At 66.7% G+C, this 56,827-nt stretch carries 49 protein-coding genes and 1 tRNA gene (2 of these 50 only partly in view); 27 read left to right on the forward strand and 23 right to left on the reverse strand.

Features of this window, described 5'->3' with window-relative positions:
• On the forward strand, positions 1-880 hold the 3' portion of the coding sequence (gene asnB, locus XarbCFBP7408_RS03905; protein WP_104561562.1) for an asparagine synthase B. It extends 815 nt beyond the left edge of the window; 880 of the gene's 1,695 nt are visible here — the last part of the coding sequence; the start codon falls outside the window, past its left edge; its stop codon occupies positions 878-880.
• Between the two features lie 68 nt (positions 881-948).
• On the opposite strand, the gene hpaM is transcribed toward asnB (XarbCFBP7408_RS03905), so the two are convergent.
• The 3 genes from hpaM to XarbCFBP7408_RS03920 form a co-directional block, all read right to left on the reverse strand.
• Positions 949-1,998 carry a type III secretion-associated outer membrane-bound protein HpaM gene (gene hpaM, locus XarbCFBP7408_RS03910; RefSeq protein ID WP_181106203.1) on the reverse strand — a complete coding sequence of 350 codons (1,050 nt, stop codon included), beginning with the start codon at positions 1,996-1,998 and terminating at the stop codon, positions 949-951.
• 240 nt (positions 1,999-2,238) lie between these two features.
• The gene (locus XarbCFBP7408_RS03915; RefSeq protein ID WP_104561566.1) at positions 2,239-4,383 is read right to left on the reverse strand and encodes a TonB-dependent siderophore receptor; all 2,145 of its coding nucleotides are present in this window, start codon (positions 4,381-4,383) and stop codon (positions 2,239-2,241) included.
• A 384-nt stretch (positions 4,384-4,767) separates the two neighbouring features.
• Entirely contained in the window at positions 4,768-7,164 is a 2,397-nt protein-coding gene (locus XarbCFBP7408_RS03920; protein ID WP_181106205.1) for a penicillin acylase family protein, read from the reverse strand.
• A 146-nt stretch (positions 7,165-7,310) separates the two neighbouring features.
• Between XarbCFBP7408_RS03920 and bfr the strand changes: the two genes are divergently transcribed.
• Entirely contained in the window at positions 7,311-7,796 is a 486-nt protein-coding gene (gene bfr / locus XarbCFBP7408_RS03925) for a bacterioferritin (RefSeq protein WP_039511630.1), read from the forward strand.
• A 275-nt stretch (positions 7,797-8,071) separates the two neighbouring features.
• Here the strand turns inward: bfr and XarbCFBP7408_RS03930 are convergent, their stop codons facing one another.
• The 3 genes from XarbCFBP7408_RS03930 to XarbCFBP7408_RS03940 form a co-directional block, all read right to left on the reverse strand.
• On the reverse strand, positions 8,072-8,728 hold the full coding sequence (locus XarbCFBP7408_RS03930; protein ID WP_104561664.1) for a thiopurine S-methyltransferase: 657 nt from the start codon (positions 8,726-8,728) through the stop codon (positions 8,072-8,074).
• 481 nt (positions 8,729-9,209) lie between these two features.
• Positions 9,210-11,453, reverse strand: a complete 2,244-nt coding sequence (gene parC, locus XarbCFBP7408_RS03935) for a DNA topoisomerase IV subunit A (protein ID WP_104561568.1) — start codon at positions 11,451-11,453, stop codon at positions 9,210-9,212.
• A gap of 60 nt (positions 11,454-11,513) precedes the next feature.
• A complete protein-coding gene (locus XarbCFBP7408_RS03940; protein WP_104561570.1) occupies positions 11,514-12,365 on the reverse strand; it encodes an AraC family transcriptional regulator in 852 nt (283 codons plus the stop codon).
• Between the two features lie 123 nt (positions 12,366-12,488).
• Between XarbCFBP7408_RS03940 and XarbCFBP7408_RS03945 the strand changes: the two genes are divergently transcribed.
• The 5 genes from XarbCFBP7408_RS03945 (at position 12,489) to XarbCFBP7408_RS22665 (ending at position 17,689) form a co-directional block, all read left to right on the forward strand.
• Positions 12,489-12,929: a MarR family winged helix-turn-helix transcriptional regulator gene (locus tag XarbCFBP7408_RS03945; RefSeq protein ID WP_016904051.1), complete on the forward strand. Its 441-nt coding sequence runs from the start codon at positions 12,489-12,491 to the stop codon at positions 12,927-12,929.
• A gap of 23 nt (positions 12,930-12,952) precedes the next feature.
• A complete protein-coding gene (locus tag XarbCFBP7408_RS03950) occupies positions 12,953-14,440 on the forward strand; it encodes an AdeC/AdeK/OprM family multidrug efflux complex outer membrane factor (RefSeq protein ID WP_181106223.1) in 1,488 nt (495 codons plus the stop codon).
• Positions 14,441-14,450: 10 nt separating this feature from the next.
• A complete protein-coding gene (locus tag XarbCFBP7408_RS03955) occupies positions 14,451-15,644 on the forward strand; it encodes an efflux RND transporter periplasmic adaptor subunit (protein WP_104561574.1) in 1,194 nt (397 codons plus the stop codon).
• 6 nt (positions 15,645-15,650) lie between these two features.
• Positions 15,651-17,231, forward strand: coding sequence for a DHA2 family efflux MFS transporter permease subunit (locus tag XarbCFBP7408_RS03960; protein ID WP_104561576.1), 1,581 nt, complete (start codon positions 15,651-15,653; stop codon positions 17,229-17,231).
• Positions 17,232-17,512: 281 nt separating this feature from the next.
• The gene (locus XarbCFBP7408_RS22665) at positions 17,513-17,689 is read left to right on the forward strand and encodes a hypothetical protein (protein ID WP_181106207.1); all 177 of its coding nucleotides are present in this window, start codon (positions 17,513-17,515) and stop codon (positions 17,687-17,689) included.
• 21 nt (positions 17,690-17,710) lie between these two features.
• Here XarbCFBP7408_RS22665 and XarbCFBP7408_RS03965 read toward each other — a convergent pair whose 3' ends face one another.
• From XarbCFBP7408_RS03965 to XarbCFBP7408_RS03980, 4 genes are all read right to left on the reverse strand, one after another.
• Positions 17,711-18,817, reverse strand: coding sequence for a DUF2884 family protein (locus XarbCFBP7408_RS03965; protein ID WP_146093734.1), 1,107 nt, complete (start codon positions 18,815-18,817; stop codon positions 17,711-17,713).
• A tRNA-Leu gene (locus tag XarbCFBP7408_RS03970) sits at positions 18,788-18,874 on the reverse strand. Before XarbCFBP7408_RS03970 ends, XarbCFBP7408_RS03965 begins: the two co-directional genes overlap by 30 nt.
• Positions 18,875-19,015: 141 nt before the next feature.
• Positions 19,016-21,205 carry a beta-glucosidase family protein gene (locus XarbCFBP7408_RS03975; protein WP_181106225.1) on the reverse strand — a complete coding sequence of 730 codons (2,190 nt, stop codon included), beginning with the start codon at positions 21,203-21,205 and terminating at the stop codon, positions 19,016-19,018.
• Positions 21,206-21,382: 177 nt separating this feature from the next.
• Positions 21,383-23,152 (reverse strand): M14 family metallopeptidase, encoded by a 1,770-nt coding sequence (locus XarbCFBP7408_RS03980; protein WP_104561582.1) that lies wholly within the window; start codon positions 23,150-23,152, stop codon positions 21,383-21,385.
• A 359-nt stretch (positions 23,153-23,511) separates the two neighbouring features.
• Here XarbCFBP7408_RS03980 and XarbCFBP7408_RS03985 point away from each other — a divergent pair, with 359 nt between their 5' ends.
• Positions 23,512-25,077 (forward strand): oligopeptide:H+ symporter, encoded by a 1,566-nt coding sequence (locus XarbCFBP7408_RS03985; RefSeq protein ID WP_104561584.1) that lies wholly within the window; start codon positions 23,512-23,514, stop codon positions 25,075-25,077.
• 7 nt (positions 25,078-25,084) lie between these two features.
• On the forward strand, positions 25,085-25,693 hold the full coding sequence (locus XarbCFBP7408_RS03990) for a rhomboid family intramembrane serine protease (protein WP_104561586.1): 609 nt from the start codon (positions 25,085-25,087) through the stop codon (positions 25,691-25,693).
• A gap of 139 nt (positions 25,694-25,832) precedes the next feature.
• On the opposite strand, the gene XarbCFBP7408_RS03995 is transcribed toward XarbCFBP7408_RS03990, so the two are convergent.
• Positions 25,833-26,042, reverse strand: a complete 210-nt coding sequence (locus XarbCFBP7408_RS03995; RefSeq protein WP_104561588.1) for a hypothetical protein — start codon at positions 26,040-26,042, stop codon at positions 25,833-25,835.
• A gap of 131 nt (positions 26,043-26,173) precedes the next feature.
• Entirely contained in the window at positions 26,174-26,329 is a 156-nt protein-coding gene (locus XarbCFBP7408_RS22935) for a hypothetical protein (RefSeq protein WP_219820255.1), read from the reverse strand.
• On the opposite strand from XarbCFBP7408_RS22935, the gene XarbCFBP7408_RS04000 reads away from it, so the two are divergent.
• The 3 genes from XarbCFBP7408_RS04000 (at position 26,258) to XarbCFBP7408_RS04010 (ending at position 28,003) form a co-directional block, all read left to right on the forward strand.
• The gene (locus XarbCFBP7408_RS04000) at positions 26,258-26,542 is read left to right on the forward strand and encodes a GNAT family N-acetyltransferase (RefSeq protein WP_104561666.1); all 285 of its coding nucleotides are present in this window, start codon (positions 26,258-26,260) and stop codon (positions 26,540-26,542) included. The two genes, XarbCFBP7408_RS22935 and XarbCFBP7408_RS04000, sit on opposite strands and share 72 nt — an antisense overlap.
• Before the next feature lie 48 nt (positions 26,543-26,590).
• The gene (locus tag XarbCFBP7408_RS04005) at positions 26,591-27,436 is read left to right on the forward strand and encodes a DUF3298 and DUF4163 domain-containing protein (protein ID WP_181106209.1); all 846 of its coding nucleotides are present in this window, start codon (positions 26,591-26,593) and stop codon (positions 27,434-27,436) included.
• A gap of 66 nt (positions 27,437-27,502) precedes the next feature.
• On the forward strand, positions 27,503-28,003 hold the full coding sequence (locus XarbCFBP7408_RS04010) for a MarR family winged helix-turn-helix transcriptional regulator (protein WP_104561592.1): 501 nt from the start codon (positions 27,503-27,505) through the stop codon (positions 28,001-28,003).
• A 90-nt stretch (positions 28,004-28,093) separates the two neighbouring features.
• Here the strand turns inward: XarbCFBP7408_RS04010 and XarbCFBP7408_RS04015 are convergent, their stop codons facing one another.
• Both XarbCFBP7408_RS04015 and XarbCFBP7408_RS23065 read right to left on the reverse strand, forming a co-directional pair.
• A complete protein-coding gene (locus XarbCFBP7408_RS04015; protein ID WP_258072003.1) occupies positions 28,094-28,735 on the reverse strand; it encodes a hypothetical protein in 642 nt (213 codons plus the stop codon).
• Positions 28,714-29,601, reverse strand: a complete 888-nt coding sequence (locus XarbCFBP7408_RS23065; RefSeq protein WP_258072004.1) for an RNA polymerase sigma factor — start codon at positions 29,599-29,601, stop codon at positions 28,714-28,716. The genes XarbCFBP7408_RS04015 and XarbCFBP7408_RS23065 overlap by 22 nt, the downstream gene beginning before the upstream one ends.
• On the opposite strand from XarbCFBP7408_RS23065, the gene XarbCFBP7408_RS04025 reads away from it, so the two are divergent.
• Both XarbCFBP7408_RS04025 and XarbCFBP7408_RS04030 read left to right on the forward strand, forming a co-directional pair.
• A complete protein-coding gene (locus tag XarbCFBP7408_RS04025; RefSeq protein WP_258072006.1) occupies positions 29,591-30,889 on the forward strand; it encodes a S8 family serine peptidase in 1,299 nt (432 codons plus the stop codon). The genes XarbCFBP7408_RS23065 and XarbCFBP7408_RS04025 overlap by 11 nt on opposite strands.
• 103 nt (positions 30,890-30,992) lie before the next feature.
• On the forward strand, positions 30,993-31,706 hold the full coding sequence (locus XarbCFBP7408_RS04030) for a hypothetical protein (protein ID WP_104561598.1): 714 nt from the start codon (positions 30,993-30,995) through the stop codon (positions 31,704-31,706).
• Positions 31,707-31,891: 185 nt separating this feature from the next.
• Here XarbCFBP7408_RS04030 and XarbCFBP7408_RS04035 read toward each other — a convergent pair whose 3' ends face one another.
• Complete coding sequence (locus XarbCFBP7408_RS04035) at positions 31,892-34,066, reverse strand: M3 family metallopeptidase (RefSeq protein ID WP_181106211.1); 2,175 nt, start codon at positions 34,064-34,066, stop codon at positions 31,892-31,894.
• A 439-nt stretch (positions 34,067-34,505) separates the two neighbouring features.
• On the opposite strand from XarbCFBP7408_RS04035, the gene XarbCFBP7408_RS04040 reads away from it, so the two are divergent.
• Positions 34,506-35,015, forward strand: a complete 510-nt coding sequence (locus XarbCFBP7408_RS04040; protein WP_104561602.1) for a glutathione peroxidase — start codon at positions 34,506-34,508, stop codon at positions 35,013-35,015.
• A 110-nt stretch (positions 35,016-35,125) separates the two neighbouring features.
• Here XarbCFBP7408_RS04040 and XarbCFBP7408_RS04045 read toward each other — a convergent pair whose 3' ends face one another.
• Complete coding sequence (locus tag XarbCFBP7408_RS04045) at positions 35,126-35,905, reverse strand: ferredoxin--NADP reductase (protein ID WP_024938919.1); 780 nt, start codon at positions 35,903-35,905, stop codon at positions 35,126-35,128.
• A gap of 218 nt (positions 35,906-36,123) precedes the next feature.
• Complete coding sequence (locus XarbCFBP7408_RS04050) at positions 36,124-38,004, reverse strand: ABC transporter ATP-binding protein (RefSeq protein WP_104561604.1); 1,881 nt, start codon at positions 38,002-38,004, stop codon at positions 36,124-36,126.
• 296 nt (positions 38,005-38,300) lie between these two features.
• On the opposite strand from XarbCFBP7408_RS04050, the gene XarbCFBP7408_RS04055 reads away from it, so the two are divergent.
• From XarbCFBP7408_RS04055 to XarbCFBP7408_RS04065, 3 genes are all read left to right on the forward strand, one after another.
• Positions 38,301-39,818 (forward strand): fumarate hydratase, encoded by a 1,518-nt coding sequence (locus XarbCFBP7408_RS04055; RefSeq protein WP_181106213.1) that lies wholly within the window; start codon positions 38,301-38,303, stop codon positions 39,816-39,818.
• Between the two features lie 272 nt (positions 39,819-40,090).
• A complete protein-coding gene (locus XarbCFBP7408_RS04060; protein ID WP_104561608.1) occupies positions 40,091-40,726 on the forward strand; it encodes a glutathione S-transferase family protein in 636 nt (211 codons plus the stop codon).
• 186 nt (positions 40,727-40,912) lie between these two features.
• Positions 40,913-41,551, forward strand: coding sequence for a carbonic anhydrase (locus XarbCFBP7408_RS04065; RefSeq protein WP_181106227.1), 639 nt, complete (start codon positions 40,913-40,915; stop codon positions 41,549-41,551).
• Between the two features lie 330 nt (positions 41,552-41,881).
• On the opposite strand, the gene XarbCFBP7408_RS04070 is transcribed toward XarbCFBP7408_RS04065, so the two are convergent.
• Together XarbCFBP7408_RS04070 and XarbCFBP7408_RS04075 are read right to left on the reverse strand one after the other, a co-directional pair.
• On the reverse strand, positions 41,882-43,015 hold the full coding sequence (locus XarbCFBP7408_RS04070) for a phospholipase A (RefSeq protein WP_104561610.1): 1,134 nt from the start codon (positions 43,013-43,015) through the stop codon (positions 41,882-41,884).
• A 206-nt stretch (positions 43,016-43,221) separates the two neighbouring features.
• Positions 43,222-43,707 (reverse strand): DUF456 domain-containing protein, encoded by a 486-nt coding sequence (locus XarbCFBP7408_RS04075; protein WP_046342196.1) that lies wholly within the window; start codon positions 43,705-43,707, stop codon positions 43,222-43,224.
• A gap of 227 nt (positions 43,708-43,934) precedes the next feature.
• Here XarbCFBP7408_RS04075 and XarbCFBP7408_RS04080 point away from each other — a divergent pair, with 227 nt between their 5' ends.
• Positions 43,935-44,150, forward strand: coding sequence for a cold-shock protein (locus XarbCFBP7408_RS04080; protein ID WP_003483561.1), 216 nt, complete (start codon positions 43,935-43,937; stop codon positions 44,148-44,150).
• A gap of 222 nt (positions 44,151-44,372) precedes the next feature.
• Here XarbCFBP7408_RS04080 and XarbCFBP7408_RS04085 read toward each other — a convergent pair whose 3' ends face one another.
• Both XarbCFBP7408_RS04085 and XarbCFBP7408_RS04090 read right to left on the reverse strand, forming a co-directional pair.
• Complete coding sequence (locus tag XarbCFBP7408_RS04085; protein WP_016902706.1) at positions 44,373-44,855, reverse strand: glycine zipper 2TM domain-containing protein; 483 nt, start codon at positions 44,853-44,855, stop codon at positions 44,373-44,375.
• A 167-nt stretch (positions 44,856-45,022) separates the two neighbouring features.
• Complete coding sequence (locus XarbCFBP7408_RS04090) at positions 45,023-45,451, reverse strand: hypothetical protein (protein ID WP_104561612.1); 429 nt, start codon at positions 45,449-45,451, stop codon at positions 45,023-45,025.
• Between the two features lie 74 nt (positions 45,452-45,525).
• Here XarbCFBP7408_RS04090 and XarbCFBP7408_RS04095 point away from each other — a divergent pair, with 74 nt between their 5' ends.
• The gene (locus XarbCFBP7408_RS04095; RefSeq protein WP_104561614.1) at positions 45,526-46,356 is read left to right on the forward strand and encodes a tRNA threonylcarbamoyladenosine dehydratase; all 831 of its coding nucleotides are present in this window, start codon (positions 45,526-45,528) and stop codon (positions 46,354-46,356) included.
• A 40-nt stretch (positions 46,357-46,396) separates the two neighbouring features.
• On the opposite strand, the gene XarbCFBP7408_RS04100 is transcribed toward XarbCFBP7408_RS04095, so the two are convergent.
• Positions 46,397-47,164, reverse strand: coding sequence for a TatD family hydrolase (locus tag XarbCFBP7408_RS04100; protein WP_104561616.1), 768 nt, complete (start codon positions 47,162-47,164; stop codon positions 46,397-46,399).
• Positions 47,164-47,379: a DUF6116 family protein gene (locus XarbCFBP7408_RS04105; protein WP_104561618.1), complete on the reverse strand. Its 216-nt coding sequence runs from the start codon at positions 47,377-47,379 to the stop codon at positions 47,164-47,166. The genes XarbCFBP7408_RS04100 and XarbCFBP7408_RS04105 overlap by 1 nt, the downstream gene beginning before the upstream one ends.
• Positions 47,380-47,524: 145 nt before the next feature.
• On the opposite strand from XarbCFBP7408_RS04105, the gene XarbCFBP7408_RS04110 reads away from it, so the two are divergent.
• From XarbCFBP7408_RS04110 to XarbCFBP7408_RS04145, 7 genes are all read left to right on the forward strand, one after another.
• On the forward strand, positions 47,525-48,316 hold the full coding sequence (locus XarbCFBP7408_RS04110; protein ID WP_006451921.1) for a glycine zipper 2TM domain-containing protein: 792 nt from the start codon (positions 47,525-47,527) through the stop codon (positions 48,314-48,316).
• A gap of 158 nt (positions 48,317-48,474) precedes the next feature.
• Positions 48,475-49,650, forward strand: coding sequence for an acyl-CoA dehydrogenase family protein (locus tag XarbCFBP7408_RS04120; RefSeq protein ID WP_181106215.1), 1,176 nt, complete (start codon positions 48,475-48,477; stop codon positions 49,648-49,650).
• 58 nt (positions 49,651-49,708) lie between these two features.
• Entirely contained in the window at positions 49,709-52,279 is a 2,571-nt protein-coding gene (locus XarbCFBP7408_RS04125; RefSeq protein WP_181106229.1) for a DUF3857 domain-containing transglutaminase family protein, read from the forward strand.
• Between the two features lie 124 nt (positions 52,280-52,403).
• Positions 52,404-53,048: a glutathione S-transferase family protein gene (locus XarbCFBP7408_RS04130; RefSeq protein ID WP_181106217.1), complete on the forward strand. Its 645-nt coding sequence runs from the start codon at positions 52,404-52,406 to the stop codon at positions 53,046-53,048.
• Positions 53,049-53,079: 31 nt separating this feature from the next.
• Positions 53,080-55,020 (forward strand): asparagine synthase (glutamine-hydrolyzing), encoded by a 1,941-nt coding sequence (gene asnB / locus XarbCFBP7408_RS04135; RefSeq protein WP_104561624.1) that lies wholly within the window; start codon positions 53,080-53,082, stop codon positions 55,018-55,020.
• Between the two features lie 76 nt (positions 55,021-55,096).
• Positions 55,097-55,651, forward strand: a complete 555-nt coding sequence (locus XarbCFBP7408_RS04140) for an NADPH-dependent FMN reductase (RefSeq protein WP_104561626.1) — start codon at positions 55,097-55,099, stop codon at positions 55,649-55,651.
• A 221-nt stretch (positions 55,652-55,872) separates the two neighbouring features.
• Positions 55,873-56,827: the 5' portion of a replicative DNA helicase gene (locus XarbCFBP7408_RS04145; RefSeq protein WP_047130779.1), read on the forward strand. Its footprint extends 476 nt past the window's final position; the window shows 955 of its 1,431 coding nt (coding positions 1-955); the start codon lies at positions 55,873-55,875; the stop codon falls past the right edge of the window.

A 56,827-nucleotide genomic window follows, 5' to 3' on the forward strand; every position in this document is an offset into this window, starting at 1 on the left:
TTCGTTCGCGATCGGCTTGAAAGGCTCGCCGGACCTGGCCGCGGCCGAAGTCGCCGCCGCCGCGCTGGGCACCGTGCATCACGGCTTCGAGTACAGCTTCGAGGAGGGCCTGGATGCGCTGCCGGAGGTCATCCGCCATATCGAGACCTACGACGTCACCACCATTCGCGCGTCCACGCCGATGTTCCTGCTGGCGCGACGCATCAAGGCGATGGGCGTGAAGATGGTGCTGTCGGGCGAAGGCAGCGACGAAATCTTCGGCGGCTACCTGTATTTCCACAAGGCACCCAACGCACGCGAATTCCACGAGGAACTGGTACGCAAGCTGGATGCGCTCAACAACTACGATTGCCTGCGTGCCAACAAGTCGATGATGGCCTGGGGCGTGGAGCCGCGCGTGCCGTTCCTGGATCGCGAATTCCTGGACGTGGCCATGCGCATGGACGCCAGTTTCAAGATGATCGACAAGACCAGCAGCGGCGCTGCGCGGATGGAAAAGGGCGTGTTGCGCGAAGCGTTTGCCGGCTATCTGCCCGAATCGATCCTGTGGCGGCAGAAAGAGCAGTTCAGCGATGGCGTGGGCTATGGCTGGATCGATGGACTCAAGGCGCACGCCGCCGCGCATGTCAGCGACCGCGAACTGGCTGCCGCCGCCAAGCGCTTTCCGGTCAATCCGCCGCAGACCAAGGAAGCCTATTTCTACCGCACGCTGTTCGAGCAGTTCTTCCCCAGCCAGGCGGCTGCGGAGACGGTGCCGGGTGGCAAGTCGATCGCCTGCTCGTCGCCGACCGCGATCGCCTGGGATGCCAGTTTCGCCGCGATGGCCGACCCGTCCGGGCGTGCGATTGCCGGCGTTCACGAACAGGCGTTGGCGTCGTGACGTTGCTGCATCGGCGTTGAAACTCCAGCGGCCGGCATGCGCTCACGCGCTGCCGGCCGCTGCTGCGATCACTCGTGGCGCACGCAGTATCCGTAGCGTTGCGGCTCGATATCCACGCCGGCCACGTCGGCCTGGTTGTTGCGCCACACATTCGGCTTGAAGTCGGCCGCGGTGCAGTTGGCGGCGCGGTCCACACCGATGGTGTAGGTGAACGGTGTATTGGAGAAGCGGTTGTTCTCGAACACGTTGTCCTGGCTCATGCTGTTGTCCCAGCACAGGATTTCCGGCGTGCGGTAGCGGATCGCGCAGGCCAGGAACACGCCGGCGACCTTGTTGCCGTCGAACTGATTGTTGCTGAAGCGGTTGCGGCGCGCGTCGGACAGATAGATGCCCTGGCTGCCGTTGCGCTCGAAGCGGTTGTTGCGGATCTCGCTGTCTTCCAGATGCTCGGTGGTCAGCCCTGCGGCCACGTTGTCGTGGATGTAGTTGTTGACCATGGTGACCTTGGCGGTGCGATTGAACGACACCCCATCCCAGATCGCGCCGGACACATCGTTGTTTTCGATGGTGATCTCGCGGGTGTCGTACTCGCTCAGCAGGCAGGCGCTGCGGCACTTGTTGACCTGCAGGCCGGCCAGCCGGATGCCCTGGCCGGAACGCACCACCACCGCGCTATTGCTCAGGTATGGACGCTCGGGCATGAATTCCTTGTCGCCGGTGCTGGCGACGATCTGCATGTCTTCGATGCTGACATTGCGGATCACGCCGGTCGGCTGCTGGTTTTCGTAGTCGCCGACCACCAGCGCCGGTTGCTGCACGCCATCGGCCATGCGCAGCACCGTGGTCGGGCCCTTGCCGCGCAAGACGAGATTGCCGCGCTGGATCGAGACCAGGCCGTTGAGCGGAAATTCGCCTTTTTCCAGGCACAACACCGCAGGCGCATCGCCTTGCGGGAGCTTGTCGATGGCTTTCTGCAGATCCTGCCCGGGGCGCACCTTGGCGGTGCAGGCGGCGACCGGCGCCTCCGGTGGGCCGGATTTGGCGGGCGGCGCTGCCGAGCAGGCAGTCGCAACGAGCAGGGGCAACAGGGCGGAAACGGAGCGGGCAAGCTGAGGCATGCGGATTCCGGTCAGTGGGGGAGGAGGGCGATCGTGCGCAAACACGTTGCAGATCGCGACGGCCTCTAGTGTGTCCCACCGGACGTTAACGTCTGGCCGATTGCGGCCCGCCTGATTCGGCGCAGGTTCATTGCACGGCCGTGGTCGAGGCCGCAACCGTGCGTGCAGCGGCCGCTTTGGCCGACCAGCGTCACAGTTGCAGCATCGCCCAAGGCGTGGGCAGGCGCCCGTTCGCCTCGCTCAAAAACTGTAGGCCAGCTGCGCGTAAATGCGGCGCGGTTCACCGGGAAAGTGCCCGGTGCGTTCGGTGAATCCGCTGGCGGCATAGACCTTGTCGAACAGGTTCTTGACGTTGACCTGCAGTTTCCAGGCATCCCACTGCGTCTGCCAGCTGATGTCGAAGATGGCGTACGGCTTGACGCGCTGGCCTTCCAGGCTGACCCGCTCGCCCACGTAGTCGGCACCGAAGGCAATCGCCGAGTTCCAGGCCGGCAGGTCGTAGCGCGTCCACAGGCCGAAGGTGTTGCGCGGTGCATTGGCGAAGCGGTCGCCGGACGCATTGGTGATGCCGTTGGTGCCCGCATCGAGCACGCGTGCATCGTTGTAGGCGTAGGTCAGGTTGAGCACCCAGCGTTCGGTGAGGTCGGCCAGCAGATCCACTTCCAGGCCTTCGCTGCGCACCAGGCCGAGCGCGGAGAGCTGATTGACGCCATCGACGATACTGCCGTTGGCCTGCACGATATTGCTGCGTTCGATGCGATACAGCGCGGTGTTGAGCGTCAGCCCGCCATCGTTGAGCGCGGTCTTCAGGCCCACTTCCCACTGCGTGCTGCGCTCGGGATCGAACGGCCCGCCGACGCTGCTGTCCTGATTGGCCGCATCCTGCGGCAGGAAGCCGCTGGCATAACTCGCGTACGCGTTGATGCCATCGCGCAGCACGACGGTGCTGCCCACACGCCAACTGAGATCGTTGCCGGTGACGCGCGAGCCGTCCAGGCGGTTGTCGTCCTTGAAGCCGTCCCAACGCAGTCCGGCCATCGCAAACCAGCGCGGCGTCAGCGTGAGTTCGTCCTGCAGATACGCGCCGTAGCGCTGGCTGCGTGTACTGGTGGCGCGCCAGGGCAGGCTGTCCAGGCCGTAGTCGTAAAAGCCGCTGCGGCCGTACACCGGGTTGAACAGATCGATGCCCGGGACCGGCCCACGCACGCGGCCGGTGTCTGCGGTGTTGGCGGTCTGCGCGCGGAAATCCGCATCCAGCCGGTAGTAGTCCGCGCCCATCAGCAGCTTGTGCTCGATCCTGCCGATGCGGGTGCGGAACACCGCGTTGACGTTGCTGGAGATCGCATCGTTGTCGCGGAACTGGTTGCGCAGCTGCCGCGTCATCCATTCGGCGGTGCCGTCGCCATCGCGATCGATCAGGCCCATCGGCTCGTGATAGATCTGATGCTCGTCGTTCTTGAACCAGCGCACCGCCATGTCCACATCCCACGCATCCGATGGTGCAAAGCGGTACTGCGCGAACGCCACCTTGGCGCGCATGTCGAGGAAATCGGTGGGCTCGTTGTGATTCCAGCGACGGTCGGTGAGGAAGTTGCCGTCGTCGTCCACCGGCACGCCGCGCAGGCGATTGCCGCCCAGGTTCTGGGTGATGTCGGTGTACTGCAGCGTGAGCTCGCCGGTCTGGCCGATGTCGAACGCCACCGACGCATCGCCGATCTGGCTCTGGCTATCGGTATTGCGGCGAAAGCCATCTTCGCCATCGGCATAGGCGCCGATGCGGTAGCGAATGCGCCCGTCGTCGCGTACCGGCCCGGTGGCCTCGAACGAGGCCGCACCGAAGGATTGATTGCCCACCTGCAGCTCCACCCGACGCGCGGCCTGATGGCCGGGCTTGCGGGTGACGTAATTGATGACGCCACCGGGTTCGCCGCCGCCGTACAACGCACCGGCCGGGCCCTTGAGCACTTCCACGCGTTCGATATTGAACAGCTGCGGCACCGAGAAGCCGGCATACGGGTCGCCACGCAATCCGTCGTACAGCACGTTTTCCTGGCGGAAGCCGCGCAGGGTGACGCCGGCATAGCTGAAGAAACTGATGCCGCTGATGCTGCGATACAGATCGGTGATCTGGCGCGCGGCCTGGTCGTCGATCAGTTCGCGTGGCAGCACCTGCACCGACTGCGGCACCAGCGACAACGGCGTATCGGTGCGTGTGGCCACCGCCGCATCGTCGGATTTGTACAGCGTCTGCGCACGGCCGACGACGTCGACGCCATCGAGGTCGGTGACGGTTGCCGAGGTGCTGGTGTGGTGTTGGGCGAAGGCGCGGGGCGAGGGCAAAGCCAAGGCGGCGGCGAGTGCGGTGACAAGGAGCGTGGGGCGCATTGTTCACTAATGGGAATGGTTATCAAATGCATCTTAGCATGTTGTGCTCGCTTGATTGGGCCGATCGGTGGACGGGCTTCGTTGCTGTGCAGAAGCGCAGAAGTGCGGAAGTGCAGAAGCGCGGAAGTGCAGAAGTGCAGAAGCGCGGAGCATCCCTTCTCCCACCGGGAGAAGGTGCCCTCACCCCAACCCCTCTCCCGGCGGGAGAGGGGTTTGCTCAAGAGCGCTGCCCTTTTCCCACCGGAGAGGGGCTTGCCCGGTATCTGGCGCGCGCTGTTGCCGGCAGAGGCGTGACCAGAACAGCTCAATGACGTTTTTGCGTTTGTCCAGACCCCTGTCGACTGTCGAAACCTGTGTCGACACTCGAGACAGCAATAACCACGCCTATTTCGGCTGCAGTTGCAGCGTATAGCGGGTTGCGGTCGGCAGGAACGGGGTCGGCCGGCCGTGCACCCAGTCGTCGTGCCCTGCGCCCCAGAATGGCGACAGGGGATGTCCGCTCTGGCCGCCCGGCATGTGCACGATGCCATCCTGCTCGTGGCCGGGCGACACCACCATGCGTTCGGAGGCGCCGAATGCCGGGCCTTGCACGCGCGGCATGTCGCGATCGCCGGGCAGTTGGTCGGGCGGCATGCACAGCCAGCGCTTGGCGAACGCAGGCAATGCCCGCGCGATCGGGTGGCAGATGGCGGCGGTGTTGCGTTCGCCCCAGGTGCGTTCGCTCAAGGCGCCGTCCTGCGCAGCGAGATCGGTCTGCGCATTGCGTGCAGCCTCGGCAAGCAGCTGATCCCAGCTCGCATAGGCGGGCGGCAGCAGATGCGCCGGGCGCTGCTGCAGCAACGGCCAGACGATGCCTTCCAGCTGCGCGCGACGCGGCGGCAGGAAGTCCTTGCCAAGCGCGGCTTTTGCCGGCGCTAGCAGGCCGGCTTCCACTGCGTCGATGGTCATGCCGCGAAAGCCGCGCACGATGCGGTAGCTGGTCGAGCGGGTGGATGCGTGCCCGTCCCACTGCCGGGTGGCGGCTTCGATCTGCTGCAAGGCCGGGTCCTTGCTGTGCTCGACCACGCTGCGCAACAACTGCCACCACCGCGTGAGCAGCACGGCGCGATCGTCGAGCTGGATGGCGAGCAGGTCCAGCTCGTTGAAACGCTGCCTGGCGAACAAGTCGTCGCGGATCTGCTGCGCACGCGCACCCAGGTCGTAGCCGGCATTGCCGAGCGTGGTCAACTGCTGCGCATCGACGACGCGGCTGTTGGCGGTCCAGAGCCGGTGCGAGGGAGGATCGATCAGGGCCGGGGCAGCGTCGCTGCGCACCGGCCAGGGCAGGCAGCCGCCCGGCGCTGGCGCCGCCGTTGCCGCAGGCGATGCCGCGTCCGCACCCTGCGCCGAGCTTGCCAGTTCGGCGATGCCGCTCGGGCCACAGACGGCATTGCGTACCGGGCGCGCACCGATCAAGCGCCAGGCGATGCGCCCGCTGCGATCGGCCAGCAACAGGTTCTGTGCCGGAATGCCCGAGCGATCCGCCACTGCAAAGGCGGCCTGCACATCGGCCGCCGTACTCATCTGCGCAAAGTCCAGCCGGATCGCGCCGGGCAGCTGCGCGGCCCAGCGTAGCGCGAGCAGGCTGCCATCGGCGTTGTCGTGCAGGACCGGGCCCCAGGCGCTCTCGCGCACCGCAAAGCGCACCGGCGCGGCGCCGGCCACGCGAATGGTCTCGACATGGGTGGTGAGCGCTTGCGGATGACCCGGCGTGGCCGGCGCAATCCGCGCAAAGTCGGCGGTGTCGATGTAGCTGTTGGTAAAGGCCCAGGCCACATGCCCGTTGCTGCCGACCACCACCGCCGGCAAGCCGGGCAGGGTGAAACCGGTGACGTCCACCTTGCCGTCGGGCGCACTGGTGTCCGGGTAACGCAGGCGTGCGCGGAACCAGATGTTGGGCGCGCGCAGGCCCAGGTGCATGTCGTCGGCGACGATGGCGCGGCCGTCGCTGGTGAGGCTGCCGTCCACGGCGAAGTCGTTGCTGCCCGGCGTCGGCGGCTCGGCGCCGGTGGGGGCGGCTGGATGCGGCAGGCGGCGCAGATCCAGGGCGGCGGCGTCGGGCAGCACGGCATCGCCGTGCGCGGGGCCGAACAGCGGGGCATCCCAGCTGGAGCCTTGATGGTCGAGCAATGCCGCCAGCGCCGCCGGCACCACCGCACGGATGCGGGCGGCTGCCAGTTCGGTCTGGTTGTCGTTGTCCTGCAGGTCGGCATACATCGCCATGCCGGTGAGGATGGAGTCGTCCAGCGTCCACGCGCGCGGTGTCTGCCGCAGCAACAGGTACGGCCAAGGGCGCACGCGCAGTGCAGCCAGCCCGGCATTGACGCCCTCGGTATAGGCCTGCAGCGCCGCGCGCTGGCTGCCGGCGGCGACATCCAGGCTGGCATGCACGCGGGCACGCAGCCGGTGCACGCGATTGCGTTTGTCCAGGTCCAGCGCTGCGGCGCCGAACAGCTCGGACAACTCGCCGGCCGGTGCGCGGCGCATCAGGTCCATCTCGAAGTAGCGCTCCTGCGCGTGCACATAGCCGAGTGCGCGCATGGCATCGACCTGGCTGGTGGCATCGATGGTGACCACGCCACGCCGGTCGCGTTGCACGCTGACCGGTGCCGCCAGGCCCTGCAGTGCGCTGTTGCCATCCAGCTGCGGCAGGCTGCCACGCATCAGCAGATACACGGCCAGCACGGCCGCCACGATCAACACCACGATTGCCAGCAGCAGCCGGCCCAGCCATTTGCGCATTGTCGAGTCCTTGAGTTCGGTCACAGTGTGGCGGCCGCTCATGACCATGGCGGGTCTGGCCGCAAGCGCAACTGAAAGTGATTCCGATTAGATCATTGCGCCGCGGCTTAGGGCACCATGCGCGCATTGCGTCGCTGGAGCACATCATGAAAGGCCATCCCGAAGTCGTCGACTACCTCAAGCAGCTGCTGCGCGGCGAGCTGGCGGCACGCGACCAGTATTTCCTGCACTCGCGCCGTTACGAGGACCAGGGCCTGATGGCGCTGTACGAGCGCATCAACCACGAAATGGAAGAGGAGACCGAGCACGCCGATGCGCTGCTGCGGCGCATCCTGTTCCTGGAAGGCGACCCGGACATGCGGCCGGCCGAGTTTGCGCCAGGCAAGACCGTGGTGGAGATGCTCGAGCGCGATCTGGTGGTGGAATACGAAGTGCGCGCCAATCTCGCCGCTGGCATGAAGCTGTGCGAAGAGCACGGCGATTACGTCAGCCGCGACATCCTGCTCAAGCAGCTGCAGGACACCGAAGAAGACCACGCCTGGTGGCTGGAGCAGCAGCTCGGCCTGATCAAGCGGATCGGCCTGGAGCTGTATCAGACCTCGAAGATCGACAAGGGCCACGTCGCCGGCTGAGCCCGGTGACTGGGCACTGCGCAGCCGCCGAGCAGGCGCAGTGCAGGGTTGCAATCGGCAGGTGCCGCGCGGTGCGTTGCCTTGCTGCGTGGTCTGCGTCAGCTGCCGGCGGTCTGCGGCGCTGTTGCTCGGCGGCTTGCGCTGTTGTGCGAGCCATGGCGTGACGCAACGCCACGCGGTCCTGAGCGGCGCGCGCTGCGCTGCCTGTGCGACGCCTGCGGCGCCCGACTGGGGCGTCGGCAGCGCTCGCCGATCACAAAGTTCGCCCGCGACCGTCAGTTGCGTTGCAGGCGATAGACGCCGGTCAACAGGGCAGTGACGCCGTCGGCACGGAAGCGCGGCTCCAGATCGAGGATGTCGCGGTGTTCCAGTTGCTGTACCTGCCATTGCGTGTCGAACAGTGCGTGCACCGCGGCAGCGTCCACCGAAAACGGCGGCCCGGCCTTTTCGGCCTGCGGATATTCCAGGGTGATCAACAGCCCGCGGCATCCCGCAGGCAGGCGCGCGTAAGTGGTGTACAGATACTGTTGGCGCAAGCTGGCCGGCAGGGCGATCAATGCGGCGCGGTCGTAGATGGCGCTGCAATCGGCCAGCACGCTTGGTTCCAGTGCAAACGCGTCGCCGCAGATGATTTCGATCGGGCCGGCGATAAAGTGCTCGCCCGCGCGGCTGCTGTGGCGCTGCGGTTGCAGGCCGGCATCAGCGAAGAATTGCGTCACCGCCAGCGGCGATATCTCCACGCCCAGCACGCGATGGCCTTGTGCGGCCAACCAGTGCAGGTCCAGCGTCTTGCCGCATAACGGCACCAGCACGCGGGCAGCCTTCGGCAGCTGCAACGCCGGCCAGTGCTTTTGCAGCAACGGCATCACCTGGTCCTGATGGAAGCCGGTCTGACCGTTCTGCCAACGCTGCAGCCAGAAATCTGTGTCCATGATGTTGTCTTGTCGGTTTGCGTTGACGAGTGACGTGATGCAGGCAATGGCAATGGCACTGCAGATCGAAAGGAACCGCTCAGACCACATCGCATCGCCGTGCGACATGCACTGCGCACAACTACTCACACCGACCATCTTGACCGGTCCTTGTCCGCCCACCGTCGCGGGACCTTACGCGGCATGGATGCCGCGTAAGAGCCTACAGGGACGTACTTGCGGCGTGTCCTGCGATGGTGGGCGGGCAAGGGCCCTGCAGCAAGGCCGCAGTCTCTCGCTCTACAGCCGACGCATCCGCACCGTTCGATTACCTCTCAAGGCGATGCAGAGCTTGAGCCTCAGCGTGATCTCGCCGTTGCAAGCCAACCTGGCCGAGGGCACGATGCCCTAACGCCGGCAGCGTCCAGCTGGCGGTAGTTTTGTGGGTCGCTCAAAACCGCACGGCAAACGCGCCATTGCGCGGTGCGTCAGCGAATCACCGTTACTGCACTTCCAGCCCGTCCACCTTTTGCCACCCTCGCGGCAACAATGCCCCGCGACTCGCACGTGCACCCACATACGTATCCAGATCCTTGAACGACAGGCTCATGGTGCGTGCACCGCTGCGCACCAGCAGCGTGTTGCCCGGAGCCACCGCCACCACCGCGACCACGCGCTCGGTGCCGAGCTTGGCCTTGGGGATGTCGATGATCTTGTTGCCTTTGCCCTTGTCCAGCTCGGGCACATCGCTGGCGGTCACCGCCAGCAGATTGCCGGCACTGGTAACGGCGACGATGCGGTCGCTCTGCGGGTTGGTCACCTGCGCAGGCGTCAGCACATGCGCGCCGGTTGTCAGGTTGAGCATCGCCTTGCCGGCCTTGTTGCGGCCGGTGAGGTTTTCGAAGCGGGTGACGAAGCCGTAGCCGTGCGAGGACGCCAGCACGAAGCGGGTGGCGTTGTCGGCGCTGGCCATGACCTGGAACGCCGCGCCCGAGGCCGGCGAGAAACGTCCGGTCAACGGTTCGCCATTGCCACGTGCCGAGGGCAGGGTATGCACGGCGGTCGAATAGGCGCGGCCTTCCGAATCCAGGAACGCCACCTGATGGGTGCTGCGGCTGCGCACCGCCGCCAGCAGGCTGTCGCCTTCGCGGTAGGACATGCCGGCCGGGTCGACCTCGTGGCCCTTGGCCGCGCGTACCCAGCCCTTTTCCGACAGCACCACGGTCATCGGTTCGCTGGCGACCATCTCGGTTTCGTCGATCGCCTGCGCGGCGCCACGCTGCACCAGCGGCGAGCGACGCGCGTCGCCGAACTTCTTGGCGTCGGCGGTCAGCTCGTCCTTGATCAACTTCTTCAGCTTGGTCTTGCTTTCCAGGATGGCCAGGATCTGCGCGCGTTCCTTGGCCAGGGCTTCCTGCTCGCCGCGGATCTTCATTTCTTCCAGGCGCGCCAGCTGACGCAGCTTGGTTTCCAGGATGTATTCGGCCTGTTCCTCGCTGAGCGCGAAGCGCGCGATCAGCACCGGCTTGGGTTCGTCCTCGCTGCGGACGATGCGGATCACTTCGTCCAGGTTGAGGAAGGCGATCAATAACCCTTCCAACAGGTGCAGGCGGCGCTCGACCTTCTGCAGGCGATGGTTGAGGCGGCGGGTGACGGTGTCGCTGCGGAAGCTCAGCCACTCGCTCAGCAAATGCCTGAGGTTCTTGACCTGCGGGCGGCCATCCAGGCCGATCACGTTGAGATTGACGCGGTAGCTGCGCTCAAGGTCGGTAGTGACGAACAGGTGCCCCATCAGCTGCTCGGCATCGACACGGTTGGAGCGCGGCACCAGCACCACCCGCACCGGGCTGGTGTGGTCGGACTCGTCGCGGATGTCTTCCAGCCATGGCAGCTTCTTGGCGCGCATCTGCTGGGCGATCTGTTCGATCACCTTGGACGGCGAGACCTGGTACGGCAACGCATCGATGACGATGTTGGCGTGTTCTTTCTTGTAGGTGGCGCGTGCGCGCGCACTGCCGTGGCCGGTCTCGTAGATTGCGCGCAGATCGGCCACCGGGGTGATGATCTCGGCGGTGGTCGGGTAGTCCGGGCCGAGCACGTGTTCGCACAGCTCGGCGACCGTGGCATCGGGGTTGTCGAGCAGGCGCAGCAGCGCGCTGACGATCTCGTTGAGGTTATGCGGCGGCACGTCGGTGGCCATGCCCACCGCGATGCCGGTGGTGCCGTTGAGCAGCAGGTGCGGCAGGCGCGCCGGCAGCCAGGTCGGCTCTTCCAGGGTGCCGTCGAAGTTGGGCGCCCAATCGGTGGTGCCCTGGCCGATTTCGCCCAGCAGCACCTCGGCGATCGGGGTCAGCTTGGATTCGGTGTAGCGCATCGCCGCGAACGACTTGGGGTCGTCGGTGGAGCCGAAGTTGCCCTGGCCCTCGATCAGCGGGTAGCGATACGAGAACGGCTGCGCCATCAGCACCAGTGCTTCGTAGCAGGCGCTGTCGCCGTGCGGATGGTACTTACCGATCACATCACCCACGGTGCGCGCGGATTTCTTCGGCTTGGCAGCGGCATTCAGGCCCAGCTCGCTCATCGCGAAGATGATGCGCCGCTGCACCGGCTTCAGGCCGTCACCCAGGAACGGCAGGGCGCGGTCGAGCACCACGTACATCGAATAGTCGAGATAAGCGCGTTCGGCGTACTCGCGCAGCGGCAGCTGCTCGAAGCCGTGGAAGGTGGGGCGGGTCAGATCGGTCATGTAAAGCCAGGTCCTACGAAAGAGGAGCCCGCGCCGTGGCGCGCGCTCGAAGAGCGCCGATTATCCGGATGCGGCGGGGGATGCCAAGCCGCGCGCATGCGTGCCGGCCAGATAACGCGTGGGTGGAGCGCCGAAATGGCGGTGGAACACACTGACGAAGGCGCTGGGGCTGCTGTATCCGAGCTGGTCGGCGACCTGGGCGACCGGCCTGCCCTGGCTGAGCCGTCGCAGCGCCTCTGCCAGCCGGGCCTGCTGCCGCCACTGCGCGAAACTCAGCCCGGTCTCGCTGCGGAAATGCCGACTCAGGCTGCGCGCCGACAGCCCGCCCCAGTCGGCCCAGGCGTCCAGCGGGCGCGGGTCGGCCGGGGTATCGAGCAACTGCCGGGCGATGCGCAGCAGCCGCCGGTCGGCCGGCATCGGCAGGTGCAGGTGGTCGATCTGCACCTGGTGCAGTTCGTCCAGCAGCACCGCGGCCAGGCGTTGCCGGGCGGGGTTGAGCGGCTGGCCCAGCGGCCAGTCGGCCGCGCGCATGATCACCTCGCGGGCGAGCCCGGTCAGGCGGATCACCCCGCCTTGCGCGGGCAACGCGGCGCAGGCGTCCGGCCGGACCACCACGCCCCAGCCGCGCAGCGGCCCGGCCAGTTCCACGGTGTGCTGCTGGCCGGGCGGCATCCAGCCGGCGCAGCCCGGCGGTAGCGACAGGCTTCCCTGCTCGGTGTGCACCGTCAGCACGCCGTGCTCCACATACATCAGCTGCCCGCGGACATGCGCATGCCGAACCGTTTCCGGCGCCCATACCGCGCGCAGGTCGGCCAGGAACGCGATCACCTCCGGTCCGTCGGCCCACTCGAAGCTGTCGCGCACGCCGGGTGGCAGGGCATCGACCGTGGTTGGCGGGTTTTCGACAGTCATTGGCGCAATTGTATTACCGGGCCATGGACACAGGCGCGTAAGGTGGCGATCCTTGCTGGCGATGTAATCCCTTTAGAGATATTTGCTTTGACAAATATATTTTTCAGAAGAAAATAGCCCGCCATGAATGACCTCTCCACCGCCTCGCCGTCGTTCGGCCTGCTGTTGCGCCAGGTGCGCGATGCGCTGATGCGTCAGCTCGATGCCGAAATGAAGGGCGAGCTGCCGGACTTCGGCTTCAGCCACTACGTCGGCCTGAAGATCCTGGCAGTGCGCTCGCCCTGCACGGCCAACGAGCTGGCGCTGGCGCTGGACCAGACCCCGAGCGCGGTCACCCGCCTGCTCGACAAGCTCGAAGCGCTCGGTGCGGTGCGACGCGAGCCACATGCGCAGGACCGGCGCGCGCTGCAGATCGTCATGACCGAACAGGGCGTGGCGCTGTGGGAGCGCCTGAAGCTGCGCGGCGAGCGCGCCATCGAGCATGGCTTGCGCGACCTGGCCCCGCCCGAGCGCGAGCAACTCACCTCTCTTCTCATCCGTGTCCGCGATGCACTCAACTCATGAACGCTGCTAGTTCCCCGATCCAGATGCTGCGCCTGCGGTCCACGCAGCTTGCGCGGCCGCTCGCCCTCACTGCGCTGACGCTGGCGCTGGCCGCCTGCGCCAGCAGCCGTGGGCTTGCCCCGCAGGGCACCATGCTGGAGCCGGGCGCGCTGCATGCCGAGCGCACCCTCGCGCAGGCCAACCTGAGCCCGGCCGCCTGGCCGGCCAGCGATTGGTGGCGCGCCCTGGGCGATGCGCAATTGAACGCGCTGATCGGCGAAGGCCTGCAGCACAGTCCCAGCCTGGCGGCGGCCGATGCGCGCCTGCGTCAGGCGCAGGCACGCATCGGTAGCGCGCAGGCCGATCGCGGCCCCAGCCTGTCGGTGTCCGGCGGCTATGCGGGCGTGCAGTTGCCCGAATCGATGGTGGGCGAGGAGCGCGGCGGCAAGTTCGGTGGCAACGGCCAGCTGGTGCTGGACTTCCGCTATGGCGTGGACCTGTGGGGCGGCAAGCGCGCCACCTGGGAAGCGGCGGTGGACCAGGCGCATGCGGCCGAGGTGGACGCACAGGCGGCACGCCTGAACCTGTCGGCGGCGATCGCCGAAGCCTATGCGCAGCTCGACTACGCATGGCGCCTGCACGACGTGGCCAACGATGAGTTGACCCGCGTGCAGAAGACCCTGGAGCTCACCCGGCAACGCCGCAGCGCCGGCATCGACAGCGAGTTGCAGGTGCGCCAGGCGCAGGCCCGCGTACCGTCGGCGCGGCAGCAGCTGCAGTCCGCGCAGCAGCAGATCGACGAGGCTCGCAACGCGCTGGCCGCGTTGGCCGGGCAGGGCCCGGATCGCGGGCTGGAGATCGCGCGCCCGACGCTGGGGGCGGCCATCGCCGCGCAGCTGCCGAGCAACCTGCCCGCCGACCTGCTGGGCCGCCGCCCCGACGTGGTCGCCGCGCGCTGGCGTGTGGAGGCCGCCGATCAGGATATCGCCGCCGCCAAGACCCGCTTCTACCCCAGTTTCAACATCACGGCGCTGGGCGGTGTGGTGAATCGCGATGTCGGCCAGTTCCTGGAAAGCGCCTCGGTGTTCGGCGTGGTTGCGCCGGCGCTGAGCCTGCCGATCTTCGATGGCGGCAAGCTGCGCGCCAATCTGGCCGGCAGCGATGCGCAATACGACCTGGCGGTGGCCGATTACAACCAGAAAGTGATCGACGCCCTGCGCGAGGTAGCCGACCAGGTCAACGCCGTGCGTTCGCTGGAGCAGCGTGCGCGCGCGCAGGACGACGCGGTGCAGACCGTAACCGCCGCCTTCGAACTGGCGCAGCAGCGCTACCGCGCCGGCATCGGCAGCTACCTGGAAGTGCTCAGCGTGCAGGAGCAATTGCTCACCGCACGCCAGCGCATGGCCAGCCTGCAATCGCAACAACTGTTGGCCTCGGTGAGGTTGCAGCGTGCCCTGGGCGGCGGATTCACGCCGGAACCTGCGCGCGATACCGCACACGCCGCGACCACTTCCGCACAACCGAATTCCTGAGACAGCGACGATGAGCCAGACGACTCCAACTTCTTCCCAACCTGCGCCGGCCGCGCCCAGCAAGCGCCGCGCGGCGCTGCGCATCGTGGCCATTGTGGTGATCCTGGCGATCATCGGTCTTGTGCTGTGGTACTTCCTGGTCGGCCGCTGGCACGAGGACACCGACGACGCCTACGTGCAGGGCAACCAGGTGCAGATCACCCCGATGGTCGGCGGCACCGTGGTCAGCATCGGCGCCGAAGACGGCATGCGCGTGGAGCGCGGCCAGTTGCTGGTGCAGCTGGACCCGGCTGACACCGCGGTCGCATTGCAGCAGGCCGAGGCCAATCTGGCCAAGACCGTGCGCCAGGTGCGTGGTCTGTACCGCAGCGTGGAAGGCGCGCAGGCCGAACTGTCCTCGCGCGAGGTGAGCTTGCGCAGCGCACGTGCCGACTTCGCACGTCGCAAGGATCTGGCCGCCAGCGGCGCGATCTCCAACGAAGAACTGGCGCATGCCCGCGAGGAACTGGCCGCGGCCGAAGCGGCGGTGAGCGGTTCGCGCGAGAGCTTCGAACGCAACCGCGCGCTGGTGGACGACAGTGCGGTGGCCAACCAGCCGGACGTGCAGACTGCCGCCGCGCAGCTGCGTCAGGCCTATCTCAACCATGCGCGCACCGGTGTCATCGCGCCGGTGTCCGGCTACGTGGCGCGTCGCTCGGCGCAGCTGGGCCAGCGTGTGCAGCCCGGCAGCGTGCTGATGGCAGTGGTGCCGCTGGAGCAGGTGTGGGTGGAAGCCAACTTCAAGGAAACCCAGCTCAAGCACATGCGCCTGGGCCAGGAAGTGGAACTGCATTCGGATCTGTACGGCGGCGGCGTGGACTACACCGGCCGCATCGAAAGCCTGGGCCTGGGCACCGGCAGCGCGTTCTCGTTGTTGCCTGCGCAAAACGCCAGCGGCAACTGGATCAAGATCGTGCAGCGCGTGCCGGTGCGCATCGCGGTGGATGCCAAGCAACTGGCAGGCAATCCGCTGCGCATCGGTTTGTCGATGAAGGTCGACGTCAACCTGCACGAACAGCAGGGCAGCGTGCTGCCGACCAAGTTCGCCAATGGCGCAGTGTTCTCCACCGACGTGTATGCGCAGCAGTTGCAGGCCGCCGACGCGGACATCCAACGCATCATCCAGGACAACCTGCCTGCGCAGGCTGCGTCCAAGGTGGGCTAAGCCAGCATGTCTTCGCAAGCTCCCACCGCGCCGGGCGGTCCCTCGGCCCCTGCGCCCGCTGCCGGCTTTCGCCCGGCGAGCGTGGCGCTGTGCACCGTGGGCCTGGCCATGGCCTCGTTCATGCAGGTGCTGGACACCACCATCGCCAACGTCTCGTTGCCGACCATCGCCGGCAATCTCGGCGCCAGCTCGCAGCAGGCCACCTGGGTCATCACCTCGTTCGCGGTCAGCACCGCGATCGCCCTGCCGCTGACCGGCTGGCTGAGCCGCCGCTTCGGCGAGACCAAGTTGTTCGTGTGGTCGACGCTGGCCTTCACCGTGGCCTCGTTGCTGTGCGGTCTGGCCCAGAGCATGGGCATGCTGGTGGTGGCGCGTGCGCTGCAGGGGTTTGTCGCCGGGCCGATGTACCCAATCACCCAGAGCCTGCTGGTGTCGATCTACCCGCGCGAAAAACGCGGGCAGGCGCTTGCCTTGCTGGCGATGATCACCGTGGTGGCGCCGATTGCCGGCCCGATCCTGGGTGGCTGGATTACCGACAACTACAGCTGGGAATGGATCTTCCTGATCAACGTGCCGTTGGGCATCATCGCCAGCAGTATTGTGGGTTCGCAGTTGCGCCATCGCCCCGAGCAGCTGGAAACACCGCGCATGGACTACATGGGCCTGATCCTGCTGGTGGTCGGCGTGGGTGCGCTGCAGCTGGTGCTGGACCTGGGCAACGACGAGGACTGGTTCTCTTCCGGCAAGATCGTGGTGCTGGCCTGCGTCGCTGCCGTGGCGCTGGTGGTGTTCGTGATCTGGGAACTCACCGACAAGGATCCCATCGTCGATCTCAAGCTGTTCCGGCATCGCAACTTCCGCGCCGGCACGCTCGCGATGGTGGTGGCCTATGCGGCGTTTTTCAGCGTGAGCCTGCTGATCCCGCAATGGCTGCAACGCGACATGGGCTACACCGCGATCTGGGCCGGCCTTGCCACCGCGCCGATCGGCATCCTGCCGGTTTTGATGACGCCGTTCGTGGGCAAGTACGCGCTGCGTTTCGACCTGCGCATGCTCGCCACCGTCGCCTTCATCTTTTTGTCGTTCACCAGCTTCCTGCGCTCCAACTTCAACCTGCAGGTGGACTTCAGCCATGTGGCCACCGTGCAATTGGTGATGGGCGTAGGTGTGGCCTTGTTCTTCATGCCGATGCTGCAAATCCTGCTCTCGGACCTGGACGGGCGTGAGATCGCCGCAGGTTCCGGCCTGGCCACCTTCCTGCGTACCCTGGGCGGCAGCTTTGCCGCATCGTTGACCACCTATCTGTGGGCACGCCGCACCCAGGTGCACCATGCGCACATCACCGAACACATCTCGGTGTACACCCCTGGCATGCAGGAGCAGGTCACCGCGATGGGGCAGGGCGACCTGCAACGCGGCGCGGCCTCGCTCAACAACATGATCAATCACCAGGCCTCGCAGATGGGCTTCAACGACATCTTCTACCTGCTCGGCTGGACCTTCCTGGCGATCATCTTCTTCCTGTGGCTGGCCAAACCGCCGTTCGGTGCGGGCGCGGGCGGCGCAGCGGCGGCGGGCGGGCATTGAGCACGGATGACAAGGCGTTTGGCCGCTCTAACATCGGCTAAGACAACGACCTCATGCCGGTCTAGTGCAGAGCGGGTGATCTGCGACTTGGCTGCAGGGCCCTTGCCCGCCCACCCTCGCGGGACACGCCGCAAGTACGTCCCTGTAGGCGCTTACACGGCATCCATGCCGCGTAAGGTCCCGCGACGGTGGGCGGGCAAGAGCCAGTCGGGATGGTCGGTGCGCGTAGCGCCTTGCAAAGCAACCAGCAAACCGTTTGGAGCGGTGAGGGCACTGCAGCCTTGACCGACGCAGATGCGGCGATTCGTGTGTTCGCGCTCAATGTGTCGCTGTTTCCGGCGTCCCGCAATGCGCTGGACAGCCTTGCCGAGGCGTATGAGGCAAGCGGAGATCTCGCCCGTTCGAGCACCATCCGGCAGGGCATCAAGGACATGGCCGCCCCGCCCGGGAAACAATGATTCGACCGAGGGCGTGAAGCCTCAGCTGTTTGTTGCTGGTTGCAGCTTGACTGCCCGGTTCGGTGGCGCGTCGCCGTTGTCGGACTTCGGTTCGGCATGTTCGGTGTCATGGCGCGGCGTGTCGTCCTGCAGGGGCGCGAGCAGTTGCAGCGGCTTGCCCTGGTAACGGAACTCGAGCGCGTCCTCTAACTGACGCAGTGCTTGCACCTGGGTGCACAGCGCGTTGGCGCTGGCCTCGATGGTGGACGCCTGGGCATCCAGCATTGCATCCAGGTGGCCCTCCATCTGTTGGGCGCGTTTGTCGATTCCGTCCGAACGCCCGGTGACGATCTGCCAGAGCATGTGGCGCGCGATGCTGCCCTTGAATTGCTCGGCTTCGTGTTCGACGTAATTTGCGAAGTTGCCGTCGAAGGCCTTCTGCTCCCAACGCCCCTTGCCCAGGGTGTCGTCGACATATGCGCGTGCGCGTTTGCGCAGCCGTTCGATCTTGCGGGCGTTGAGCGCACTGCCTGTCATGACCTCGATGACACCGCCGAGTGCGTCGTAACTGAGGTCGATCACCTGATAGGCAATGCCGGCAACCTGCGGCATCAGTGCGCGGGTGCGCTGTTCCATCTTCCCAAGGCGTCGTGCATCGGCCGTGCTGGTCTGCTGCAGCTTGTGGTCGATGCTCAGTTCGCCGCCGTGGAAGAAAATTTCGCGTGGCCAATCGCTGTCGCGGTAAAGCCAGATGCCGCCGCTGTCGGCGAGCACGTTGAACGGCGTGCCGAGACCGCATTGCTGCGAAGACACCTGCGCACGATGGCGCGGGGCATCGTGTTTGTCGGTCTGCTGTGCCCGTGCATGCGGACTGACAACGGCCGGCAGCAGGGCAAGCCAGAGGAGGATGCGCATGGGGCGTGCTGCCGTCGTGGAGGCGTTGCGCATGGTCGCCACAGCGGCAACAGCTGGTCGCGTGTCGAAAGTCACTGGCGCCGCACCCTTGCGACGCTGCCGATCGGCAGACATCACCGATGCCGATACACCATCGTGCAATCGCATGGCCCAGACGCAAAAAACCCCGCCAGAGCGGGGTTTTTTACGATCTATCGTGAGTCGTGGTGCCCAGGAGAGGACTCGAACCTCCACGAAGTTGCCCCCGCTAGCACCTGAAGCTAGTGCGTCTACCAATTCCGCCACCTGGGCGACTCAGGACGCGAATTGTGCAAGTTGCGCGTGACGCTGTCAACGCATCCGGCACAATTTTTCCTGGTGGTCGGTGCCTGCCGGCGACGGGAGGAGACGGCGTGGCGGACATGCGCACTGCATGCCCGCCACGACACCGGATTACGGCAGCTGCGCCGCCTGCAAGCTGACCTCCGCACTCTGCACCGGTTCGCTTGCCGAACGCGCCAGCTGCACGCGATAGGTGCCGGCGGCAATCGTCCAGTGACGCGCCTTGGCATCGAAGTCGGCCAGCGTCTTGGGCTCGGCAATCACTTGCACGCTGCGCTTTTCGCCCGGCTTGAGCGTGAGCTTCTGCCAGCCGATCAACCGCCGCGGGGTGGCGTGGCCGTCGGGCAGGGTGACGTAGAGCTGCGGCACGGCGGCGCCTTCGCGCTGGCCGATATTTTCCACTTCGAAGCTGGCGGTGAGCTGGCTGCCGTTCGCCTCCACGCGCAGCCCACCCATGCGGAACTGCGTGTACGACAGGCCGTGGCCGAACGGATAACGCGGGGTCAGCTTGCGCGCGGCGAACCACTTGTAACCGACGTTGGCGCCTTCGATGGCGTAGTCGATGCTGTCTTCGCCCGGCTTGGCCGGCTTGAACCCCAGGCCCGGAATCGACGGGCGCGGCAGCTGCGATTCGTCCACCGGCCAGGTCACCGGCAGATGGCCGGAGGGATTCACCGCACCGGTCAGCAGGTTGGCGATCGCCTCGCCGCCGCCGATGCCCGGGTACCACGCCTGCAGCACCGCCGGCACGCGCTCGGCCCACGGCATGCGCACCGGGCCGTTGGTTTCCAGCACCACGGTGGTCCTGGGGTTGGCCTTGGCCACCGCCTCGATCAAGGCATCCTGGTTGTCGGGCAGGCGCATGTCCGGCAGGTCCACCGATTCGGCCGCCCATTGGGTGGCGAACACGATCGCCACCTCGGCCGCCCTGGCGGCGCGTGCGGCAGCGGCGCGATCCTTGCCGTCCACATAATCGATCTGCACGTTCGGCAACGCCGCACGCAGTGCCTGCAGCGGCGAGGACGGATGGATGATCACCGGGCCGGGCCAGGTGGTCGGGGTGATGCCGGGCACCGCATTGCCGCCGTTGATGGTGTAGTCCACGCGCGAGGAACCGCCACCGGACATCACGCCCTTGTCGGCATAGCCGCCGATCACGGCAATGCGGCGCACGTCCCTGGACAGCGGCAACGTGGCCTGCTCGTTACGCAGCAATACGCTGCCTTCTTCGGCCACATGCTGCGCAGCCGACAGACCGGCCTTGCCATCAATGGGCTGGCGCTGGGTCGGGTGATCGAAGGCGCCATGCGCGAACAGGCTGCGCAACACGCGCCTGACCATGTCGTCGAAGCGCGCGCGCGGCACCACGCCGGCCGACACCGCCATGCGCAGCGGCGCATCGAAGAACACCGCCGCGTCGAACACTTCGCCGGCCGATTGTTGATCCAGGCCGGCCAGGGCCGCCTTGGAGCCGCTGTGCACGCCGCCCCAGTCGGACATCACGTAGCCGGGGTATTTCCATTCCTGCTTGAGCACCTGGTTGAGCAGGTAATCGTGCTCGCAGCCGTAGATGCCGTTGATCTTGTTGTAGGAGCACATCACCGAGGCGGGGTCGCCGATCTGCAACGCGATCTCGAACGCCAGCAGGTCCGATTCGTGCATCGCCTGCTCGCCGATCTCGGCGCTGTGGAAATTGCGTCGCGTCTCCATGTCGTTGAGCGCGTAGTGCTTCATCGTCGACAGCACGTGCTCGCTCTGCACGCCGCGGATCGACTCGCCCACCATGGTGCCGGCCAGTAGCGGGTCTTCGCCGGCATATTCGAAATTGCGTCCGTTGCGCGGGTCGCGCTGCAGGTTGACGCTGCCGGCCAGCAATACGTTGAAGCCTTGCTGCCAGGATTCGCGGCCCATGGTCTTGCCGCCGGCATACGCCAGTTGCCGGTTCCAGCTCGACGCGGTCGACGGGCCGGACGGCATCGCGGTGGCGTAGTCGCCCTTGCGGATGCCGCCGGGGTTGGTCACGCCTACGCCGGCATCGGCCAGCTGCTGCGCGGGGATGCCCAAGCGCGGAATACCGGGCACATAGCCAGCCGAACCCAGCGCGCCTTCGGGCTTGGGGATCTTGTCGGTGCCCAGGCCAAAGTAGCTGCGCAGCATCTGGAATTTTTCGTCTTCGCTCATCTGCGCCAGCAAGCGGTCGGCGCGCTGGTCCGCAGTCAGTGCGGTGTCCATCCACGGCTGCGAAGACGGCGCGTTTTGCGCGACTGCCAGCGGTGCAGCCAAGGCGATGCCGAGACCCAGGACCACCGCCGGAACCAACGGACGCGGGCGATGCGGGCGGCTTGTAAACGTTTTCATATCGAGCTGTGGCACGGGGTGTCCTTGTAGTGCTGGGTCATGACAAATAGGGGGCACCGAAGTGCCCGATCAGCTGGGCGCGATTGCGCGCCAGGCCGTTCGCCGGGAAGGGCCTGGCGGTTAGAAGTCGGTCTGCGCGGTGCGGAGTACCGGATAGAGCTGGTAGCGCTCATCCCACGATGCGTGGCGCTTGGCGAAGAATTCCAGGCGTGCCTGCGGGTTCTTGGCAAAGTCCGGATCGCTGGCGATGCGCTGTTCGAACTGCGCCTTCAATGCAGCATCGTTGGCCAGCATGTCGCGCGCCACTTCTTCGGCGACATAGGCTTCCATGTATTCCTTGCGCTCGAACGCGGTATTGAAAAAGCCCCATTGCAGCAACGAATCCGGTGCCTGCGGTTCCAGTATCGCCATCACCAGGCGCGCCTTGGCTTGCGCGATCGGCACGAACAACGAGCCGGCTGGAACGTTGCGGGTCTCATCGCGCCATTGTCCGTTGACTTCGACGGTCTGATGGCTTTCGTTGGAGCGTGCCGCGAACTTCGCGGTGTCGGCGCGGAAGGCCTGCACCGTGCGCTCCGCTGCACTGCCGATGGTCTGGAAGTCGATGCCATGCAGGCGTAGTTTCTCGCCTACCAAGGCGGCTTGCGCGGCCGGTACCAGATAGCCGCCGCGCGGCGCATCCACCACCACATCGGGCTTGATCTGGTCGCGCAGCGGCACTTTCCAGAGTTGCGGTTTGCTTTCGTCGTAGCGCGTCATCAGCGCGCCGGAAATCGGCGAGGGCGTGCGCGTGTACGCGTAGCCACGAAACGCGACCGTGCGCGGCTCCGGGCCGGCCGCAAAACTCAACGGCTCGGACGTGCCAGCCAGCTGCGTGGCGCGTTGATCGGCAGCCAATGCATCCGTGCGCCACTGCGCGCCGTTGCGTGCAGCCTGCTGCAGCACCGAGACGATCGCATTGCGGGTGACCCGCACACGCGTGGGGTAATCCTTCCACGAATGCGTTTCCACCAACATGCCGAAGCGGTTACGCAGCAGGAAATAGCCATGCGAAAAACGTGGCGGCGACACGTCGTCGGCAAAACCCGAGGTCGGGTCGTCCTCGTGCACGAACGACGGGTAATACGGCAGCGGCAGCGAGCCGTGTTTTTTCAGGTCGGCAAGCACCGCATCGCGCCAGCGCGTGCCATCGCGTTGCAGGGTCGCATCGCCGGCATGCACCGGCTCCACCTGCACCGACACGTCGTGCTCGAACTTGGCGCCATCGGTGACGTGCAGGTCCACATACATCAGCGGGTCCCATTGCTGCACCAGCCGCAGCATCGCCTGCATTTCCGGCGCATCGGCCTTGACGTAGTCGCGGTTGAGATTGAGGTTCTGCGCGGTGGTGCGCCAGCCCATCTGCTCGGGGCCGCGTTGATTGGGGCGATTCCAGGCGCCGAAGCGCTCATGCCCGTCGACGTTGAACACCGGCACGAACACCCACACCAACGTGTCGAGCACGCCTTTGCCGGCCTTGCCGTCGAGCAATTCGCGCAGGGCCAGAAAGCCCGCGTCCTTGCCGTCGATCTCGCCGGCATGGATGCCGCCCTGGATCAACACCACCGGCAGCTTGCGCTGCGCAGCCGACTGCGCGTCGAGCGCGCCACTGGTGGAGGCGATCAAGGCCTTCATCGGCCGGCCTTCCGGCGTGGTGCCGAACTGGATGCAGCGCACCGCCTGCGGGTAGCGCTGCGCAAACGCATCGCACAGCGCGACGACTTCGTCGTAGCGTCCGGTCTGCACGAAGCCGCTGCGCTCGGCCTGGGTGGTCAGCGGGTCGGCGGCCAGTGCGGCGGGGGCGGTGGTCAGCAGCAACAGGCTCAGGGCCAGGCGGGTGAGGCGGGGCATCCAGCGGTCCAGTGTTCCAGGAAAACGTTTGCAATGTAGCCGAGCCGGCGCACAAGGCCAATCTGCACTGCGTCATGGTCTTACTGCGATCAATACCGCACGCCGGTTTCAAGCGGGCGCTGCAGTGGGTGTGCGTATCGCTGCGCTGCCAGCGGCATGCAAGCCGACGCAGGTAACGTGGACCCACGCAATGTTGGCGCTATCGAGGGTGCGGCCACCCCCCAGGACATCGCTCGCCGCATGAGCGAAGGCCCGAGCCGCGTTTGCTTGGCGCCGCGCGTCGCAGCCCGGGCGGCAATGGCGGCCGGCGGGTGCGCGCCGGTACGATAGGGCCTGTTTTCTGCTCGACCGGACTGCCCTTGACCACTTCCACCTTGCCGGGCCCCGCTGCCGGTGCGCGGCTGCCGCGCCAGATTCCCTTCATCATCGGCAACGAAGCCTGCGAGCGTTTCAGCTTCTACGGAATGCGCAACATCCTGGTGCAGTTCCTGATCACCTCGCTGCTGTTGCAGGAGGTCAGCGGACCCGGCCGCGAGGCCGAGGCCAAGCACATCCTGCACAGCTTCATGATCGGGGTGTTTTTCTTCCCGTTGCTCGGCGGTTGGCTGGCCGATCGCTGCTTCGGCAAATACAACACCATCCTGTGGTTCAGCCTGGTGTATTGCGCCGGGCATGCCTGCCTGGCGCTGTTCGAAGGCAGCCGCAGCGGATTCTTCCTCGGGCTGGGCCTGATCGCGCTGGGTGCGGGCGGCATCAAGCCGCTGGTGGCCTCGTTCATGGGCGACCAGTTCGACCAGTCCAACAAGCACCTGGCCAAGGTGGTGTTCGACGGCTTCTACTGGATCATCAACTTCGGCTCGTTGTTCGCCTCGTTGTTGATCCCGCTGGCGCTGAAGAACCTGGGCCCGGCGTGGGCGTTCGGCATTCCCGGCATCCTGATGTTCGTGGCCACGCTGGTGTTCTGGCTGGGCCGCAGGCGCTATGTGCGGGTGCCGTTGCCGCCGAAGGACCCGCACGGCTTCGGTGCGGTGGTGCGCACCGCGTTGCTGACACGGGCGCCGGGGCAGGGCCGCCCGGGCCTGATGCTGGCAGTGGTCTCGGTGCTGCTGGCGCTGGCCTGCGTCGCGCTGGTCGACCAGCTCGGCATCGTCATCTGCCTGTGCATGGCGCTGGTGCTGTTGCTGGCCGGCATCGGCGGCGGCACCAGGTGGCAGCTGGAGCGCGCGCGCGGCCTCCATCCCGATACCGCGGTCGAAGGCGTGCGCGCGCTGCTGCGGGTGCTGGTGATCTTCGCGCTGGTCACGCCGTTCTTCTCGCTGTTCGACCAGAAGGCCTCGACCTGGGTCCTGCAGGGACGCGAGATGACGATGCCGGCCTGGTTCACCGCCTCGCAGATGCAGGCGCTCAATCCGCTGCTGGTGATGCTGCTGATCCCGTTCAACAATCTGGTGCTGTATCCGCTGCTGCGGCGTGGCGGCTGGGAGCCCACCGCGCTGCGCCGCATGACCTGCGGCATCGCCTTCAGCGGCCTGGCCTGGATCGCGGTCGGCGCCATCCAGATCAGCATGGACGGCGGCGCGCCGATGCATATCGCCTGGCAGATCCTGCCCTATGCGCTGCTGACCTTCGGCGAGGTGCTGGTGTCGGCCACCGGGATCGAGTTCGCCTACAGCCAGGCGCCGCCCTCGATGAAGGGCGTGGTGATGAGCTTCTGGTATCTGACCACCACGGTGGGCAATCTATGGGTGCTGCTGTCGAACGTGGCCGTGCGCAATGCCACGGTGACCTCCCACATCGCCGATACTGGGCTCAGCGAAGCGGCATTTCTGATGTTCTTCTTCGCGGCCTTCGCGTTCCTGGCGGCACTGGCCTTCGGCCTGTACGCGCGCGGGTATCGCATGGTCGACAATTACCGTTCTGCCTGAGGTCCGCATGATTACCCTGATCCTGATCGCCATCACCGGCATCGTCTCGTGGATGGCGTTCAACAACCGCAAGCTGGCCGACCGCCTGATCCTGTGGCCGCCGGCGCTGGACAAGCACAAGCAGTACGACCGCCTGGTCACCTACGGCTTCATCCATGCCGACCTGGGCCACCTGGTCTTCAACATGATCACGCTGTTCTTCTTCGGCCGGGTGATCGAAAACGTGATGACCCAGTTGACCGGCAGCGTGCTGACCTATCCGCTGTTCTATCTGGCGGCACTGGTGGTCTCGATCCTGCCGAGCTATCTGAAGAACCAGCACAACCCGAACTATCTCAGCCTGGGCGCCTCCGGCGCGGTGTCGGCGGTGTTGTTCGCCTTCATCCTGCTGCAGCCGTGGACCATCATCCTGGTGCTGTTCATTCCGGCGCCGGCGATCATCTACGCGGTGTTCTATGTCGGCTACAGCCTGTGGATGGACCGCCGCGGCGGCGACCGCATCAACCACAGCGCGCACCTGGCCGGAGCCGCGTTCGGCGTGATGTTCATGCTGATCATGGAGCCGCGCGTGCTGCAGGTATTCCTGGAGCAGCTGTCCAATCCGCGCTTTGGCTGATCGGTTGGCCAGTCGAGCGCTGGCGGCCGGGTGGGCACGCGCGCTGTGTGGATAGGCTCGAGAGGAGCGGGTCGCCTCGGCGACCGGACCAGGGCATCGCGAGGGCGCGAACGGCCCTGGCCAGTGATGCGACGCCGGCTCAGGCCGCGTCGCGCTTCTGGTCGCTAGCGACGCTACCGACGCTGCCGGCGGGCACCGACCCGTAGGCCTGCTGCAGGCGCTGGTACACCGTGTCGTTGAGCTGCGCGAAGTCCGGGTTGTGGGTGTCGCCCTTGATGGCGAACTGGAACAGGCCTTCCAGCAGCGAGCTATCGCTGTCTGCGCTGTGTCCTGCCGAATCGTTGTGCATGCGGTGACTCCTCGTAGGTAAGGCGAAGGCGTCGGTGGTCGCGCCGGCCCGGTTGCAACGGGCGCCTTCGGCTGAGCTATCGGCGCGGCGCGAGCGAACTTGAGCACCGGTGCGGCAGGTTGCGCGGGCGGTCACGGCATCGATTCATTTTCACGCAGGCGCGGCGCCGCGCTGGTCACACTGCTGACCATCGTCACTGCCTCGTGCAGACCACCATGGAGGCAGCGACAGTGCAGGCAGACCACGATTCCACGCAGCAGCGTTTCAGCGTAGACACCGATGGACAACGTGCCGAACTGGCATACCGTCTGGAAGGTGAGCGCATGACCATCACTCACACGCATGTGCCCGACGCGATCGGCGGACGCGGCATTGCCGCAGTGCTGGTCGAGGCCGCCTTGGCCTACGCACGTCAGCAGGGCTACAAGGTCGTGCCTGCCTGCAGTTATGCCGAGGCGTATGTCCGGCGGCACCAACAGTTTCAGGATCTGCTGGCCTGATCGCCGGCAGCGTGTCTTTGCAGATGGATCGATGGGGAGCAGGTGGGAATGGGGCGGTTGTCAGGAGTGAACGCAGTCCGGGGCTTGCTGATGCTGGCCGTGTTGGCAGGATGTACGCAGCGCGAGCCGACGACGGCCGAATCGGCACAGCCGGCAGCTGACGCAACCGCCGCCGTGGCACCGCCGGCCGAGCCCGTGCTGGTGCAAAGCGGCCCGCTGGAGGATGTGATCGAGCAGGCGCCCACCTACATGGTGGGTATCAGCTATCCGCGTGGGCTGGACGCGTTTCCCGAGCTGAGCGCACTGATCCGCAGTTATGCGCAGGCAGCACGCGCCGAACTCATGGAAGCGGTGTCCGGGCTCGGCAACGACAAGCCGGCCGCACCCTACGAATTGTCGCTGGCGTTCGAGACCGTATTGCAGACCCCGGACCTGATCGTCGTGTCCGCTGACGGCAGCCGCTATACCGGTGGTGCGCATGGCGAGCCGTTGGTGGCGCGCTTCGTCTGGTTGGTCAAGGAGCGCAGGCAATTGACCGCGCAGGCCTTGATTCCGGACCCGGCAGGCTGGGAAAGGATCGGGCGCGAGGTGGCCGTGCAATTGCACAACGCCGCCACCCAGCGCGTGGAAGCCGAGCGCGTGCCGGTCGAAGAACAGGCCGCGCAGGTGGCCTCGGCCGATCGCATGATTGCCGAAGGCACTGCCGCGCAGGTCGACAACTTTGCCCAGTTCGTGCCGGTGCTCGATCCGGCCGGGCAGATCACCGCGCTTCGGTTCGTGTTTCCGCCGTATCAGGTGGGGCCGTATTCGGATGGCACGCAAACGGCCGAGGTCGCTGCCTCGACAGTGCTGGCGTCGGTCGCACCGGAATATGTACATCTCTTCGCACGCTGAGGTGTCACCCCGCAGATGATGTGATTGAATGGCTTGGCCATTCAGTAATGTAATCCAACGGGTGATATGAGTAGTTTCGATCCAACCGCAAGTCGCGTTGAACACACCTGTGTGCGCTATCCGGCGTTTCCGCGTGAACCAGCCGTCCTGGTGCGGCTGATCAAGCATCTCTACAAACGACTGCATACGCAGGGTTGTGTGCGCTTGAAGCCATACGGCATCAGCCCGCCGGAATACGAGATTCTGATGATGCTCTACGGCACCCCGGAGCAGGCGATCACGCCGACCGAGGTGGCCGAAGCCGCCAGCGAGAAGCCGGCCAACATCACCCGGCTGACCGATCAGCTGTGCGAAAAGGACTTGATCGCGCGTGCCAGCAGCCCGGACGACCGGCGCAAGATCATGCTGACATTGCGGCCGGCGGGCCTGGCGCTGATCAACAGCCTGCTGCCCGAGGCCTGCACGCTGCTCAATGCGGAGACTGCGGCGCTGAGTCAGGTCGAACAGCTGCGCCTGGAGAAACTGCTCAGGAAGTTGCTGGAAAGCGTGGACGCCGTCGAGGGATAAGCGCGCCGGACGGGACCCGGCACCGGGCATCCGGTTCGCGGTTGCATCCGGGCCGCTGGCGGGCAGTGCCGTGGCCGAAAGTGGGAGGCCTCAGCGCCACTGCTGCGCACGCGCGACGCGTTCGCCGTCCGCGTCCAGGGCCTCGCCGTCAATGCGGGCATCGATGGCATGCGCTAGCGTTGCGGGCAGCGTGCTGGAGGCCATGCGCAACTCGCCCTCGTCGGCTGGGTGCTGCAGCGGCGACACGAGTTCGACCCGCCAGCGTTGGCCCAGGCGGCAGGCCAGTCCGGCGCTGCCGGATTCCAGCAAAAAACTGCGGCAATAGCGCCCATCGTGCGCACGAAAAGTCAGCCCGATGCGTACCTCGCCCTGTCGCTCGCCGGAGAGCTGGTGGTCCAGCGCCAGCGCGAGCGCGCCGCTGGCGTCGTGTCCTTGTTCGGCCAGCGCCGCCGATGGCGCTGCCTGTGGCGGCTGGCGTTGCCAGAGCCAGACGCCGACCAGCAGCGCGGCGGCGAGCGAGGCCGGCACGGCCCAGCGCCGGCCCGGCTGTCGGCGCCACGCGCTCGGTGCAGGCGCGCTGACGGGCGCAGCCGGATCGGTGCGGAAGGAGGTCTGCGGCGTGGTCGGCGGTCGCCGCCGCGCGGCCTCCAGCAAGCGCGCCGGTATGGGTTCGTCCAGCACAGGCGCGAAGCCGCTACGCAGCTGCGCGTTCACGCGTTGCAGCTTGCGCATGGCGGCGGCCAGTTGCGGATCGGCTGCGAGCGCAGCTTCGACCCGCCCGACCTGGTCGGGCGCCAGCGCACCGTCCGCGTAGGCCTGCAGGGTGAATTGGTCGATGTCGTCCACGTGTGTTCCTCCAATAGCGCCTGCAGTGCTTCCCTGCCGCGCGCCAGTCGGCTGGTCAGCGTGCCGATCGGGATATCCAGCACCGTCGCGGCGTCCCGATACGACAATCCCTCGATCAGCACCAACGCGATCGGCCAACGCTGCTCGTCGGGCAACCGCGCCAGTGCCGCCTGCACCGCCATCCATTCCTGCTGGCGCTCCAGCGGGCTATCGCCGACCTGATCGCCCTCCGCAGCGCCGACGAACAGCTGCCGTCTGCGCTGTTGCGCGCGGACCTCATCCAGCCATGCGTGGCGGATGATGCCGAACAGCCAATACTGCAATGGCGTCTGCGGCCGCCATTGCGCGGCATGGCGCAAGGCGCGCTCGATCGCCACCTGCAGCAGATCGTCGGCATCGGCCGGGTGGCCGGCGATGGCACGCGCGAAGCGCCGCAATTGCGGCAGCAGGACGCAGATGCCATCACCCACGGTTGCCACAGGATCGCGCTCTTTCATCAGCAATACGTTCGGCAAGGGGGTTTTCTTCCATCCGCATGCCGAGGCGTCCAGCGTGCGTCGTCGCGCCACGGGTTGAACATCGAACCGGGATGGGATGGTCGACAGCGCTGCGCAGCGGGTGCGGCGCGGACGGCCGACCGGAGCTGGAGCCACGGCCGCTTCGCCCTCATCCCAAACTGCGAAACATGCTCTAGTGTGGCATGGGACGCGACAGGCAACCACGGCGGTGAAGGGGGCGGCAATGGCGAACACGATGGGGATGCGCTGGCTGTGGCTTGCCGCGTGGGTGGTGGGTCCGCCAGCATCGGCGCAGCTGGCGCTGCCATCTCCCGGCGGCCTGGTGCAGGACGTGACGCAAGCGGCGCCGGGGCTGCCGGCGACCCTGGACCGTTCGCTGCAGCAGGCGCAGGGCGATCTGCGGCGCCTGCGCAGGCAGCGCCTGGACGCGCTGCTGCGCGCCCGTCCGCGCGAGTTGGACCGCGATCCCGACGGCGCCATTGTGATGCGCGGTCAGATCGTGGCACTGGCGCCGAGTCCGGCCGCCTTGCAGGCCGCGCGCACGGCCGGTTTTACGGTCGGGGAGCAGCGCGACGTCGACGCGCTCGGCTTGCGCGTGGTGGTGTTGCGCGCGCCGCCGGGTCTGTCGACGCAACAGGCGATGCGGCGGCTGCGGCAACGCGATCCGCAGGGCGAGTATGTCTACAACCATCTCTACAGCGAGTCCGGGGCAAGCCTGCCGGCCGTTGCCCCGGTGCCTCCGGCTCCGGCTGCGGCCGTGGCTGCCGGGTCAGGGGGATTTCGGGTGGGATTGATCGACAGCGGGGTCGATGCCGGCCACCCGGCGCTGGCCGGTGTGCAGGTGCAACGCTGGGGGTGCGATGGACGTGCGCGGGCTCAGGTACACGGGACCGCGGTCGCATCGCTGCTGGCTGGGCGCGCGGTGGCGCACGGTCCCATCGCGCGCACCTTGTACGCGGCCGATCTCTATTGCGGCAGCGCCGACGATGGCGCGGCGGTCGAGTTGGTTGCAGCGCTGGGCTGGATGGCGCAGCAAGGCGTTGCGGTGATCAATATCAGCCTGATCGGTGCGCCGAACCGACTGCTGGAACGCGCGGTGGCCGCGTTGGTCGCGCGCGGTCATCTATTGGTGGCCGCTGTCGGCAATGACGGGCCGGCGGCGCCGGCGCTGTATCCGGCGGCCTATCCCGGCGTGATCGGTGTGACTGCGGTCGACAGGCGGCTGCGTGTCCTGCCCGAAGCCGGGCGCGGGACGCAGGTGGCCTTCGCGGCGATCGGCGAGGTCGTTGCCGCCGCGACCCAGGGGCAATGGACGCCGCAGCGCGGGACATCGTTCGCGGCGCCGTTGGTGGCACGGATCGCGGCGCAATCCCTGCCCCGTCCCGATCCATCGGGCGCGGCCGCGCTACGGGCCCAATTGCAGCGCCTGGCGCACGACCTCGGCACCGGTGGCCTGGACCCGGTCTACGGCTATGGCGTGCTGGGCGAGGACCTGCCTCTGCAGCGCGCGCCGGGCGGGTGAATGCTCCCTGTCTGCACGCGGCGCCGACGGGATGAACGCCCGCGTTCGGTTCGTATGGTCAGTGAGAGCCACAGACTGGCTGTGGCAGAGCGAGGAGAACGCGATGAACGGCAAGACCTTGATTCCAGCTGCAGTGGTTGCCGCGATGCTGACGCTGAGCCCCGGCCCGGCCGGCGCGCAGGTGCTTGGCGGTGCGGGTGGCCTCGGTGGCACGGTGGGCGGCACGGTCGGAGGAGTGGGCGGTGCCACGCTGGGCGGCAATGCGGCTGGCGTCGGCAATCTGGACGCCGGCTCTGCGCTCAGTGGCGCCAGGAACGGGATCGATGCACAGTCGCGGCGGGTGCGCGGCGCCGCGCAGCGCACGACGATGCACGGTGCGGCCGCCGCCGCGGCGACCCGCGATGCGGCCGGCGATGCGGCGATGGGTGCCCGGAGCGCGGCCGATACGACGGTTGCCAGCGGCATGTCGGCTGCACGCGATAACGCGCGTCTGGCGCGTGACGGCGTCAACGGCGCGTCCGGCAACGTGCAGGGTGCGGCGACTGCGGCCGGCTCGGGCGGCTTGCAGACGGTGCGCGGGACGGGGGGTGCCGACAATACCGGTACGCTGGCCACGCCCGCGCTGAGCGGGGGCGGCAGCGCCGACGGCAGTGCGTCGCACAGTGCCGCTGTCGACCTCAACCCATCGTCGGCGCGGGCGTCTGGCGCTGCTGGCGCGTCGGGAACCGGCGCAGCGCAGACCGGAAATGCGCAGGGTGGCGTAAGCGGGTCGGCGGCAGCCGGCGCCAATGTCGGCACGTCTGGCCAGGTCCAGTAATCGACCTGCCCTGAAGCCCAGACGCGCGCGCTGCATCACTGGGACAGGCAGCACGACGGCGCCCGGTCCGACCGGGCGCCGTTGTGCTGGCAGGGGGGCTGCAGGACTGCGCGAACGGTCCCGAGATGGCCGGCCGGGTGCGCAGTCGGCCAACCTCCAGGCGCCACCGCAGGCAGCGGTCAGCATCAGCGCGGCGGCGTTTCCGCCGTTTCGCTCAAACCGCGCTTTTCGAGCAGGGGTTCGATCTGCGGCGCATGGCCGGCGAAGTTCTGGAACAGTTCCATCGCATCGACGCTGCCGCCGCGCGAGAGCAGGGTCTGGCGGAAGCGGTCGCCGTTGGCGCGGCTCAGCCCGCCGTGCTGCTTGAACCATTGCTGGGTATTGGCGTCGAGCACTTCCGACCAGATGTAGGCGTAATAGCCGGCCGCGTAACCGCTCATGATGTGGCTGAAATACGGGGTCTTGTAGCGCGGTGGCACCGGTGCATAGGCAATGCCGTCCTGCTGCAGGGCCTTGGCTTCGAATGCCATCACGCCAGCGGCGTCGGGCACCTGGCTGGCGCTGATCTGGTGCCAGTTCTGATCGAGCATGGCCGCACCCAGATACTCGGTGGTGGCAAAGCCCTGGTTGAACTTGGAGGCGGCAATCACCTTGTCCAGCAGCGCCTGCGGCATCGGCGTGCCGTTCTGGTAATGCTTGGCGTAGTTCTTCAGGATCGACGGCTCGTCGGCCCACATCTCGTTGACCTGCGAGGGGAACTCGACGAAGTCGCGCGGCACGCTGGTGCCGGAGAAATACGGGTATTTGACGTCCGAGAACATGCCGTGCAGCGCATGCCCGAACTCATGGAACATGGTGGTCACTTCATCCCAGGTCAGCAGCGTCGGCTGGCCGGCCGGCGGCTTGGGGATGTTGAGGTGGTTGGCGACCACCGGCTTGAAACCGGTCAGGTCCGACTGCGACACGTACGAGTTCATCCATGCGCCGCCGCGCTTGGATTCGCGCGCATACATGTCGGCGATGAAGATCGCCAGCTGCTTGCCGTCGGCGTCGAACACGTCGTAGACGGTGATGTCGTCGCGGTAGGTCGGCAGGTCGGTGCGCTGCTTGAAGGTCAGGCCGTATTCCTGGTTGGCCGCATAGAACACGCCGTTTTCCAGCACGTTCTTCAACTCGAAGTACGGCTTGAGCTGGGATTCGTCGAAGTCGTACTTGGCCTGGCGCACCTTCTCGCTGTAGTAGGCCCAGTCCCAGGCTTCGAGCTTGAAGGTCGGCTTGCGCGCGGCCTTCTGCTCCTTGTCGATCATCGCCTGCAGATCGGCCGCTTCGCGCTTGGCATTGGCCACTGCGGCCGGCGCCAGCTTGCCCAGCATCGCGTTGACCGCTTCCGGTGTCTTGGCGGTCTGGTTTTCCAGCGAATAGGCAGCGTAGGTCGGGAAGCCGAGCAGCTTGGCCTTGTCGGCGCGCAGCTTCATGATGCGCGCCACCAGTGCGGTGTTGTCGTACTGGCCGCCGTGGCTGCCACGCGACACCGAGGCGTCGTAGATCTGCTTGCGCAGTTCGCGATTCTTCAGCTGGGTCAGCGGCGGCTGGCCGGTGGTGTTGAGCAGCGCGATCACGTACTTGCCGTCGAGCTTGCGCGCCTTGGCCGCTTCGGCGGCAGCGGCGATTTGCTCCTCGGACAGGCCATCGAGCTGCTTGACGTCATCGACGACAACGGCGGCGGCATTCACTTCCGCCAGCACGTTCTGGCTGAAGGTGGTGCCCAGGTTGGCCAGCTCGGCATTCATCGCCTTGAGCGTGGTCTTGTCGGCATCGGAGAGCTTGGCGCCGTCGCGTACGAAATCGCTGTAGTACTTCTCGACCAGGCGCACGCCCTGCGCGTCCAGGCCTAGCTTGCTGCGCTGGTCGTACAGGGTCTGGATACGCGCGAACAGCTTGCCGTTGAGCGAGATCGCATCGCGGTGCGCGGCGAACTTCGCCGAATAGTCGGCCTGCAGTTTCTTGCGCGCGTCGTTGGTGTCGGCATCCACCAGATTGAAGAATACCGTGGTGGCGCGGTCGAGCGTGGCGCCGCTCTTTTCCAGCGCGATGATGGTGTTGTCGAAGCTCGGCTTGGCCTTCTGGTTGGCGATCTTTTCCACTTCCTTCAACTGCTCGGCCATGCCGGCATCGAAGGCGGGTGCGAAATCGCTGTCGGTGATCTTGTCGAACTGCGGGTAGTGCAGCGGCAGCGTGCTGTCGGCAAAGAAGGGGTTGGCTTGGGCGGCGGCCTGCGTGGCGGCGGGTGCGGCGATGCTGTAGGACGGCATGGCAAGTCCCAGGGAAGCGGCCAGGGCAAAGGCGAGACGGGTGGTCAAGAGAGTTGCTCCAAAGTGCGAACCGCCGAGGCTACCCCAGCCAGGCCGGACAGGCGTGTGACAAAAGGCATGGCTGCACGGTCATTGCGATGCCATCAGGCGGGCACGAGCGGTGCTGGTCTTGTGGGCGCATGACCGATGACACCATGCGCGCGCAGCCGCCGGCCCGGCGCTGCCGGTATGCGCTACGGCAGATTCAACTCGGCTGTATGCCGGATGCTCTGCGGGCAGCGAGGTCTCGATCAGTCCGGCTGACGGATGCTGGCCGCTAGCACGCCGTGGCAGCGACCGGCAACGGCCGGGACCAGCGGGAAGGGCAGATGGCTGCGGCGACGGATCCGTTGAAAACCGCCTCTCCCGGCTGACGCGCTCGGCAACCGCGATGCGACACTGCGGGCTGCTGGGTTACGCTGCCTGCCTCGCACACTTCAGCGCAGCCATGAGCGATATCTCCACGTTCGAATTCACCGACCTGGAAGGCCGGCCCCGCTCGATGCGCGATTACGCCGGCAAGGTGGTGCTGGTGGTCAATGTCGCTTCCAAATGCGGCTTTACCCCGCAATACGCAGGCCTGCAGGCGCTGTGGCAGCGCTATCGCGAGCGTGGTCTGGTGGTGATCGGATTTCCCTGCGATCAGTTCGGTCATCAGGAACCGGGCGATGCCGCGCAGATCCGCCAGTTCTGCTCGCTCGATTACGCGGTGGATTTTCCGCTGGCCGAGAAGGTCGAGGTCAATGGCAGCGGTGCGCATCCGCTATGGCAATGGCTCAAGCGCGAACAGCGCGGCGTGCTGGGATCGGAAGCGATCAAGTGGAATTTCACCAAGTTCCTGATCGGCCGCGATGGCACGGTGCTGGAGCGTTACGCCCCGACGACAAAACCCGAAGCGCTGTGTGCGGATATCGAGCGCGCGTTACTTGAATCGCAGGAGCGCACCCGGGCGCGATGAGGCATTACCGGGAACGCTTCATCGCGCCCGGGTGCGCTCCTACGACAGTGCGTGCCGGCGTCGCGGTCTGCGTAAACGCCGCATCGCGCTGACGTCTCACGCGCGCCGCATCACTTCTCGACGAAGGCGCGCTCGAACACGTAATGCCCCGGCGTGCCGATGCGTGGCGAGGTCTGGAAGCCACGCGCATCCAGCAGGCTGCGCAGGTCGGCCAGCATCTGCGGGCTGCCGCAGATCATGAAGCGGTCGTTGGCCGGATCCAGCGGCGGCAAGCCGAGCGTCTGCTGCATGCGGCCATCGGCCATCAGCTCGGTCAGGCGGCCCTGGTTGGCGAACGCCTCGCGCGTCACCGCCGGGTAGTACAGCAATTTCTCGCGCAGGATGTCGCCGAGGAATTCGTGCTGCGGCAACTCGCGCTCGAAGTAGTCGCGATAGGCCAGATCCTGCACGAAGCGCACGCCCTGGGTCAGGATCACCTTGTCGAAACGCTCGTAGGTTTCCGGGTCCTTGATCACCGACAGCCACGGCGCCAGACCGGTACCGGTGCCCAGCAGATACAGGTTGCGGCCCGGGTGCAGGTCGCTGATCAGCAGCGTGCCGGTGGGCTTCTTGCCGACCAGCACCTTGTCGCCCGGCTGGATATGCTGTAGCCGCGAGGTCAGCGGACCGTCCGGCACCTTGATGCTGAAGAACTCCAGGTGTTCTTCCCAATTGGCGCTGGCGATCGAGTACGCACGCAGCAGCGGACGCGTTTCGGTCTCCAGACCGATCATCACGAACTGCCCGTTCTCGAAGCGGAAACCGGCATCGCGGGTGGTGGTGAAGCTGAAGTAGGCATCGGTCCAGTGACGGACCTCAAGCACCGTTTCGGCGCCGAAAGCGGAAGACATACCGGTAAGTGTCGTGGGAAGAGTACCCGGCAATTCTACCTCAAGCCGGCCAAATGAGAGAGGCTCTCATTTGGCCGGGAATAGGGAATGGGGAATAGGGAATCGGTTCAGCTGCATTAAGGATCCCGGATGCCCCCGGGGCAAGACGCTCAGCACCGATCAGACGCCGGGAACGCCGCCTTTAACGATTCCCGAATCCCTATTCCCGAATCCCCGCCTCACCGATACCCCGCCGCCTGCAACTCGAACAGCTCCGCATAGCGCCCGCCCTGCGCCATCAGTTCGGCATGGGTGCCGTTGGCCTCGATGCGGCCTGCGGCCAGCACCAGGATGCGGTCGGCCATGCGCACGCTGGAGAAGCGGTGCGAGATCAGCACCGCGGTGCGGTTGTCGGACAGCTCCTTGAAGCGCTGGAACACCTCGAACTCGCTGCGCGCATCCAGTGCGGCGGTGGGTTCGTCCAGGATCATCAGCTGCGCATCGCGCATGTAGACGCGGGCGATGGCGATCTTCTGCCATTGCCCGCCGGACAGGTCCACGCTGTTCTTGAAGCGGCGCCCGACCAGCTGGTCGTAGCCATCGGGCAGACTGTCGATCAGCTCGCCGGCCATCGCACGCTGCGCAGCGGCGCGGATGCGCGGCGCATCGTCCATCGCATCGACCTGGCCGACGCCGATGTTCTCGCCCACGCTCAGGTGGTAGCGCACGAAGTCCTGAAAGATCACGCCCAGGTTGGCGCGCACATCGTCCGGGTCGTAGTCGCGCAGGTCGTGGCCATCGAGCAGGATGCGGCCCTCGTCCGGGTCGTACAGCCGCGCCAGCAGCTTGACCAGGGTGGTCTTGCCGGCGCCGTTTTCGCCGACCAGCGCCAGCACTTCGCCGGCACGCAATTCGAAATCCAGATGCCGCACCGTCCACTGCTCGGCATCCGGGTAGCGGAAGCCCACGTCCTCGAACACGAAACCCTGGCGGATCGGTCGCGGCACCGGCAGCGCGTTCGGGCGCGAGCGGATCTCCGGCACGATGTTGAAGAACGAATACAGATCGTCCAGATACAAGGCCTGGCCGGCGACCTGCGAGAACCCGATCAACAAACCCTCCAGCAACTGGCGCAGGCGCAGGAAGCTGCCGGCCAGGAAGGTCAGATCGCCGATGCTGAAATCGCCGCGCACGGTGCGCCAGGCGATGTAGCCATAGGCCATGTAGTAGCCCAGGGTGCCCAGCGCGGCCAGCAGCGCGCCCCACAGCGCACGCTTGCGCGCCAGCGCGCGGTTGGCCTGGAAGAACTTGTCGGCCAGCCGGCGATAGCGCGCGATCAGGAAGCGGTGCAGGTTGAGGATCTTGACTTCCTTGGCGGTCTCCACGCTCGCGCCGACCTGGCGAAGGTAGTCGAGCTGGCGCCGCTCCGGCGTCCACTGGAAGTTGAGCGAATAGCCCAGCGCATTGAAATGCGCCTCGCCGATGAAGGCCGGGATCAGCGCGATCGCCAGCAGCAGGATCAACCACGGCGCGTACACCACCAGGCCCACCGCCAGGCTGACCACGGTGATGGCGTCCTGCACCTGGCCGAACAGCTGGCTCATCAGGTTCATGCGGTTCATGGTCTGGCGCCGCGCACGATCCAGCTTGTCCTGCCGGTCGGGGTCCTCGAAGTCCTCCAGATCCAGCTGCGCGGCATGCTCCATCAGGCGCACGCTGGCGGCGTTGTTGAACAGCTCCGACAACAAGGCATCGGCGTAGCCGACCAGCCGGCCGAGCAGGTCCGAGCCGATCGCCAGCGCCAGTTCCAGCGCCAGCAATTCCAGCAGCCGGTTCAGCCGGCCGCTGCCCAGCGCCTGCGCCAGCGAGTCGAAGGCCGGCGTTTGACCGACCAGGTGGATCGCCTCGTCGATGATCAATTTGCCGATATACAGCGACGCCACCGGCATCAGCGCGCGCAGTACGCGCAGGCCGATGCTGCTGGCACTCAACCAGCGGCTGGTCTGCCAGATCTGGCGCAGGAACGGCGGAAGATTACGCAGCGCATCCAGACGCTCGCGCAGGGTAGGGCCGGTACGGGGAGCGGCAGGCGCAGGGGCGCCGGAACGGGAGGCTGACATTGCGCTAGTGTGCCGCGCGCGGCGTGGGTGCGGAGTGTTGGGACGCTCGCCAACGGGCGACCACGGCAATGGTCACCACCGCGCCGGCGAGCTAGGTCATCGCCTTCCGCATGGCAGTGCCGCAGGCAGGTCGGTTGCAGCGCGGTTAGCGGTGTCGGCCCGCAGGACAGCGCCGGGCGCGTCCTGGCAGGCGCGCTCGCTCCATCTATCAATCACTGTGATTGATGCCACATCCGGCCGCGCCCGTGGTTTGCTCTAAAATGTGCGGATTGCCCCCGCCAGCCGTAGAGCCAGCCGTGACCTCGATCAAGCAGGAAGACCTCATCCAGTCCGTCGCCGATGCGCTGCAGTACATCAGCTACTACCATCCGGTCGACTACATCAAGAATCTGTCCGCTGCCTACGAGCGCGAAGAATCGCCGGCCGCCAAGGACGCCATCGCGCAGATCCTGATCAATTCGCGCATGTGCGCCGAAGGCCACCGCCCGATCTGCCAGGACACCGGCATCGTCACCGTGTTCCTGGAAATCGGCATGCAGGTGCGTTGGGACGACGCCACGATGGGCGTGGAAGACATGGTCAACGAAGGCGTGCGCCGCGCCTACAACCACCCCGACAACAAGCTGCGCGCCAGCGTGCTGGCCGACCCGGCGGGCAAGCGCACCAACACCCGCGACAACACCCCGGCGGTGGTCAACACCAAGATCGTGCCTGGCCACCATGTCGAGGTGATCGTCGCGGCCAAGGGCGGCGGATCGGAGGCCAAGAGCAAGTTCGCCATGCTCAACCCGTCCGATTCCATCGTCGACTGGGTGCTCAAGACCGTGCCGACAATGGGCGCCGGCTGGTGCCCGCCGGGCATGCTCGGCATCGGCATCGGCGGCACGGCCGAAAAGGCCATGCTGCTGGCCAAGGAAGCGCTGATGGAGCCGATCGACATCGTCGACCTGCAGGCGCGCGGCGCGTCCAATCGCGCCGAAGAACTGCGGCTGGAACTCTATGAAAAGGTCAACGCGCTCGGCATCGGCGCGCAAGGCCTGGGCGGCCTGACCACGGTACTGGACATCAAGGTCAAGGATTACCCGACCCATGCGGCCAACCTGCCGGTGGCGCTGATTCCCAACTGCGCCGCCACCCGCCACGCGCACTTCACCCTGGACGGCAGCGGCCCGGTGATGCTGGACCCGCCATCGCTGGAAGACTGGCCCAAGCTCACCTACAACCCGACCAATGCGCGCCGGGTCAACCTGGACACCATCACCCGTGAGGAAGTGGCCAGCTTCAAGCCGGGCGAGGTGGTGCTGCTCAATGGCAAGCTGCTGACCGGCCGCGACGCCGCGCACAAGCGCATGATCGACATGCTCAACAAGGGCGAAACCTTGCCGGTCGACTTCACCAACCGCTTCATCTACTACGTCGGCCCGGTCGACCCGGTGCGCGATGAAGTGGTCGGCCCGGCCGGCCCGACCACCGCCACGCGCATGGACAAGTTCACCCGCCAGATGCTGGAGCAGACCGGCCTGCTGGGCATGGTCGGCAAGTCCGAGCGCGGCGATGCGGCGATCGAGGCGATCCGCGACAACAAGGCCGTGTATCTGATGGCGGTCGGCGGCTCGGCGTACCTGGTGTCCAAGGCGATCAAGGCCGCACGCGTGCTGGCATTCGAAGACCTGGGCATGGAAGCGATCTACGAATTCGAGGTCAAGGACATGCCGGTCACCGTGGCGGTGGATTCCACCGGCGAATCGGTGCACAAGACCGGCCCGCGGCAATGGCAATCGCGCATCGGCAAGATTCCGGTGGTAGTGGAATAAGAGCGGTTAGCCAGCGCGCCCGCAGTGGCGGGCCGTTGCATCGCGCAGCGCAACCAGAGGGCCAGGCAATGCCGCGCCGACCGGCCCGGCGAGCGCAGGTCCAGCGCCGCGGTGGCGCCGCGCGGAAAGCGCTGCGACGATGTACGGAATCCGGCACAGCGGGCCAACTGCCTGGCGGGTCTTCGATTGCAGCCATCAGCGCGAGGACAATTGCCGTGAACCACGCACGCTCGCCTGCCTGCGCGCCTGCACCAACCGACTCAGGAATCGGCATGACCGCCACGCTGTACCACGCCCCCAGCACTGCCGCACTGGTCGTGCATTGGCTGTTGATCGAACTCGACGTACCGCACGTACTGCATCCGCTGGATTTCGAACGCGCCGAGCAGAAATCGCCGCAGTATCTGGCGCTCAATCCGGCCGGCGTGGTGCCGACGCTGGTGCTCGACGGACACGTGCTGACCGAGGCGGCCGCGATCGTGCTGCATCTGGCCGACCTGCATCCGCAGGCCGGGCTGGCACCACCGCTCGGCACCCCCGAGCGCGCGGCCTACTACCAGTGGACGTTCTTCTGCGCCAACACCTTGCAGCCGGCGTACCGGGCCTGGTTCTATCCGGACGAGCCGGCCGGCGCCGCGCACGGGGATGCCGCGCAATCCCAGGCACGCGCCAGACTGGAGGCGGCCTGGGCCCGGGTCGATGCGCATCTGCAGGCCAATGGCCCGTACCTGCTGGGTCAGACCCTGTCGGCGGCCGATTTCATGCTGACCATGATGATGCGTTGGTCGCGCAACATGCCCCGGCCCAGCGACAGCTGGCCGGCCTTGCAGGCGCATGCGCAGCGAATGAAAGCCCGCCCGGCATTTCAGGAAACCTATCGTCGCGAGGGTCTGACGGACTGGACCTGAACCGGAGGGCGCGGGCCGCGAAATCGTGTCGACACAAGCTCCAGTCGGGCTGTGGTGCCGCGCCTGCCGCGGTGTACGATCGCCAGACAACCAGAGAGCAGGGGCTTGTCCATGTCGCACTCCGCATCCCGTCGAAAACTGCTGCAATGTGCCTGTTGTGCGCCGATCGCCGCCGCCGCCGCGTCACTGCCGTTCGCCGTCGGTGCGGCGCCGTCGAAGAAGACCGATCTCGATGCCGGGCAGGCCTTGCAGGTGCTGCGTGACGGCAACGCCGCCTTCGTGGAAAACCGCCCCAAGAAGGTCATTTCCGACAGCAAGCGCCGTCTGGAACTGGCGCTGGGGCAGACCCCGTTCGTGATTCTGGTGTCGTGCTCGGATTCGCGCGTGCCGCCGGAGCTGCTGTTCGGGCGCGGCCTGGGCGAGATGTTCATCGTCCGCAATGCCGGCAATACCGTCGACACCACGGCATTGGGCTCGATCGAATACGCGGTCAGCCAGCTTGGCGTGCCGCTGGTGGTGGTGATGGGCCACGAGAGCTGCGGCGCGGTCGCCGCGGCGGTGTCGGTGGTGGAAAAGAACGCATTCTTCCCGGGCGCGATCGGCGCGATGATCGAGCCCATCGTCCCGGCCGTGCTGACCGCCAAGAGCAAGGGCGGCGACGACCTGCTGGCGGCCTCGGTCAAGGCCAACGTCAAGCGCACCGTCGACCGCCTGCGTGGCGCGTCCGAGCCGGCGCTGCTTGAACCGCTGCGCGCGGGCAATGTCCGCGTGGTCGGTGCGTACTACACCTTGAAAGATGGCAAAGTCGACTTCTTCGACGTCTGATCGCTGCTAAAACCGTTTCATGAAGACAGCGCAGGATGATCTCCCGCGCTGTTTTTTTATGTGTGTGGAGTGTGCGGAGCAGCGTAGCTGTCAGCGCTGTGGAACTTGCAGCGGCTAGCAAACTGCTGCGTTCATCGCCAGGCAGGCGTGGGCCGTGTCCGGAGTCGGCATGTGCCACGCATGCGCTGCGACGCCTGTGCGCCCGGCGGACCATTGCCCGCTGCGTTTTTGCGGCTGCAAGCCTGCAGTCCTGTCAGCAAAAAAGCCGGCATGCGCGCATGCCGGCTTTCAATATTCTTCGACGTTACTCAATGCAACGGCGCGATGTGCCTAGAACCATTCCAGCAACGACACGCCCAGGCCGATGTAGGTGGCCTTGTGGTTGTAGTCGATCAGGCTTTCGCCGTAGCCATCGAACACCTGCACGTGGCCGCGCAGCAGGTTGGTGATCGGGAAACCGTAATCCAGCTGCACCGAACCGTGCGAGCGGTCGCCGCCGCGCAGCGAATGCCGTGCGATCAAGGCCACTTCATGCCCATCCTTGTTGTAGACCAGGGTGGCGTCGCCACGGCCCATGTAATCCTCGATATCGGGATTATTGTCGTCGGCGCGGTCTTCCTTGATGCGGAACCACGGGCGCAGCGTCAGTGCCCAGTTCTCGCGGTCCAGCCCGATGTTGAGGATGACCCGGTTCCAGGAGCGCGACAGCGGATCTTCGCGGCCGTTGGACATGTGGTTGATGCTGATGCCGCTCATGCGGCCCTTCCAGCCGAACAGGCTGTAGTTGTTGCGGAACACCAGCATCGCTTCCGGCTCGTAATTGGTTTCGCGGAACGGGCGCGAGGCATCGGTGTTGTAGGCCTGCCAGCGCGAGCTCTGGGTGTAGCCCATCCAGATGTCGCCGTTGTCGCCGAACAGATCCTCGACCACCTTGGTCTTGAAGCTGAGCTGGAACTTCAGTTCGGTGCTGTCCAGTTGCTGCGGGGTGGACACCGAGTTGGCCGGGTTCGGCGACTGCGGGGTACGGTTGGAGTCGCTGGTCCAGAATGCCGGCAGCAGATACACCGGCTTGTAGCCGCGCAACTGGAAGGTGCCCAGCTTGGAGTCCTTGGCCAGCTCCCAGCGGCGGTCCAGCAACGAACCGCGGCCAGCATTGGCGACCGCCTCGGCCTTGGGCTGATCCTGGCCGTCGGCACGGAAGAAGTCGCCGACGCGGCTGATGGCGCGTTCGTCCTGCGGTTTGGACTCTTTCTGCTTGGCGATCTGCGCGGCGGCATCGGCCTCGGCGGTCAGCTGCGGGGTATAGCCCAGCGCCTGGTCGTAGCAGGCCAGCCGCGCTGCGTCCGAGGTGACGGAGGTGCAGGCCTGCGGCGAAGCGGGGGTGGGGGCGATTTCCTGTGCGTGCGCCAGCGGCGCGGCCGCCAGGGCAATCAGCATCAAGGGACGGATGCGGTGCTTGGACATGGGCAATCTGGCCGAATAAAGGCGCCAGGCAGGCGCGTCAGATGCGAAGCTTAACGGTCGCGCCTGCATACGCGGTGTGTACACGGCGGCATAACATCCGGGCGACGCCTGCAATCGGCAGCTGTCTGCGACCGCGTGGGTGGCTGCGTCGTCAGTGTCCGGGAGACCAGTCGACCCAATCACCGTCTGTGAGCGCTGGAAATCGGCTAGAAAAACCAAGCGATGGCGAACACGCCCAGCATGCACAGGCCCAGTGCCAGTTTGGTCGCGGTGCCGAACACGATGCCCAGCCAGGTGCCGAAGCCGACCTTGGTGGCCTGGTCGGATTTGCGGGTCTGCCAATACTCGCCGAGCCACGCGCCGGCGAACGGCCCGACGAACAAGCCGATCGGCATGAAGAAGATGCCGACGACCGAGCCGATCACCGAGCCCCACAGTGCCGCCTTGCTGGCGCCGACCCGCTGGGCGCCATACACGGTGGCGAGGAAGTCGATCGCAAACGACAACGCCGTCATCAGGCCCAGGATCACCAGCGCCACCCAACCGACATGGGCAAAGCCATCGGCCCAGGCGGCCACCAGCAGTCCCGCGAACACCAGTGGCAGGCCTGGCAGCGCCGGCAGGACGACCCCGGCAAGGCCGATCAGGACCAGCACGCCAGCCAGGATGTAGTAGACGACTGTGATGTCCATGATATTTAAAAATGTCCTGTTTCAGGCTTGACAAAATTGCGCAAGGGTTGCTTGAAAATTCGTTTGGTGCGGGTTAAGTTGCCAACGCTGCTGTTTGCAACGGTCACCGTGGATCGTGGCCTGATGCGGTAGATCGTTCGATCCGCTACATCCTTGTACCTCGCTTCCTCCTTGCAATCACAGCCACCACCGTCAGTCCATCACAGTGTCGTAGGGAGTCAGTCGAGATGTCCAATATCGAACGCGAGAATGGTGTCGTGAAGTGGTTCAACGATGCCAAGGGCTTTGGCTTCATCAGTCGCGAAAACGGCGAGGACGTCTTCGTCCATTTCCGCGCGATCCAGATCCAGGGCTTCAAGAGCCTCAAGGAAGGCCAGAAGGTCAGCTTCACCGTCGTGCAGGGACAGAAGGGCCTGCAGGCCGATGCGGTGCAGGTGGTCTGAGCGCGGCGCAACACCGCGGCCATCGCGCAGACAGCGGAAAGGCCCGTCGCCGGGCCTTTCTGTCATTCGCCAACACTGGTGAATCGAACCTAGCGCGCAGTCGCCAGGCGGGCATGGAGCGACTGGAATGCACGCCGGGGGACATGCCGATTCCGGACACCGACCGCGCCGCCCTGACGGTGGGCGCAGTGGTTTTACTGGTGCTCTTGCTGCCTGCGCTGATCAGCGCAGCACGACCTTGCCGTTGACCACGCGCACGTAGGCGTTTTCGCGCACGCCAGCCAGGTCGCGCTGGTTCACCACGATCACGCGGCCGTCGTCCATGCGCACCTGCACATCGAAGCTGTCGCTGGTGACGTTGTTCTGGATCGCATTGCCCGCCAGTGCGCCGGCGGCGGCACCGGCCACGGCCGAGACGTTCTTGTTGCCCTTGCTGCCACCGGTCTCCTTGGAGATCTGGCGACCGGCCACCGCGCCGACGATGCCGCCGAGCACCGCACCGGTGCCGGTGGGAGCGCTGCGGGTCGGGCCGACTTCATCGATGCGGGTCACGATGCCGCAATCCACGCAGCGTGCCTGCGGCTGCGAATAGCCCTGGTCGTAGCCGCGGTCGCCGCGGTAGCTGCCGTACTGGGGCTGGGAGGTGGCGCAGCCAACCAGCGTCGCGGTTGCAGCCAGGCCAATGACGAGCAGTCGGGTCTTCATGAGGTCTCTCCGGGGTGGTTCGAAAAAGCGGTCAGGGCCGCGACGACGTCATCCTGGGTTGGTCAGGGTGAACGGTCTGCCAACTGGATCACTCCAGGCTTAACGAAACCCGAGCGTGCTGTTCACTATCGCCGCCGTGCGCATCGATGCAGCGGCGCGATGGCAGGTCAGCGGAAGTCGCGATGACAGGCCTCGCAGGCCTCATTGATCCGTGACCTGAGCGCGGCAAGCGCGGCGCAATCGGCTGGCGGCGTGCGCTGTGCCTGGTCCAGGACGGCGCGCAGGGCGCTGGCATGCTCGCCGAAGCGGCGGTCTTCGCCGATGTCAGGAAAGGCCGGCTCCAGTTCGTCGGCAAGCAGGCGCAGCGATTGCAGTCGCGCTCGCTGCCGCGCCGGGTTGCAGCCGACGGCGGCGTCGGGTTGCAGGGCGCGCAGTTGGTAAGCCATCACCTGCATCAGGCTGTCCGGCACCGGGTTGCGTCTGGCCTGCAGTACGCGCGCCACCATCACCGTGCACACCAGCCCGATCAGGATGCCCAGCACCAGCAGGAAGGCATAGCGGGACGCGCGCGATTGTTCGGTGGGCGGGGCGGGCATGGACGGAACTCCGGTGGACGCGGACATCAGTATGTCGATGGGCGCGCGCTGAGCGGCGCGCGTAAAATAGGCCGATGAAAGCACAATGGCGTGAACGCTTTGCCGGTATCGACCGGCTGTACGGAGTCGGCACGGTAGAGCGGCTGGCCGCCTGCCGCGTGGCGGTGGTCGGGATGGGCGGCGTGGGCTCGTGGGTGGTCGAGGCGCTGGCGCGTACCGGCGTCGGCCATATCCGCCTGATCGATGCCGACGACCTGTGCGTGTCCAACACCAATCGGCAGCTACCGGCGCTTGCCGGGCAGTACGGACGCAACAAGGCGCGCGCGATGGCCGAACGCTGCGTGGCGATCAACCCGGACATCGAAGCCGATGCGGTGGAGTCGTTTCTTACCGCCGGCAATATCGAACAGCTGCTCGGCGATATGTTCGACCTGGTGATCGATGCCTGCGACAGCTTCCGGGTGAAGGTGGAAACCATCGCCTGGTGCCGCCGGCGCAAGCTGCCGCTGCTCACCGTGGGCGCCGCTGGCGGGCGCACCGATCCCACCCTGGTGCGGGTACGCGATGTCTCGCGCACCGAACACGATGCGATGCTGGCGCTGATCCGCAAGAAGCTGCGCAGCGAGTTCAACTTCCCCAAGAATCCGCAGCGCTATTTCGGCGTGCCGGCGGTGTACTCGCTGGAGAACGTCAAATATCCGCAGGCCGATGGCAGCGTCTGCGGCATCCGCCCGCAGCTGGATGCCGACGCCACGCTCAAGCTGGATTGCGGGGCGGGGCTGGGCGCAGCCACGCATATCACCGGCACCTTCGCGTTCGTGGCGGTGGGCAAGGCGCTGGAGATGTTGCTCAAGCCGAAGGTGGCCGCTGCCAGGCCTGTTGCCGAGGCTGCCTCGGCGGGGTGAGTGCGCGCGTTGCCGCGTCATGCGGCAACGGGCAGTGCAATCAGCCCGGCAACCCGAACAACCGCCGCGCGTTGGCAGTGGTCTGCGCGGCGATGTGCCCGGCCGCCTCGCCGCGTAGCTGTGCGATGCAGTCCAGCACCGTGCGCAGGGAGGCCGGCTCGTTGCGTTGGCCGCGGATGTTGGCGTCGGGCTGATCCGGCGCATCGGTTTCCAGCAGTAGCCACTCCAGCGGCATCGTTGCAGCCAGGCTGCGCAGGCGATTGGCGCGCGGGTAGGTCACCGGGCCGCCCAGGCCGATCATGAAATCCAGTTTCCACAATTGCTGCGCCTGTTCGGGGCTGCCGGCGAAGCTGTGCACCACACCACGCAGGCCGCCCACGGCCTTGATGCGGGCGATGACCTCTTCGGTGGCGCGCCGCGCATGCACGATCAGCGGCAGCTCGAAGCGCTTGGCCAGCTGCAGTTGCCCGTCGAAATAATCGCGCTGCATCTGCGCGTCCAGCCCGTCCAGATAGAAGTCCAGCCCGCACTCGCCGATGGCGCAGGGCCGCTCGCGCTCGATCCACTCGGCCAGCAGCTGCAGGTGTTCGGGGCGGTGCTGATCGAGAAAGATCGGGTGCAGCCCGTAGGCGGGGTGCAGCCCGGGTGCCTGGGTGCAGACGCTGCGCAGCGCCGGCCAACTGGCGGCGGTGATCGCCGGGATCACCTGCTGCACGACACCGGCCGCCTGCGCGCGCGCGATCACCGCGGCGCGGTCGTGGTCGAACTCGCCGGCATCCAGATGGCAGTGGCTATCGACCAGCTGCATCACTCGCGGCGCACCGGCGCGGGCAGCGGCGGCTTGCGCGTCTTCCAGTTGGCGAGCAGCAGCGTGGTCAGGCCGAACAGCAGCTCGTCCAGGAACGGGATCGGGTCAGGGAGCACCAGGTCGACCAGAAACAGCGCCGCCGCCAGCTTGAACAAGGTGGGGTAGCGCAGCTTGCTGGCCCACTCCAGGGCGCGCGAGGTGACGGGATTGCGCATGCGGATGCTCCGGCTGTTAGAAGTGCATGAAATAACCGCTAGCTGAACTTAACTGCAGCGTTCATGAGCGAGGGCGTTTTTGTTCAGGGTTCGCGTGCTGGAATCACGCCGTCAACAACGCGGCGTGTCCGCACGGAGCTGGATCATGAAGAGCAATACGACAACTATACTGGTCGCTGCTGGTGCGTTGCTGGTTGGAGGTGTGGCCACGGCCGCCTTCATGAACAATCGCCCGTCGTCCGGCGATTTCGTCGCCAACGGCGAGCCGGCACCGCGTGGTCTGGAATATGCCGACGTGGTCAAGGTCGCCCCGATCACCGAGCGCGAGCCGCAGTACGCGCAGGTCGTCAACAGCGCGGCCATCCGCGAAACCACCACCAGCTCCTCGCCGCGCGAAGTCTGCCGCGACGTGGTGGTGCAGGAACGTCTGCCCGAGCGCGACGGCAATGTCGGCGGCACCGTCGCCGGTGCGGTGATCGGCGGTCTGCTCGGCAACCAGGTCGGCGGCGGCAACGGTCGCAAGCTGGCCACGGTGGCCGGTGCGGTCGGTGGCGGCATGGTCGGTAACCGGGTCGACCGCAACCATGTCGGCGGCCGCGTGGTGGATCGCACCGAGCGCCAGTGCCATACCGAAAATGCCAATTCGCAGTCCTCGCGCGTGGTCGGCTACGACGTGACCTACCGCAATGCCGACGGCACCACCGGCACCATGCGCATGGACAGCAAGCCGGGCGAGCGCATCTCGCTGGGCGATGCCGACAACGTGGTGGCCTACGACGTGACCTACCGCTACGACGGTTTCGAGAAGACCGTGCGCATGAACGACAAGCCGGCCAGCGATCGCCTGCCGGTGGTCGACGGTCAGCTGGTGACCCAGACCGCTTCGACCGCCGGCGACAGGGGCGTTCGTGTGGATGCGGGCAGCACGCGTCAGTAACCGCTGGCAGCGATCCGCCCAGGATCGCTGGTTGGCAGGAAAAGAGCCGGCATTGCCGGCTCTTTTCGTTTTCAGGCGCCGGCGACGACGTCCGTGCGCTGAACCGGTCGCCGCCATGTTCGGCCGGCAACTGGCTGATAATCGCCGCTTCTCCCGCAGTGGAAGCCGACATGCCGGTGCGCCCCGATGATCTGTTCGATGTACGTGCGCTGCTGACCGACGAAGAGCGGGCAGTGCAGGATGCGGTGGCGCGCTTCACCGATACGCGGGTGCTGCCGGCGATCGGCGATGCCTTCGACGCAGGGCGCTTTCCGCGCGAATGGGTACCGGAACTGGCGGAGCTCGGCCTGCTGGGCGCCAGCCTGCCGGTCCGCGATGGCGGCGCGGGCCTGGGCGCGGTGGCGTACGGATTGATCTGCCAGGAACTGGAGCGCGGCGACAGCGGCCTGCGCAGCTTCGTCAGCGTGCAGTCCTCGCTGTGCATGTACCCGATCCATGCCTACGGCAGCGACGAGCAGCGCCAGCGCTGGTTGCCGGAGATGGCCGCCGGCCGTCTGATCGGCTGTTTCGGGCTGAGCGAAGCGCAGGGCGGCTCGGATCCGGCCGCGATGACCACGCGCGCGGTACGGCAGGGCGACGGCTGGCGCTTGAACGGGGCCAAGATGTGGATCACCAACGGCAGTATTGCCGGCCTGGCGATCATCTGGGCGCATACCGACGACGGCGTGTGCGGCTTTCTGGTGGAGACCGGCAGCGCCGGCTTCAGTGCGCAGGACATCGCGCACAAGATGAGCCTGCGCGCATCGGTGACCTCGGGCTTGTTCCTGGACAACGTCTACGTGCCGGAGCAGATGCGCCTGCCGAACGCGGCCGGTCTGAAGGCGCCGCTGGGGTGCCTCAATCAGGCGCGCTACGGCATCGCCTGGGGCGCGATCGGCGCGGCGGTGGCCTGTCTGCGCGAGGCGCTGGCCTACAGCGGGCAGCGCATGCTGTTCGGCCGGCCGCTGGCGGCCACGCAGAGCGCGCAGATCAAGCTGGCCGACATGGCGCGGCGGATTTCCACCGCGCAGCTGCTGGCGCTGCAGCTCGGGCGCCTGAAGCAGGCCGGCCAGCTGCGGCCGGAACAGATCTCGCTGGCAAAGTGGAATAATTGCCGCATGGCCCTGGACGTGGCGCGCGAGTGCCGCGATCTGCTGGGCGCGGCCGGCATCACCACCGAGCATGTGGCGATCCGGCACGCGCTGAACCTGGAATCGGTAATCACCTACGAGGGCACCGAAACCGTGCATCAGTTGGTGGTCGGGCGTGCGCTGACCGGACTCAATGCGTTTTGACGAGGAGTGGGTGTTGATCGACAGGGATGGGGGGCGACGCCTGCGTGGCGTGTTCTGGATGCGCTGCGTGCTGGCGGTGGTTGCGAGCGTGATCGCACCGGCACGGGCCAGCGAGGCGCCGCGCATGGCGCCGCCACCGGCCTGGGTCATCGCCGATGCGGTGCCCGACCAGGTGCCCGGTGCCAGCGGGCTGCGCTATGAGCTGGTATCCGACCAGGTCGATCTGACCGGCGCGGCGCCGCAGGCGTATCGCCGCCTCAGTTACACCGTGCAGCGTGCGAAAAGTCTGGACGAGGCCGGGCAGATCTCCATCGACTACCAGCCGCAGTACCAGCAGCTGGCGCTCAACAGCCTGGAGGTCTGGCGCGACGGCAAGCGTATCGACATGCGCAAACAGGCGCACTACGCCCGGTTGCGCCGCGAAAGCGGACTGGAAGACGGTTTGATCGATGGCGCGCTGACGCTGTCGATCACCTTGCCGGACCTGCGCGTGGGCGACCGGGTCGATTACGGCGTGACCATCACCGGCAGCAATCCGGTGTTCGGCAAGGGCTATCACGACGTGTTCGATGCGCGCTACGGCGTAGCGCTGGGCGAGCGTCGGGTGCGCGTGCGGCATCCGGCCGGCATGGGATTGCAATGGCGGGTGACTGCACCCGGCTTCAGCCGCAAGGTCAGCCGTGCCGGCGATGTGGCGACACTGGACATCGCCGCACGCGACCTGCCCGCCGTGCAGGAGGAAAAGGACACCCCGGAGGATGTCGATCCGTATGGCCTGATCGAAGTCTCCACTGCCGGCAACTGGGCGGCGGTGGCGGCGTGGGCAGCGCAGTTGTATCCGCACGCGTTCCAGGACGCGCGCGTTGCCGACGGGATGGTGCAGAACCTGCAGCTGCGCCGCGACGACCCGCAGGGCGCACTGCTACGTGCAGTGGCCTTCGTGCAGGGCGAGATCCGCTACGTCGGCCTGGACATGGGCGAGAACTCGCACGCGCCGCATACGCCGGAAGTGACGCTGCGCAATCGCTACGGCGACTGCAAGGACAAGGCGACGCTGTTGATCGCGCTGCTGCAGCTGGCCGGCATCCGCGCCGAGCCGGTGCTGGTCAGCATCGACAAGGGCCACGGGCTGGATCTGCGCTTGCCCAGTCCCTATGCGTTCGACCATGTGGTGGTGCGCGCGCACCTGCCGCAGGGCGAGGTATGGGTGGATGCCACGCGCGACCGCGAAGAGGGCCCACTGGCGCAACGCCTGCCGTTGCCGTTCGTGCGCGGCCTGCCGGTCGTGGCCGGACAGCGCGATCTGGTGGCGGTGCCGTCGCCGATGCCGACGCTGCCGCAGGTCGAGGTGGACGAGGAGATCGTGATCTCGCTGCGCAAACCGCAGCGTGTGGCGACCTTCAGCGTGGATACGACGTACCGCCAGGGACGCGGCGAGCGCGTGGCGACCAGCTTCGAGAACAATGGCGCGCAGGCAGTCGGCGAGCACTACCTGGAATTCATGCAGCAGTACTACACCGCGCTGACGCAGGTCGGCGTGCCGACCATCGACGCCACCGATGTGTTGAACGTGCGCACGCACGAGGCCTACCGCCTGGAGTGGCCGACCGACGAGGGCGACGAGCTGGGCTTCCCGCTGTTCCAGCTCGGCGAATGGATGGACGTCCTGCCCATGGCGGCGCGCAAGAGCCCGCTGGCGCTGGACGGTCCGCGGCTGGCGCGGCAGACCGTGCGGGTGCGGGTCGACCCGGCGGTGCGGGTGCAAGCCGACACGCAGGTGGTCGCCAACCCGTGGTTCCGGTTCTCGCGCACGGTCGCCACGCACGCAGGGCGCATCGTCATCGTTGGCGAGTGGCAGCGGCTGTCCGACCGCATTCCCGCCAGCGGCGTGAAGCGCGCAGCCGCCGACATGGAGCGTGCCCGCGACCTGCTGTACTTCAATCACGACCTCAAGCCGCAGCCGCGCAGACAGCCGTTGCAGATGCACGTCTTCGTCTATCCGCTGGCCGCGCTGCTGGCGCTGATCGTGCTGGTGCTGGCATGCCTGGCCTGGTGGCGCGGCGGTGGCTTGGGCGGGATGCTGTTCGATCCGCACACCGTTGCGCAGCGCCTGCACGCGCAGGCCGGCGCGCGCTGGAGCGCGTGGTGCGTGTTCGGCCTGATCCTGATGCTCTCGAGCTGGATGTGGGTGTCTCCGCAGCCGTTGTGGGTGCATGCCATCGCCGTGGCGATCATGCTGGCCATCGCGCTGGTGGGCTGCGTGTTGCTGCAGTGGATGCTGCGCTGGATGGGCGGCACTGCGGAGTTTGCGGTGTTGCTGCCGGCGCTGCTGGGCAGCGCCTTGCCATGGCTGGTCTGCCTGCTGGCGGCGCTGGCGGCGCTCGCTGGCGATATCGCCCTGTTCGGAACCGGTGTGCACGATCCGGCCGGGCTCGCGCAGGTGGCCATGGCGGTGCTGATGCTGCTGCTGGGCGGGCTGTGGTGGTCGATCGCTGCGGTCCAGGCGGTTGCCGGTACGACCGCCTGCGCACGCGCGCGGGCCTTCGGTGCGCTGGCATTGACGTTGTCGGTGCTGGGCATGCTGGTCGCCGTGCTGGGTGTGCCGGTGTCGCTGGTGGTGATGCGCTGAGCCGCGCTGCCGGCAGCGCACGCAACCGCGGCCACGCCTTGCTGCAGAATCGGTGCAGGGCTTTGCAAAGACCCCCGGGGCTGTGACACTGCCAGCCCCTCGTTGCTGCCGCGGAGCCAGCTTGATGTCGACCGTGCGTCCCCCGTTGACCGTCCATGGCATGTCCAGTTCCGGCAACTGCTACAAGGTGCGCCTGCTGCTGGAGCAATTGGGCAGCCGCTATCACTGGGTCGAGGTCGACAGCGTCGCCGGCGAAACCCGCACGCCCGCGTATCTGGCCAAGAATCCCAACGGCAAGGTGCCGATGGTGGAGCGCGACGACGGCCGCGTGCTGACCGAATCCAACGCAATCCTGTTCTGGCTGGCCGAAGGCACCCCGTATCTGCCCACCGACGCGTGGCAGCGCGCGCAGGCCTTGAGCTGGATGTTCTTCGAGCAATACAGCCATGAGCCGTATGTCGCGGTGGCGCGGTTCATCAGCCTGTGGACGCCGCGCGATGCCGCGCGCCGCGCCGAACTGCCGCAGCTGCGCGCCCGCGGCGAGCAGGCGCTGGCCGTGATGGAACAGCATCTGCAGCAGCACCGCTGGTTTACCGGCGACGATTACGGCATCGCCGATATCGCGCTGTTTGCCTACACCCATTGCGCCGAGGACGGCGGTTTCGATCTGGAGCGCTGGCCGGCGATCGGTGCCTGGCTGCAGCGCGTGCAGGCAGGACCCGGTTTTATCGCAATGCCGGCGCCTGCACCCGGCGCGGTGACGGCATGAGCGGCATGCGCTGCCGGCAGGAGCACTGACGATGTGCGGATTGGCTGGACTGCTGCTGGCCTCGCCACGCATGCATGGCGAACAACTCGATGCCCTGGTGCGGCCGATGGGCGCCGCCTTGCGTCATCGCGGCCCCGACGATGCCGGCAGCTGGTGCGATGCGCAGGCCGGCGTGGCGCTGGCGCATCAGCGCTTGAGCATCCTGGATCTGTCGCCGCTGGGCCATCAGCCGATGCGCTCGGCCGATGGCCGTTATGTGCTGGCCTACAACGGCGAGATCTACAACTTCGCGCAGTTGCGCGCGGCGCTGTCCGCACTCGGGCACCGCTTCCGCGGTCATTCCGATACGGAAGTGCTGTTGGCGGCGGTGGTGGAGTGGGGGCTGGACGACACCCTGACCCGCTGCAACGGCATGTTCGCGCTGGCGTTGTGGGACGAGCGCGACACCTGCCTGTCTCTGGCCCGCGACCGCGTCGGCAAGAAGCCGCTGTACTACGGCTGGGCCGGCGACACCCTGGTGTTCGGGTCCGAACTCAAGGCGCTGTGGCAGCACCCGGACTTCGATAACGGGGTCGATCGCAATGCGCTGACCTTGCTGCTGCGGCTGGGCTACATCCCGGCGCCGGCCTGCATCCACGAGCGCACCTTCAAGTTGATGCCCGGGCGGGTGCTGCGGCTGGATGCGCAGATGGTGGCGGCCGGCGCGGCGGCGCATCGGCCGGACCAGGCGCAGCAGCCGTTCTGGAACGCGCGCGAGGCGATGCAGCGCGCGCTGGCGGCGCCGTTCACCGGCAGCGATGCACAGGCCGAGGAGCAACTCGATGCCGTGCTGCGCGATGCGGTGGCGCTGCGCATGGTGGCCGACGTGCCGGTGGGCGTGTTCCTGTCCGGCGGCACCGACTCGTCGATCGTCACCGCGATGATGCAGGCGCAGAGCGCCCAGCCGGTGCATACCTTCAGCATCGGCTTCGAAGGTTCGCATCACGACGAAGCGCCGCTGGCGCGCGAGGTGGCCACGCATCTGCACACCGACCACACCGAGCTGTATGTCAGCGGCGCCGACGCGCTGGCGGTGGTGCCGACCCTGCCGGACATGTTCGACGAGCCCTTCGCCGATGCCTCGCAGGTGCCGACCGCGCTGGTCGCACGGCTGGCGCGCGGCGGGGTGACGGTGGCGCTGTCCGGCGATGGCGGCGACGAGTTGTTCTTCGGCTATGGCCGTTACCAGCGTGCGCTGCGCAACTGGCGCATGCACGGGCTGGTGCCGGGGCCGCTGCGGCGGTTGATGGCGCTGGCGGCACGCCGCAACGGCGAGTCCTCGCGCACCGGCGGCCTGGCCGCGCTGGTGGCCGAGGCCGGCGCACGCGGCATCGGCGACATCTACCGCAACCGCATCTCGCGCTGGCGCGATCCGGCTGCAGTGGTGCTGGGCGCGACCGAGCCCGACAGTTTCTACAGCCTGGCCGACCCGCTGCACGGCTCCGGCACGCCGGCCGACGCGATGATGCTGGCCGACTTTGCCGCCTATCTGCCGGACGATCTGCTGTGCAAGGTGGACCGCACCACCATGGCGGTGGGACTGGAAGCGCGCGCGCCGCTGCTGGATTGGCGGGTGGCCGAGTTCGCCTGGTCGCTGCCGCTGTCGCTGAAGTACCGCGACGGGGTCAGCAAATACCTGCTCAAGCGCGTGCTGTGCCGCTATCTGCCCGATCCGATGGTCTACCGCGGCAAGCGCGGCTTCGGCGCGCCGGTCAGTGCCTGGTTGCGTGGCGACCTGCACGGCTGGGCCGACGATCTGCTGGCGCACGCCACGCTGGCGCGCGACGGCGTGTTCGCCGCCGACACCGTGGCCGGGCTGTGGAGGGACTTCAACGGCGGCGAGCGCAAATGGCATACGCATCTGTGGACGGTGCTGATGTTCCAGGCCTGGCAGGCGCATTGGCGCGCCCAACGCGCCGCGATCGGCCGCTGAGGCAGCCGCGCTTCACCGGGTCTGAGCGCCAGGCTCACTAGAGTCGGGCGCTGATTCCCCCAATGGAGCGTTCCCCATGAGCAAGATCACCATCGCCGTGCTGGTCGGCAGCCTGCGTGCAGCGTCCTACAACCGCCAACTGGCGCGCGCGCTGGAGCATCTGGCCGGCGACAAGGCCGTGTTCGAGTATGTGGAGATCGGCGACATCCCGCAGTACAACCAGGACCGCGATGGCGACTACCCGGCCGCAGGCACGCGGCTGAAGCAACAGATCCGGTCGGCCGACGCGGTGCTGTTCGTGACCCCGGAGTACAACCGCTCGATTCCCGGCGTGCTCAAGAACGCCCTCGATACCGGCTCGCGCCCGTACGGCGACAGCGCGTTTGCAGGCAAGCCGGCCGCCGTGGTCGGCATCTCGGTCGGGGCGATCGGCACCGCCACCGCGCAGCAGCACCTGCGCAATGTGCTGTCGTATCTGGACATGCGGGTGCTCGGCCAGCCGGAAGTCTTCCTGCAGTACAAGGACGGCCTGTTCGGTGCCGACGATCAGGTCGCCAACGCCGACAGCCGCAAGTTCCTGCAGGGCTTCGTCGACGCCTTCCTGGGCCTGGTCGAACAGTCCAAGCGTTGAGTTGACCACAGCGGTGTTGGGCCTGGAGACAGCCGCCAACTGGCACCGGTGACGCGGTGCAAACCCCGGCGCAGCAAGCGTCTCGGCAGTTGCGACAGCGGTCGCGTAGAACGGTGATGCACCGGCTGTCCACCAGTTATCCACAGAGTTGTGCATGGTCGCCGGCGCCGCCGATGACTATGCTTCCTGCCCTCGTCCCCCCGTGTCAGGTCTGTTTGTCCATGTCCGCTCGTCCTGGTTTCCGTTCCAAGCGCAATCGCGATCGCGACGACGACGATTACGATCGTCCCGAGCCGCGGCTTGACCAGTTGCGGGTGCCGCCGCATTCGGTCGAGGCCGAGCAGGCCGTGCTCGGCGGGTTGATGCTGGCGCCGGATGCGTTCGATCGGGTCAACGACCAGCTGACCGAAAACGACTTCTACCGCCGCGATCACCGGCTGATCTACCGCGCGATTCGCGAACTGAACGAGAAGGACCGCCCCTTCGATGCGGTGACCCTGGGCGAGTGGTTCGAATCGCAGGGCAAGCTGGAGCAGGTCGGCGATGGCGCCTACCTGATCGAGCTGGCCAGCACCACGCCTTCGGCAGCCAATATCGCCGCATACGCGGAGATCGTGCGTGACAAGGCGGTGTTGCGGCAGCTGATCGAAGTGGGCACCACCATCGTCAACGACGGCTTCCAGCCGGAGGGGCGCGACAGCGTGGAGTTGCTGTCGTCGGCGGAAAAGGCGGTGTTCAAGATCGCCGAGGCCGGCGCGCGCGGGCGCACCGACTTCGTGGCGATGCCGGGCGCGCTGAAGGACGCCTTCGAGGAATTGCGCAGCCGTTTCGAAAACGGCGGCAACATCACCGGCCTGCCGACCGGCTACAACGATTTCGATGCGATGACTTCCGGCCTGCAGCCGACCGACCTGATCATCCTGGCCGCGCGTCCGGCAATGGGCAAGACCACGTTCGCGCTGAATATCGCCGAATATGCCGCGATCAAATCCAAGAAGGGCGTGGCGGTATTCTCGATGGAAATGTCGGCATCGCAGCTGGCGATGCGCCTGATCTCGTCCAATGGCCGCATCAATGCGCAACGCCTGCGTACCGGCGCGCTGGAAGACGAGGACTGGGCGCGCGTGACCGGCGCGATCAAGATGCTCAAGGAAACCAAGATCTTCATCGACGACA

The organism is Xanthomonas arboricola pv. guizotiae (genome assembly GCF_002940205.1).
Lineage (GTDB): Bacteria > Pseudomonadota > Gammaproteobacteria > Xanthomonadales > Xanthomonadaceae > Xanthomonas > Xanthomonas arboricola_C.

Coding starts and splice junctions, on each gene's coding strand:
- XarbCFBP7408_RS03960 (WP_104561576.1), top strand. CDS start 15,651: ATGTCTTCGCAAGCTCCCACCGCGCCGGGCGGTCCCTCGGCCCCTGCG.
- XarbCFBP7408_RS03945 (WP_016904051.1), top strand. CDS start 12,489: ATGAATGACCTCTCCACCGCCTCGCCGTCGTTCGGCCTGCTGTTGCGC.
- XarbCFBP7408_RS04015 (WP_258072003.1), bottom strand. CDS start 28,735: ATGCGCAAGCTGCAACGCGTGAACGCGCAGCTGCGTAGCGGCTTCGCG.
- XarbCFBP7408_RS04025 (WP_258072006.1), top strand. CDS start 29,591: ATGGCGAACACGATGGGGATGCGCTGGCTGTGGCTTGCCGCGTGGGTG.
- XarbCFBP7408_RS04130 (WP_181106217.1), top strand. CDS start 52,404: ATGTCGACCGTGCGTCCCCCGTTGACCGTCCATGGCATGTCCAGTTCC.
- XarbCFBP7408_RS04080 (WP_003483561.1), top strand. CDS start 43,935: ATGTCCAATATCGAACGCGAGAATGGTGTCGTGAAGTGGTTCAACGAT.
- XarbCFBP7408_RS04060 (WP_104561608.1), top strand. CDS start 40,091: ATGACCGCCACGCTGTACCACGCCCCCAGCACTGCCGCACTGGTCGTG.
- XarbCFBP7408_RS03930 (WP_104561664.1), bottom strand. CDS start 8,728: ATGGACACAGATTTCTGGCTGCAGCGTTGGCAGAACGGTCAGACCGGC.
- XarbCFBP7408_RS04045 (WP_024938919.1), bottom strand. CDS start 35,905: ATGTCTTCCGCTTTCGGCGCCGAAACGGTGCTTGAGGTCCGTCACTGG.
- XarbCFBP7408_RS03915 (WP_104561566.1), bottom strand. CDS start 4,383: ATGCGCCCCACGCTCCTTGTCACCGCACTCGCCGCCGCCTTGGCTTTG.
- XarbCFBP7408_RS04085 (WP_016902706.1), bottom strand. CDS start 44,855: ATGAAGACCCGACTGCTCGTCATTGGCCTGGCTGCAACCGCGACGCTG.
- XarbCFBP7408_RS03940 (WP_104561570.1), bottom strand. CDS start 12,365: ATGACTGTCGAAAACCCGCCAACCACGGTCGATGCCCTGCCACCCGGC.
- XarbCFBP7408_RS04010 (WP_104561592.1), top strand. CDS start 27,503: ATGAGTAGTTTCGATCCAACCGCAAGTCGCGTTGAACACACCTGTGTG.
- XarbCFBP7408_RS04100 (WP_104561616.1), bottom strand. CDS start 47,164: ATGCAGCTGGTCGATAGCCACTGCCATCTGGATGCCGGCGAGTTCGAC.
- XarbCFBP7408_RS04040 (WP_104561602.1), top strand. CDS start 34,506: ATGAGCGATATCTCCACGTTCGAATTCACCGACCTGGAAGGCCGGCCC.
- XarbCFBP7408_RS04125 (WP_181106229.1), top strand. CDS start 49,709: ATGCGCTGCGTGCTGGCGGTGGTTGCGAGCGTGATCGCACCGGCACGG.
- XarbCFBP7408_RS04030 (WP_104561598.1), top strand. CDS start 30,993: ATGAACGGCAAGACCTTGATTCCAGCTGCAGTGGTTGCCGCGATGCTG.
- XarbCFBP7408_RS04050 (WP_104561604.1), bottom strand. CDS start 38,004: ATGTCAGCCTCCCGTTCCGGCGCCCCTGCGCCTGCCGCTCCCCGTACC.
- XarbCFBP7408_RS04140 (WP_104561626.1), top strand. CDS start 55,097: ATGAGCAAGATCACCATCGCCGTGCTGGTCGGCAGCCTGCGTGCAGCG.
- asnB (WP_104561624.1), top strand. CDS start 53,080: ATGTGCGGATTGGCTGGACTGCTGCTGGCCTCGCCACGCATGCATGGC.
- XarbCFBP7408_RS04005 (WP_181106209.1), top strand. CDS start 26,591: ATGGGGCGGTTGTCAGGAGTGAACGCAGTCCGGGGCTTGCTGATGCTG.
- XarbCFBP7408_RS04090 (WP_104561612.1), bottom strand. CDS start 45,451: ATGCCCGCCCCGCCCACCGAACAATCGCGCGCGTCCCGCTATGCCTTC.
- XarbCFBP7408_RS04000 (WP_104561666.1), top strand. CDS start 26,258: ATGGAGGCAGCGACAGTGCAGGCAGACCACGATTCCACGCAGCAGCGT.
- XarbCFBP7408_RS04105 (WP_104561618.1), bottom strand. CDS start 47,379: ATGCGCAATCCCGTCACCTCGCGCGCCCTGGAGTGGGCCAGCAAGCTG.
- hpaM (WP_181106203.1), bottom strand. CDS start 1,998: ATGCCTCAGCTTGCCCGCTCCGTTTCCGCCCTGTTGCCCCTGCTCGTT.
- XarbCFBP7408_RS04110 (WP_006451921.1), top strand. CDS start 47,525: ATGAAGAGCAATACGACAACTATACTGGTCGCTGCTGGTGCGTTGCTG.
- XarbCFBP7408_RS03955 (WP_104561574.1), top strand. CDS start 14,451: ATGAGCCAGACGACTCCAACTTCTTCCCAACCTGCGCCGGCCGCGCCC.
- XarbCFBP7408_RS04070 (WP_104561610.1), bottom strand. CDS start 43,015: ATGTCCAAGCACCGCATCCGTCCCTTGATGCTGATTGCCCTGGCGGCC.
- XarbCFBP7408_RS04095 (WP_104561614.1), top strand. CDS start 45,526: ATGAAAGCACAATGGCGTGAACGCTTTGCCGGTATCGACCGGCTGTAC.
- XarbCFBP7408_RS04075 (WP_046342196.1), bottom strand. CDS start 43,707: ATGGACATCACAGTCGTCTACTACATCCTGGCTGGCGTGCTGGTCCTG.
- parC (WP_104561568.1), bottom strand. CDS start 11,453: ATGACCGATCTGACCCGCCCCACCTTCCACGGCTTCGAGCAGCTGCCG.
- XarbCFBP7408_RS03995 (WP_104561588.1), bottom strand. CDS start 26,042: ATGCACAACGATTCGGCAGGACACAGCGCAGACAGCGATAGCTCGCTG.
- XarbCFBP7408_RS03950 (WP_181106223.1), top strand. CDS start 12,953: ATGCTGCGCCTGCGGTCCACGCAGCTTGCGCGGCCGCTCGCCCTCACT.
- XarbCFBP7408_RS03980 (WP_104561582.1), bottom strand. CDS start 23,152: ATGCCCCGCCTCACCCGCCTGGCCCTGAGCCTGTTGCTGCTGACCACC.
- bfr (WP_039511630.1), top strand. CDS start 7,311: ATGAAAGGCCATCCCGAAGTCGTCGACTACCTCAAGCAGCTGCTGCGC.
- XarbCFBP7408_RS03920 (WP_181106205.1), bottom strand. CDS start 7,164: ATGCGCAAATGGCTGGGCCGGCTGCTGCTGGCAATCGTGGTGTTGATC.
- XarbCFBP7408_RS03990 (WP_104561586.1), top strand. CDS start 25,085: ATGATTACCCTGATCCTGATCGCCATCACCGGCATCGTCTCGTGGATG.